Raw genomic sequence first — 57,671 nt, 5'->3', positions numbered from 1 at the left:
TATAATATTATAAAATAATAAAACGAAAATATTATATATATTAAAAACATATTCTAATAAAGTTAAGTTTTACTTAATTATAGTCTGATTTTATTATAATAAATTTATTTCATCAAAAAGGAATATTATAAATTAATATAAAAAGTAATTATTTTTTCAAGATATAAAAAATAATGTAAATATTTATTTTTAAATAAACATTATTTCAAGTAAATTTAATATAAATTTTTAAATAAATATATTATATATAAGTAGTAAAAATTTACTATTAAAATAATATACTTAAATAATTATATATTTATAATAAATTCATTACATGTTATAAAAACGAGGTGTTTACATGGACGATGAAAAAATTGTAAAAGGTACCACTACTGTAGGTATTACTTGTAAAGATGGAATTGTTTTTGCATCAGAAAGAAGAGCTAGTATGGGAAGTTTAGTAGCTCATAAAGTTGCAAAAAAAATATTTAAAATTGATGATCATATAGCAGCAACTATTGCTGGTAGTGTTGCAGATGCACAAAATTTAATGAAAGTAATGCGTGCAGAAGTTTCATTATATAATTTAAGAAATGGAGAAAAAATTAGTATTGATTCTGCAGCTACATTAACTGGAAATATATTACACTCACAACCAAGAGGAGTTCAAATTCTTCTTGGAGGTGTAGATGATGAAGGTTCATCTATTTACTCACTTGATGCTGCAGGTGGAGTAATTAAAGATACATTTATATCTACTGGATCTGGATCTGTATTTGCATACGGTGTATTAGAAGATAGATTCCATGAAGATTTAAGTATTGATGAAGGTATAGAAATTGCATTAAGAGCAATTAAATCTGCTACAGAACGTGATACCTTCTCTGGAAATGGATTCTTAGTAGCTACTGTTACAAAAGATGAAGGATTCAAAATGTTAGATAAAGAAATAGTTGAAGCAAAAGTAGAAGAAATTAATAACTAATTTTATTAATTTTTTATTTTAACTTATTTTTTTCATAAATAAATTTATAGATGAATAAATAATTATTCATATGATTTTAGAGTTTATTAAACTCTAAACTTATTATTTTTAAATTAGATTATTTAGTTAATAATTCAATATCTTTTTAAATTATAACTAAATACCCTTTTATTAATCAATTATTATTTTATTAATTAGATAATTGAGATTTAAAATTTTTAAAAAAGAACTTAATTAATATAATTTTATTATTTAATAGACTATTTTTCAAAAGAAGTGATTATATGGCTTCAGAAATCTTAGAAGAAACTAAAAAAACAATTATAAACAGATTACCTGAAATGGTAAAAGTTGCTAAAGTTGAATTTGAAGGGCCCGAAATTGTAATTTATACAAAAAACCCTGAAATTATAACTGATAATGGAGATCTTATTCGTAATTTAGCAAAAGATTTAAGAAAAAGAATCATTATTAGATCAGATAAAAGTGTTTTATTAGATCCTGAAGAAACAATACAAAAAGTAAAAGAAATTGTACCCGAAGATGCTGAAATAAGTGATATCTCATTTGATGATGTTACTTGTGAAGTAATAATTGAAGCTACAAAACCAGGATTAGTTATTGGTAAATATGGAGTAACCTCAAGAGAAATTGTTAAACAAACAGGATGGGCTCCAAAAATATTAAGAACACCTCCAATTTCATCAGAAATCATTGGTAGAATAAGAACCATATTAAAAAATAGTAGTAAAGAAAGAAAAAAATTCTTAGAAGATTTAGGTAAAAGAATTCACCAAGAAACTAAATATGATAATGATTGGGCAAGATTAACTTCAATGGGTGGATTTAAAGAAGTAGGAAGATCTTGTATGCTTCTTCAAACACCAAATAGTAGAGTTCTCCTTGATTGTGGAGTAAACGTTGCTGCTACTGAAGATAAAGATGCATTTCCATATTTAAACGTACCTGAATTTAATATTCAAGAATTAGATGCAGTTATAATATCACATGCACACCTTGACCATGTTGGTTTCTTACCTTATTTATTCCACTATGGATATGAAGGACCAGTATACTGTACAACACCAACTTCTGATTTAATGACTCTTTTACAATTAGATCATATTGATATTGCTCACAGAGAAGGACATCCATTACCATTTAATGTAAAAGATGTTCAAAAATGTATTAAACACACAATATGCTTAGATTATGGAGAAGTAACAGATATTTCACCAGATATAAGATTAACTTTACATAATGCAGGACATATTTTAGGTTCTGCTATAGCACATATGCATATTGGAGATGGTCAACACAACCTTGTTTATACTGGAGATTTTAAATATGAAAGAAGTAGATTATTAGAACCAGCAACCACCAGATTCCCAAGAGCAGAAACTGTTATTATGGAAAGTACTTATGGTGGACATGAAGATATTCAACCATCAAGAAACAATGCAGAAAAAGAAATGATGAAAACAATTTATAAAACTTTAAAACGTGGTGGAAAAGTTTTAGTACCAGTATTTGCTGTAGGTAGAGCACAAGAATTAATGATTGTACTTGAAGAATATATGCGTCATGGAATGATTGATGAAGTACCAATATACATTGATGGTATGATATGGGAAGCAACTGCAATACATACTGCAAGACCAGAATATTTAAGTAAAGATTTAAGAGATCAAATTTTCCATATGGGTAGAAATCCATTTATCTCAGATTACTTTAAAAATGTTTCAAACAATATAAATAGAAGAGATATTGTTGAAGGAGAACCATGTATTATTCTTTCAACCTCAGGTATGTTAACTGGAGGAAATTCTGTTGAATACTTCAAAGCATTATGTGATGATGAGAAAAACACATTAATATTTGTAGGTTATCAAGCAGAAGGATCTTTAGGTAAAAGAATACAAAGAGGAGTAAAAGAAATACCATTAGAAGTAGATAATAAAACTGAAGTATTCCATGTTAACATGGAAATCAATACAATTAATGGTTTTAGTGGTCACTCTAATAGACGTCAACTTATGGACTATGTAAAAAGATTAAGTCCAAGACCTGAAAAAATCCTTGTATGTCATGGAGATCCTTATAAAACTGTTGACCTTGCAAGTAGTATACATAGAAGCTTTAAAATGGAAACAAAAACTCCATTAAATCTTGAAGCTACTAGAATACAATAAATCTTAATAATTTAAAAATTATTATAATATAATTTTTCATAATTTAATTATTAAGATTCTTATTTTTTAATAAATTTTTTTAATAAAACTTAAACTATCAATATTAATTTTTTAATATAAATTTAAAACATGTTCTATTTAAAAATTAAATTTTTCTAAAAAATATTAATTTTTAAATTTTAAGACTTGTTAAATACTATTTTTTATAATAATATAAATGATATTTATACTTAAAAATTAAATTTAAGAAACTTTTTTTTAAAATAATAAAATTCGAATAATTTACTATATTTCAATTTTAAAAAAAATAAAGATTAAAAATAAAATTAAAAAATTTAATAAATATAAATAAAATAATGAAAAATATTTAAATTTATAAAAATTAAATCAAAATTAATTAAATAATTATACAATTAATAAAAGTTATACAAATCTTAAATAAAATATTAAGAATAATGATTTAATAAAAATAATAAATTTTAATACACATTAATAATATAAATATACTATAATATATTATAAATTTATAAAGATAGGTGAATATATGGTTACATATTCAGAATCTGGTGTAGATATTGATCTTGAAGCACTTACTGTTTCAAAATTAGCTTCAAAATTAAAACCAACATTAAATAATAGAGAAGTACTAACTGAAAGTGGACATTTTGCTGCTTTAGTACCATTAGGAGACAAAGCAATAGCAATGAGTACTGATGGTGTAGGTAGTAAAATTTTAATTGCTGAAATGATGAATAAATATGATACTGTAGGAATAGATTGTATTGCTATGGTTGTAAATGATATTCTTTGTGTAGGTGCTGAACCAATAGCACTTGTTGATTATTTAGCAGTAGAAAAACCAGACCCAGATAGAGCTGAAAAAATAGCAGAAGGTTTAGTTAAAGGTGCTAATGAATCAAATATTGCAATTATTGGTGGAGAAACTGCTTCTTTACCTGGTATTATTAAAGACTTTGATTTAGCAGGAACTGGAATTGGTTATGTTGATAAAGATAGAATAATTACTGGTTCAGAAATTGAAGAAGGAGATATATTAATTGGTCTTAGAAGTAGTGGTATTCATAGTAATGGTTATAGTTTAGCAAGAAAAGCTATTTTTGAAAAAGCTGGACTTAAAATTGATGATGCATTACCAACTAATCCAAATATAACTGTTGGTGAAGAATTATTAAAACCAACTAAATTATATGTTAAACCAATAGTTAATATATTAAAAAAAGATTTCAATATTAAAGGATTAGCACATATAACTGGTGGAGGCTTCACAAATCTTAACAGACTCAAAGATGGAATCGGTTTCAAAATAGATAATCTACCAGAACCACAAGATATTTTTAAATTTATTTATCAACAAGATGTACCACTTAAAGAAATGTATAAAGTATTTAATATGGGAATTGGTTTTGTTGTAATTGTTCCTCCTAAAGAAGCAGAAAATGTTTTAAAAGAATTAAATAAAACTACAGAAGCTTCAATTATTGGTAAAGTAATTTCTGAAGAAAAAATTATCATTAAAACATTTGAAGGAACTGAAATAGAATATTAAAAATACATTAAGATACAATAATTTCAGAATAAAAATAAATTACAAATTTTTAATTTTTTAAAATAATTCAAATTAACTAATAATAAAAGGTGTACTTTATGAAAATAACAACAGAAAATGAAAAGCTTTTAGTAGATCAAATATTAATAAACTTAGGAGTTAAAAAAGAAGATGCAGAATTAGTAACAGAAGTAGTACTTAATGCTGACTTAAAAGGATTTTCTTCACATGGAATTGGAAGATTCCCACAATACATTAAAACTATTGATGCTAACAATATAAAACTTAAAGGCGAAATTGAAATTGAAAGAGAAACTGAATCAATTGCAGTAATAAATGGTCACAGTTTATTTGGTCAAATTGTAGCAACAAAAGCTATGAAACTTGCAATAGAAAAAGCTAAAAAAACAGGAGTTGGAATTGTAGGTACCCATAATTCAAATCACTTTGGAGTTACTGGATTTTATTCTGACTTAGCAGCAAAAGAAGATTGTATTGGAATTACTTTTGCAAATACAGAACCTGCAATTGCACCATTAAATGGTAAAAAACCAATTATAGGTACAAATCCAATTGCAATAAGTATTCCTAATGATGACACATATATTGCTACAGATATGGCAACTTCTGCTTCAGCTAGAGGAAAATTATTAGAAGCTCAAAGAAAAGGTCAAAGTATTCCACCAAACACTGCATTAGATAAAGAGGGTAACCCAACAACTGATCCAACAGAAGCTTTAGATGGTTCTATATTAGCATTTGGTGCACACAAAGGTTATGCATTAGCATTTATGATTGAAATCCTTTGTGGTCCATTAGTTGGTGCAGATGTAGGAACAAATGTAACTGGTACTGCAGATTGGAGAGAAAATTGTACAAAAGGAGATTTATTCATTGCAATCAACCCAGATAAATTTGTAGGTATTGATGCATTTAAAGCTGGAACTAATGAATTCATTAAACAAATAAGAGATGCAGATAATGGATTTGTTCCAGGAGACATTGAAGTTAAAAGAGTAGCTGAAAAAAGAGAAAATGGAATTGAAATCGATTCAAAATTATATGAACAATTAAAAGAAATATGTGATGGATTAGATATCAACATTGAAAAATATATGGAAAAATAAATTATTAATAACTTAAGTTCAAACATTTTAAAAAATAAATTATTAAATTAATTTATTTTCTAATATTTTAATATTATAATTAAATAAATTTTTATATTAAATTTATAATTCACTTTTTTTAAAACATAATATCCAAGAATTTAAATAATAAACTTTTTTTAAATAAAAATCTTAATTTTTATAAAATTTAAACATTATTTATTACTTAAAAATTAAATTTAAAAAAATATTCTAAAAATTAATGAATTTCAATTAAATATATGTATTTTTTATTTAAATTTTTTAATATAATAATATTTTATAATAAAATCATATATATTAATCTATTAATAAAAACATTAATGAAAATAAAAAGATATTATAATTAAAATATAATTAATATTATCAATAATAAAATAATATTATATGTTTTAATTAAGTCTAATTCTAATATAAAACTATGAAAATTATTAGTTAATTATTAAAATTTAATATTTTATGAAATAATATAAAATCAATAAATTAATATTCAAGATAATTAAGTAATTAAATAAATAAATTAAATTTCTAAATTAAGTAAATATAAAAAAATAAAATAAATAAAATTATCACATTAATAATTATTTAATTAAAAAAGACTAAACTCAAAATAAGGATAGAAAATTAAAATAAATACCCAAATAAAACAAGAAAAATAAGCATAGAAAATATGATAATTAGAAAATATCTAATTTAACACATATAGTTAAAAACTATTTTATAAAGCTCAAAAAAGTTTAAATCAGTAAAATACTGATTTAAACTTAAAAATTTATGCAGCTACTTCAACTTCAGAAGGTTTTGCACTAATTTTTATTTCAGAATCCTCGGAATCTTCATCAATAGAAATAACCATTGATTTTTCTTCGAAAGCTCCAGGATCTTTTTCAATACATTCTTTAACTTTTGAGGTAATTGCTCCACCATCTTCAGTATCAATTAAATCAACAATTTCTAATTGATTTTGGAATCTTTCTACTGCCTCCATAGGAAGATTTTCTACAAATGGTATTGCACCTTTTGCCTCATTAATTTTCTTTTTCTCAGGATCGCAACCATGTGCATGTAATGCTTTGAAAGCATCACCAGTAATATGGCCTTGTACTTCTGCACCACATAAGATTAAAAATCTTATGTTTGGATTAGAAATAGTGTTAGCCACTACTTTTTCAATACCAAGATTTTCAGTTTTACATGGTCCTGCAATAGCTGCTCCAGCAGCAGCAGGAATATCTTCAATGTGAGAAGCTAAAGTTGCAACAGCAACAGGGCTTTCTGGGTCTCCTGCAATGTAATCACCAGTAATTATAGGCCATCCATCAGCAGGTGCTTTTTTATCAGCCATATTAATACCTCCAGTTTTTTTAATCATTATTTATTATCCCTAAACAGAAAAAATCTTAAAAAAGATTTTTCAAGAAATATTGATTTTAGAGTTAAATATTTCTTTTAAGTTTAGGGCGACAATGAAAATTATTAAAATTATAACTTCAAAATTTTAATCTGATTTAATCATTGTTAAAATCATTTTAAATGGACTATTTGATGCTTGTAAAGCATGAGGGACATTTCCAGGCATAATTATCATTTGTCCTTTACTTACAGTATGAGGTTCACCTGCAAGTGTAATTTCTGCTTCACCATCAATAATCTGTACTAATGCATCAAATGGTGCACTATGTTCAGATAATCCTTGACCTTTGTCAAATGCAAATATTGTAACAGTTCCAATATCTTTTTTTATGATTTCACGACTAACAACAGAACCTTCTTGATATTCAGCTAAACTACCAATTTCAATAGGTTTCCCTTTTAAATCTGTCATTTAAACCACTTCGTAAATTGATTTTAAATAAATTTTGAATAAAATTTTAATTATAAATTTAATTTAATTTATTTATTCACCCATTATTTTTTTAATATCTTCAATAGGATCTCCAATTGGGGTTAAATTATAATTTTCAATTAATACATTAAGTATGTCTTCATTTGCCCAAGCAGGTAAAATAGGACCAATTAACATATCTTTTTTACCTAAGTATAATAATGCCCAAAGTACAGCTGCTGCTTTTTGTTCCATCCAACTTAATACAATAGTTAATGGTAAATCATTTAATTCACATTCAAATAAGTCACATAATGCAAGAGCTACATCTACTGCTGCAACTGCATCGTTACATTGACCCATATCTATTAATCTAGGGACACCTTCAATATCACCTAAATCTAAATCATTGAATCTGTATTTACCACAAGCAAGAGTTAATACAACAGTGTCTTCAGGTAAGTTTTCTACAAATTCTCTGTAATAACTGTTTTTAGCATTTGGTGAGTCACATCCTCCAACTAAGAAGAACCTTTTAATTTTACCAGCTTCAACTAATTCTTTAATTTTAGGAGCAAGACTTAAAATAGTACTTACACCGAAACCAGTAGTTACAGTACTGAGTTCTTCAGCTTCTAATCCACCTAAGTCTTTAGCTTGTTTGATTAATCCTGAAAAATCATAATCTTCAATTTGTTTTACACCAGGTAATTTAGCAACTCCACTTGTGTAAATTCTATCTTTATAATCATCTTTAGGTAATAATACACAATTACTAGTTCCAAGAATTACTGCATTATATTTTGAGAATATTTTTTTCTGATCAAACCATGGACCACCAATTTGACCTTTAAGTGAACTGTATTTTCTAAGTTCTGGGTATCCATGTGCAGGTAACATTTCCCCATGAGTATAAACATTTACTCCAGTACCTTCACATTGTTTAAGTAATTCTTCTAAAGCTTTTAAATCGTGACCAGTTACAATAATTGCAGGTCCTTCTTGTGCTCCTACTTTTACTTCAACTGGAGTTGGTTCTCCATAAGCTTCAATATGAGCATTTTTAAGTAACCTCATAACTTTTACACTAGCTTCACCAGCATCAAGACCTAATTGAATTAAATCTTCAACATCAAAATTTACATTAGTAAGAGTTGAATACATACCTTTTGTTAAAAATTCATCTACATCTGGATCTTTAGCACCTAATTTATTTGCTTGATAATTATAAGCACTAATACCTTTCATTGTAAATATAAGGTTATCTTGTAATCTTGCTACAGTAGGTTCTTTTCCACAAACACCTTTCATAAAACATCCATTACCACCTGCAGTTTGAGAACATTGGTAACAGAACATATCTAATCTATCCTTAGGTAAATCTTTCATCATTTTTTGTAACCTCCATATAATTAAAGATATATCAATCTAATATATAAATGTGATGTAACTTAGAAAGTATTAAAAGTATGAAAAGTTTAATATATCATTTAAAGAGTATAATTATGAAATAATAACTAAAAAAGGGATTCTAATGAATGAAAATATAATTGAAACACTAAATAAAATTGGACTAACAAAATATGAATCTTTAGCATTTTATTATTTAAATTCAATGATTGAAGCTAAAGCTCCAGAAATCAGTGAAAAATCAAAAATACCGAGAACTAAAATTTATAGTGTTTTAAAAAGTTTAGAAGAAAAAGGATTTATAGAAATAAACAAAGGACACCCAAATATTTATAAATCTATTAATCCATCAATTATTTTTAAAAGAGAAACAAAAAAGATAAATGATGAATTAAAAAATGCAGAATTAGAATTAATTTATAACCATGAAAACAATACTATAAAAACACAAGCTCCAATGTGGTTAATTAGAGGAGAGAAAAAAATAGTAAACAAAGAAATTGAACTTATTAAAAAAGCAAAAAACCATGTTAATATGAGAATAGGTTTTTTATTTGAAGATGAAATTTCCCAACTTAAAACTACATTAAAAAATAAATCAGAAAGTATTGATATAAATATTCTAGCTTCACCTTACTGTATAATTAACAATAAAAAAGTAAATATTAAAAAAGAATTAGAAAACCCGAATATCAATATATACAATACAGACCTACCTTATGCTAAAATGATGATATGTGATGGAAAAGAAATGTTACATATTTATAGTAAATTCAATGAGAAAACAAGAAGTCCAATTAATGAAACAAGTATTGCAATGTGGAACCAATATCCAGAAATATGTAAAAACTATGATGATAGATATTATAAAATATTAAAAAAATTAAAAACAAAACAAAAATAAAAAAACCTACAAAATAATATAAAAAATAAAAAATTATTCTTTTTTATTTCCTCGATATTCTGCATAAAAACCATCAGTATCTGCATATATAGCATAGAACCCATATTTTTTAGCGGTTTCAATAGTATATAGAATGTATTCTCTACCCCATGCTGTAATAGCTTGAGCACATTCAAAAGAATACCATCTGAATCTAGAATATCCATATACACCATACATAGTATTAATTAAACGTTTAATAGCTAATTGTTGAATATTTAAAACTTTTTTTTCAGTTGAATTAGTTGATTTTTTCATTTGTTTTTTGATTTTAAGTCTTTCTCTTAAAATATCTCCAATAACAGAAGGAATAAAACCTTTTGGACTTTTTAAAAATTTATGTTTATGCTGTGGACAAACATAATATCTTTCTTCATCAGGAAATGCATCATCAGTAATATCTAATGGATTTCCACCATCTGTTACAAGGACATCTGGACAAATATTTTTAGATATAATAATACTAGGATATAGACTTCTAAAATCAAATTGTACTAAATTTTCATGTAGTCCTGGTTCAGGCTCCTTAACAAAACCACCTTCGTTTTTATCATGTACTCTTGATTTATCTCCGGCAGAAGGTTTATTTGGAATTATTTCATTAATAGCATATGCCCTTTTAACAAGATACCACTCTGCTTGTTGACCAGTAGTCATACGAGTAATATCAAAGAAAGGCTGACCTACAATACGAGTAAGCTCTAAATTCAATGGTAATGTTTGTTGAGAAATCATAAGAGTAGATACAACATCATCTAAAGAATAATCAAATAATTCATCAAGATATTCATTATCACTATCCCAATATTTCCAAATAATTTCTCCAGGAACATCTTTTTTTTCTTCTCCAAATAACTCATAATAAACTCTTTCTAAAGTATATCTATCTAAAGTCATATACCTTCTCATTACAAGATATAAATCAATATGTAAAAGACCTTTAAATGATGCAGCATCTGCAAATCCTCTTTTTATAAATTTAATTGAAGAACCATCCATACTTAAATCAAGATCAATTCCATATAATTTAGCCCTATCATTAAGATATGGAAAATCAAAATTATCTGAATTATATCCTACAATAATATCAATTTGATTGTCTTTAATAATTTTTACAAATTCTTCAATCATTTCCTTTTCAGAATTAAATTTTTCTACAAATGAATCATTATCATTAATCTTTGTTTTAGTAGATAATACCTTTCGAATACCAAAATTACTATTAAGACCAATCATAATAATCTCATCAATATCAGAATTAGGTAAGCCTCTTGGATTATAAACTTCTAAATCAAAAGCAAGTATTCTAAAATCAGAAATTGATTCATTTAAAGATTTAGGGACATCTGAAAGATTAATTATCTCAAGATTATCATAATTATTACTTATAGAATCATGAGATTCTATAATATCTCCTTTAACACTAATAAGACTCATGGGAACAATATCATTATCTATAAGATAACGACGATAAAATGGAATATCATGTTCACGTATATCAACAACAGAATCTAAATTTCTAATTTCATCCCTATATTTTGGAACCTCTTGAGGATGAGTAAAAGTTATTTTAATAAATTTTTTAGGAACTTGGAAGTCTTTTTTATCTACAATTTCAATATTTTGAGTATCATATTTTTCTAAATCTTTTAAACATTGATTAATATCATTTGGTTCAATATAAAAATATGGTTCAAAACTATTATCAAATGCAATGATTCTTTTAGGATTTTCACCTGGTTCTCTACCAAATAAACGTATTACTGGTTTTTCACCTTCTGTAATATAATCAATATCTAAAACAATCATTTCTCTTTCAATCATAATACCACAGTATATAATCCATAATTTAATTATTATTTTACAAAATTATTAAGAATTTAACTTATTTACAATCTAAATAGCTACTAAAAATTATTGTTATTAAGAATTTAACTTATTTACAATCTAAATAGTTTATACTAATTTACAAACATCAATATATAATATTAATATAAGATTAAGATAAATTTTTATTATCTTTTTCTTCTTTATATGTTTTAATAACAGCAAATGCAACTCCTAAAATTAATGGACCAAGTATAAAACCAACAATACCCATAATTAATGGTCCAGATACAAATCCTAAAAGTAAAATTAATGGATGAATATCTGCATATCTACCAGAAATTGCAGGACGAATATACATATCACTTAAAGATAAAACACAACCAAATAATACAACAAATACAAGTCGTATATAATTTCCTTTAAATAAGTCTATAATAGCTAAAACACAATATATTGGCCAAGGCCCAATAACTGGTATTAATTGACATATACCAGTCATAATTCCTAAAAATCCAGAATAAGGATATCCAAGTAATGTATATCCTACAAAACCCATAATACCAATTATAATACTTGTTAATATATGACCATAAAATATACTTTTTAATACATCTTTAATCTGTGCAAACATATGATTAAAAAATTCAGATTTATCATTAGGTATAAATGCAAAAACATAATCCCATACTTTATCTCCATCACGAGCAAAGTAAAATGTTGTAAACATCAAGACCAATAATTGTACAGATATATTTGGTAAATCTTTAACTAATCCAATAATATAATTAAAAATTATCTTTGTTAAACTATTAACTCCAGTATATATTTTAGTAGCAATTGTCCCACTCATAGAATGATATTGAGGAGGTAAATAATACACAATACTAGAAGCAATAGATTTAACATTAAATGATGAGAAATTACCTTGATTACTAATAAGTGAAGAACTTAAACTTATCATAATATAAATAATATAACCTAGCAATAAAATTATAGGAATTATAATTAAAAGCATTCCTAAAATATTTGAAATAGATTTATATTTAATTTTATTATTTAATTTTCTAGCAATAGGTCTTACTCCAAGAGATAAAATAATTCCAAGTATTACCATATTCAATACTGGAGTTAAAACCATAACAGAAAGTACTACTAAAATTAGAATTATAATTAAAGGAGTACTTAACTTACTAATTATATTATTTTCCATAAAATCACAATTTAACTTAAAACTTATTTTATTAAATTTAAATTATATAATTTAATATAATTTAAACTTTATTAAATAAAAATTATAAGTACTTAATAAAATTAATTTAAAAAAAAATAAACCTTTAAAATATCTAAAAACACGTCTAAAATAAATTTAAAGAGAAATTAGATACATACAAAAAGACATGAAAAATTTAAATAAAAATATTTAAATTTTCTCACCTGTAGGTGCTCTACGATAATTTCCAAATTCTGTAATTAATTTAAGATCCTCATTTGAGAATATAGGTCCTTCTTTACATATCCTCCAACCAGTATTATCAACACAACATTGTCCACATATTCCTATTGCACATTTCATATATCTCTCAAGAGAATATTCTCCAGAAATATTATTATCTTCAAGAATATCATAAGTAGGTTTCATCATAACTTCAGGTCCACAAACAACTGCAAAGTCATATGTTGATTCTTCAATTAAATCTAATGCACGATTTGTTGCAAAACCTTTATATCCAGAAGAACCATCATCTGTAGCATTATATACATTTGCACCAGATTTATTTAATCTATCCTCAAAGAGTAATTCATCTTTATTTACTGCAGCACAAACAACATCAACATCATTATCTTTAACTGCATAATCAGTAAAACAAGCAACTGGAGCCATTCCAACTCCACCACCAATAACTAATATTTTTTTACCTTTTGGAATTGTAAATGGATTGCCATAAGGACCTCTTAATCCTAAAAAATCTCCAACTTTAAGATTATGAACTTCTTCAGTGAAAGGACCAACATTTTTAATAGTGATTCCAATTTCATTATTTTTTTCATCTATTGAAGATATAGACATTGGCTTTTCATCATTAAAATTCCAAAGCATAATAAATTGTCCAGGATATGGAATCTCTTCACTCATATCCCAATCAAAGAAAAATGTTTTAATTGTAGGAGTTTCATTAACAATACGTTTAATTTTTAAAACTTTAGGAACATTCAACATATTAACACCTTATTTATGTCCAAAACCAACCATTTCATTAATTGAACTAAATCCTTGTTTAATCATGAACTTTTCTAAATCTTTGTTGATTCTAGAGAATATTTCAACACCTTCATACATTATAGAAGTACCAATTTGCACTGCACTTGCACCAGCATATAAAAATTCTACAACATCTTCATAATTTTGAATACCACCTACACCAATTATAGGTATATCAACTACATTATAAACATCATAAACACAACGAATAGCAATAGGTTTAACTGCAGGTCCACTCATACCACCAAATTTATTTTTAAGTATAGGATTTCCAGTGGTAATATCAATTTTCATACCTGGACCTAATGAATTAATTAAACTTAATCCATCAGCACCTGCATCTTCTGCTGATTTTGCAATTTCTGTAATATCAGTGACATTTGGAGTTAACTTAGCAATAATTGGAACTTCAGAAACTTCTTTAACTGCACTTATAATTTTATGAGTTAAATCAGGATTTTGACCAATAGCTGCACCATAACCTTCCATAGCATGAGGACAAGAAATATTTAACTCAATACTATCTACATTATCTTGAATTTTTTCAGTTACATAAGTGAATTCTTCAGGAGTAGCACCATAAATAGATGCAATTAAAGCTTGATTATTATCAGTCACAACAGAGTTTAATTCATCTAAAAAAACATCAACACCTGGAGAAGATAAACCTATAGCATTAATAATACCACCAGTAACTTCAACAGTTGTTGGATTATGATAACCTGGATTAGGTTCTTTTGAAAAAGATTTTGTAACAACTGCTGCAGCACCAGATCTTAAAATCCAATTCAAACTACTAGCATTACTACCCATAATTCCAGCTGCTAACATCAAAGGATTTTTAAGTTTTACACCACAAATTTCAGTTTCTAACATACGATTTCTCCACAAAATTATTAAAATTAATATTATTATAATTTATGAATTATGTAAAATTTATAATTATGTAAATATATAAAATAAAATCATGAAACTTTATATAACAAATTGTATTGCTGGTTATTTATGTTTCAATAGTGACTTTGAATTAATAGATTATATATTATTTAAAGAAGAAGAAACTGTAGATAAATTAATTGAAATAGAAAAAAATAAAATAACTAGTGAAGAAAGGGAAATAATTAGTCATATTAATGATTCATGTGATGAAATAATCATTGAAACAAGAAATAAACACTCAGACTACAAAGATATTAAAAATTATGATAAAATTAAAATAGAAATGCCAAGTAAAATTGGAGAATATTTAAGAAAAAATATAGTAGATATTTTAAAAGAAATTAATTTTATTAATAATAAAGAAGAGTACACTGAAAAATTAATTAATATTACAAATGAAATTGCAGTATACAAAATGAAAGAATCTTCACAAGAAGAAGACAAATTACTTATTCAAGCAATTAATTCAATTGATGAAATTGATGAAGGAATTTCTAAATTGATTGAAAGATTAAGAGAATGGGAAACAATTTATTTTCCAGAAATTGAAACAATGCATAATAATGAATCATATGTTAAATTAGTATCTGATTTTAAAAATAGAGAAGATGCAATTAAAAACAGCGAAACTCTAGAAGACAATTTAATAAGTAATGGTGCAGATTTAGATAAAGATGATATATTTATATTAAATGAATTTGCAAAATCAATAAAATTATTACAAGAATCAAGAAAAGATATTGAGGAATATATTAATTCAAAAATGAAAAAAATAGCACCAAACCTTCAAAACTTAATAGGTTCAACATTAGGAGCTAAGTTAATTTCTCATGCAGGAAGTCTTAAAAGATTAGCAATGTTTCCAGCAAGTACAATTCAAATTATGGGTGCAGAAAAAGCATTATTTAGACATTTAAAAACTGGAGAAAATCCACCGAAATATGGTTTAATATATCAAGATCCTATAGTTAGAAATAGTAATTATTGGAATCGTGGAAAGATAGCTAGAAAATTAGCTTTAAAAATTAGTTTAGCAGTAAAAAGAGATTATTTCACAGATAAATATGAACCAGGCCTTAAAGAAGAATTTGAAAAAGAAGTAGAAATAATAGAAAAAGAAAATCCATTTCCAAAAACAAAAAATCAAAAAAATAAGAATAAAGAAAGTAAACATAAAAAACCACATAAAAATAGAAAAAAACAAAGAAGACATAAAAGAAAAAAACGAAGACACTAATTAAAACACAATAAGTAGGAAAAAATAATAAAGTAAAAGTTGATAAAATGGAGATTTATAAAACAGATAAAGAAATAGCTACAGTAAATTTAGTTCCAGGTACTAGAGTATATGGAGAGCAATTAATTAAAGATGAAGAAGGTAAAGAATATAGAGTATGGAATCCTCATAGATCTAAATTATCTGCTGCATTATTAAATGGATTATCAAAGTTAGAATTAAATAAAGATTCAACAATATTATATCTTGGAGCATCCACTGGTACAACAGTATCCCATATTTCAGATATTGCTAAAAATGGAAGAATATATGCTGTTGAATTTTCACCAGTAAGTCTTAGAAAATTATCAAGACTCTGTAAAACTAGACCAAACATAGCACCATTATTAAATGATGCTACAAAACCTAAAGAATATATAAATAAACTTGAAAAAGTTGATATTGTATATTGTGATGTTGCTCAACCTAGCCAAACAAAATTATTTATGGACAATATGAATCTTTTTATGAAAGATAATGGTCAAGGAGTATTCATGATAAAATCAAGAAGTATAAATGTTAATATTAAACCTAAAACCGTTTTTAAGGAACAAGAAAAAATATTAAAAAGGAATGGTTTTTCAATAGAAGAAAAAATCAAATTAGAACCATATGAAAAAGACCATATTTGTTTCTTAGTAAAAAAAGCATTTTAAATTAAGAAATAATAATAAATTTCCTTAAAAAGAATAAAAAATAAATTTAAAATTGAAGTAATAAAATTAACTTATAAATTTCATATTATTATAAGAATATTAATTAATAATAATGATATATTTTAAATAAATTAATATTACAATGAAATATTAAAAAATATATTTTATTACTATACCCATATAAGATATAAAAAAAATATAATAGTCTAAATATTAAAAAGATGATTTTTTATAAAGTAAAAATTAACTTAAAAAAATCAAAAAAGTAATACTATTGAAATCTTTTTATATTATGAACATTAAAAATATATATGCTAATGCAATATAAGAAATAGTTCAAAAGACCGCCTCTAGATAGAATTCACTCCATGAATACTCCAAAATAATATTATCTAGAGGATTGAACTTATTTTTTTATTTTAACTTATTTTAACCAATTTATATATAAAAATTAAATACTTTTAGAAAATTTTAAAAAATAAAGAATATTTAAAAAGTCTGTAAAATTAATAAAAAAGTATTACTTATTTTATATTATATTTAAAAAAATAGATAATTTTTAAATAGAAATTTTATAAATTAAAAAGAATATATAAAATTTTTAGATATATTAAGTATATAATATAATTTTAATTAATAAAAATTAGATTTACTAAAAACTTATTTTTATAAAAATTTTAAACTTAAAGAATTTTATTTTAAATGAATCTAGCTAAAACTAAGATAAATAATATTAAAAAATCATGTCTTAATTAATAATAATAATTAAAAATAAAAATTAAAAAAAGATAATTGTTTTATAGAGAATTTTCAATATCATCAAATATTATTTTTGCAAGTTTATCTTTAGAAGATAAAGCTATTTTTTTATAAGTTCCATTGTCACGAACTAAAATAACTTCATTATCATCAGAACCAAAACCACAACCTTCATGAGATAAATCATTTGCAACAACTAAATTTGATCCTGCAGTTTTAATTTGTTTATTTGCACAATTTATTAAATCCTCTTCAGAAATATCATATTGTGCCTTAAAACCAACAAGAAATACATTAGGATTAATATCTTTAATTTGTCTTATAATTTTTTCAACTGGTTTAAATTCTAGTGAAAGATTTAAAGATGAATTAATTTTATGTGATTGCATTTTAATAGGTTCAAAATCACTTATTGCTGCAGTAGCAATAAAAATATCAAAATCGGGAATAAGTTTCTTAATACAGTTATTCATTTCTGAAGAAGTTTGTACATGAAGAGTATTAAAAATAGATGGTATTTCAACATCACATTTCGCTGCAATTAATGTTAAATCATAACCACGAATATATGCTTCTTTTGCAAGAGCTAAACCCATTTTACCAGAGGATTTATTAGAAATTCCTCTGATTGGATCAATTGGTTCATATGTTCCACCTAAATTAATTAGAACTTTTTTATTAGAAATAGAATTAGACATAATACCTCTTAATTAATTATTCTAGAATAGCTAAATTAAATTTATTTATTTTGGTTTAATCTTAATAATATCTAAATTAAACTTATTTATTTTGATTTATTAATCTTAATGATTCAAGAACAATATTTCCAATATCTGGGAATTTTGCTTTACCTTCAGCCATTTTAGGATCTACAAAATGAATTCCTTCAGATTTAAGTTTATCAAGATTTTCACTAATACCTATATACATTGCATCATGCATTGAAGGAACCATTAATATTGGAGTGTTATGACCATATGCAGCAAGTAAAAGAGCAGTGATTGGAGTATCAGATATTTTATAAGCAAATTTACTAATTGTACTTGCAGTAGCAGGAGCAACTAAAATTAAATCTTCTTGAGAATATTTAACATGCTCAATTTTCCCAGTTAATTTAGTTACTACCTCTTGATTAGTTGCAAATTCCATAGAAATAGGATTAATAATATCACATGCAGCTTCACTCATAAAACATTTAACATCTTGTCCATGTCTTCTTAAATCTCTTGCTAATTGAATTGATTTTGTAGCTGCAATACTACCTGTAACACATAAAACTATAGTCATAATAAAACCTCGTAAAAAAAATAATAGATTTTTTAATATAATTTAAAAAAAAATAAATAAAAAAGAATTATTCAATTTTAATATTATTTATAATATAATTAAAATATTTATTGTAATTTTCAAAACTTTTTTGTGGTGCAGTACATAAAATTACATAAGCTTGTCCATTACTTTCAACCCAAATTGCCCTATGTTCTTTTGCATCTGCATCTTTATCTGAAACATAATCTGCTTCATAACATTCTTTATCTTTAATTGCTGTTGAATTACCTAAGGATATTAATTGATTTGATGAATTAGATAATAAAGAAGTATATGTTTTATTGAAGTATGTATTTAAATTTTGACCATCTAAATCTCTTTTTTCAATATTAACATTAACCTTAGCATTTTTAGAAGAGTCTAATGTTTTAGAATCTGCAATTGCAACAACAGTGTCATTTGTTTGAGATTTAGCCACTACCCAATCAGATGGGAATTTAACAATAACTCCACCTTGAGAAACTGTTTGAACCTCTGTTTGATTACTATTTCCCTTAGCACTACTATCATGACTAGATAAGACAACTGCTGCAGCAACTATTAAAACAATAATAATAATTCCAACAACATAATATGACTTTTTCATAATATTCACCATTTTAAACTAAAAAAATTAAAAATTAATTAATAAAAATATTAATTAGTACTACCTGCACCTGAAGATCCTCCACTAGAAGAACTACCAGAACCATCAGAACTTGAAGAAGAACTAGATCCTCCACTAGAAGAACTACCAGAACCATCAGAACTTGAAGAAGAACCAGATTCTCCACTAGAAGAACCACTAGAATCACTAGTACCTGAAGAAGAACTAGAACTTGTAGAAGTACCTGAAGATACATCAGATGATGAATCAGTACTTGATGAAGTTGAACTTATTGAAGATGAATTTGTAGTACCTACTGTTGTATTGTTAGAAATTTCTGCAGGAAAAGCAGAATCTGTAACAATAGCAGATGCATTTGAAATATTTGTTGCTTTAAAATCAAAGTTCAACATACCAAATCCGATTCCAGCAGTAAATGCAATAATTAAGAAAACAACTGCAATAACACTCCATTTACCACTATTACTTCCATGAGATTTAGGTCTTTGATTATTTGATGATTTTTTAGGATTAACTATGTATTTTTGAACTAATTTTTCATCCTCTAATCTACTTAACTCTGCAGCCCTTTTATCTGGCCTAATACCTTGTGAATATTGATTAGAAGATGGATATTTCTGTTTTCTACCTTGCATGGTTCTAATCCTACTAGAAGCATCAATCTTTTTTAACTTAATCATATATTGTCGTGATAACTCCTTATACTTCTCATCAGAAATCTTACCATTTTGATGATCAGCTTTAAGTTCTTTCATGACTTTAATAAGCTTTTCTTTATCTGGATTAATAATACCATCAACCTAATTTTTAAAATTTTAATATTTAATTAAATCTTTAAATTAACCTATATATAATTTTTATTAGATTATTAACATATAAATTTATTATGTTTTTAATATATTTAGAAAAAATAAATCAATAAATAAAAATAATAAAATAATAAAATTAATTTTTAAAAATATAAATAATTATTTTAATTCAAATTATAATAAAAAATATAAACAATAACTAAAAAGATAAAATAAAACACTAATAATGTTTAAATACTGGATATGATCCTAAAATCTTAAAAAATGAAGTATCTTTAGAAACTTCCTCTAATACTCTAAATATTTTATCATTTTTTCTATGACCATACAAATCTATAAAAAATATATATTTTCCAAGTCCTTGTTTAGATGGTCTAGATTCTATTTTACTTAAATTAATATGATTATTAGCAAAAATACTTAATATTTCATATAAACCTCCTGGTTTATCATCATATAATGAAAATACTATAGAAGTTTTATCATTAGAACTAGGTCTTGAATCATGATTAGAAATCACAACAAATCGTGTTTCATTATTATCTACATCTTGAATATTTTTTTCTAAAACATTTAAACCATATAATTCTGCTGACTTTAATGTACCTATAGAAGCAGAATGTTCAATATTAGAAATTTTTTTAGATGCTGCAGCAGTACTTAATGTTTGATGAGGTTTAATATTATGTTCTATTAAATAATTATGGCATTGTGCTAAAGCTTGTGGATGAGAAAATACATCAGTAATATCTTCAAGTTTAACACCTTTAGGAGCAAGTAAATTATGATTAATCGGAAATATTATTTCTTTTTCGATTAATAAATCATAAGAATGAACTAATAAATCTAAAGTTATATTTACAGAACCTTCAATAGAATTTTCAATAGGAACAACACCTTTAGAACATTTACCACCAATTACAGCATCCATTACATGATTAATTGAATCACATGTAAGTAAATTATTACTAAGTCTAGATGCTACTTCATGTGTAAAAGTTCCTTCAGGTCCTAAAAAAGCAATGTCTCGAATAATAGAACCTCCAAAAAAAAATGTAAAAAAATAGCTAAATATTAAGAATTAGCTTAATAAATAGCTTAATAAAAACTAGTCACTTTCTAAATCTGCTACAAGAGCAAGTAAATCTGTTTGAGTGATGATACCAATAACTTTATTATTTTCATCAACAACAGGATATCCATTATATCCTGTTTCTAACATTTTATTTGCAACATCAACAATACTTTCATCTTTAGAGACAGTTTCAACATTTCCAGACATTAAATCACTGACATAAAGATTTTTAATTTGTGATTTTTGATATTTATCTGGAGTATGTTTTTTAAAGTCAATTAAACATCTAATGATATCTTTTGATGTAATAATTCCTGCAAGTTCATTATCTTCAGTTACAAGTAATCTACCAATATGATTATCAAGAATAACTCTTCTTGCATGAACTAATCTTTCATCAATAGATACAGAAATAATATCATTAGTCATAATATCTTCAACAGTATATTTTTCATATGCTTTACCAGAACATATTCCAACAAAGTCTGCTTTAGATACTATTCCTACCATAATTCCATCAGATTCAATAGGAACAGAACCAATACCTTTATCAAGCATTATATTAGCTACATCAACTAAGTTCATTGTTTCATCAACAGTAATAACATCTTTTACCATTACAGATGAAATATGTAATGCAGATGGTGAGAGTTTTTCATATTTAGAAGAACCTAATTTTTTTGCAATATCTCTTTCAGATACAATACCTACTAATTCTTTTTCATTATCTTTATTAGTATTAATAACAGGTAATCTAGAAATTTTATTTTTCCTAAATAATTTTAATCCATCTAAAAGATTTTGATCTTTATCGATAGTAATTAAATCTTCAGACATAATGTTTTTAATTTGCATAATTTAGTCCCCTTCTATTTATTAACGTGTTTAATTTTACAATAAAAAAAATAAATTTAAAAATAATAAAATAAGATTATTTAAAAATTTAATTATCATTGATTGCTTTAATAATATCCCTTTCAGTAATTATTCCAACAACTTGATCATGACTAATTACTGGGACACCACCAATATTTTTCTCTTTTAATAATTCAGCGAAATCACCAAGTCTTGTTGTTGGTTCAACAGTTCTTGCACCTTTAGACATTACTTCAGATATTTTAACTTCATCTAATAAGTCAGATGCAACATTTGTATCCATTTGTGAGAAGAATTTTTTATCAACAAAGTATCTTAAAATATCTGTTGAAGTTACAATTCCAATAATTTTATCTCCATGTTCTGGTGCAATTTCATCTTCACTTACAATAGGTAATCTTCTGAAACTATTTCTTACCATAAATTTAGTTGTATAATCTAATGAAGTTCCTGGAGTAATAGTAATTACATCAGAAGACATATAATCATTAACTGTTTCTTTAGTTAAAACTCCTGCAAGTGCTAAAGCGAAATCTCTTTCTGTTACAATACCTACTAATTTATCATCTTTATCAACAATTGGCATTGCACCTACATGGTTATCTACCATAGCTTTAACAGTTTCTTTAATAGTAGCTTTATGATTCATAGTAATTACACCACGAGTCATAATTTCTTTAATAGGCTCATTAATTGCAGCGAGATAATTATCATTACATTTGTATTTAATAATATTGTATTTATCTCCACCACCTAAAAAACTAAGAATATCCATAGTTGTTACAATACCTAATAATTTTTTTGAACCAGGATCTGTAACTGGAATTCTTCTAAATTCGTGTTCTATCATTAAATGTGCTGTATCAATAATAGAGGTAGTAGGAGGTACTGAAATAACATCTTTTGAAACTAATGTCATTACATCTCCATCATGATCAGCTTCTTTTGTTTCACGTTCGATAGATCCTCTGTTTCTTGATTTTTTAAAACTTTTAGTGCTTTTGTCATTCATAGAACACACCTCATATTTTTTTTAAGATAATAAAAAAATATTATACAATAAAAAATCTTAGATTAAATTTTTAAAATTGAATATACCTAAAAAATCGAAAATATAGACAAAATATAAAAATAATACTAAGATTGTATAATATAAAAAACAGAATACTTTTTTTTAATCACCTTTTAACAAATATTATTAAATCTTTAATATATAATAATATTTTCTATATGGTTTTTTGTTTTTATATATACAAACAAATAAAAAATTGAAAAAAACTAAAAAATTTATAAATAATATAATGAAAAATTATAAAAAAAGTAAAAAAATCTATGAAAAAATGAAAAAATGAATAAAAATACAAAGAATATAATAAAAAATATATATTCATTCAATATTCATAAACTTATGTAATTGAGGAATAATTAAAACATCCATATATTTACCTGTAATCTCTGAAAACTTAAATAATTTGTCTTTATCATTTTTCCAAAGTTCAATAGGACTTACTGGCTGAATTATAATTGATAAATTATCTTTTTTATTAATAGCTTTAGATACATTAAAAATTAAATTTTCAAATAATTTCAAATCTAAATTTGGAAATACCACAATTTTACAATAAACATTAATTCCTTTATCTATTAAAAGATTAATAGAATCTATTTCTGAAGATATTATTTTAGAATCAAAAGCATCTTCTAAATTTTCAGGTAATTTAATATCTAGAGAAGCATATTTCAAATTATCAATTTTATTAATTTCTTTAGTTAATATACCATTAGTTTCAAGAAATCCTGGAAAATTTATTTTATCAATAACTTCTTTTATAAAATCAGCATATAAACTAGGTTCACCGCCAGTAAATGAAACAGAATGTAAATCAGGAGTTTTAAGCTCATTAATTTTATTTACAACATAATCAACATTCCTAAGAGTTCCATTTTTAGAAGATTTACTTGCTTCAGTATCACAATAACTACAATTAAGATTACATCCTGCAAATCTTACAAATATTTGTCTTCTACCTACAAGTAAACCTTCACCTTGAATACTTGAAAATATTTCAACAATAGGAGCTTCCAACATAATAAAACCTAATTAATAGTTTTTGTAAACATTGCACCTTGACCAATACCTTCATTAACACATGCAGAAATTGATTTAAGATTACTAGTATTAGAAAGTTTATCATAAATTTTTTCAACAAAATATTCAGATAAAGCTTCTGCAGAAGTATATTTTATAGGAAGAAGTACACAATCTTCTTTAGGAATAGTATAACCTTTATGTTCTATTTTAAATTGAATATTTTTAAAATCATCAAAAGCTTCAATAGATAAATCTTCATCATCAATATCTTTAAAATCCATGTGATTATTGTATATAGGTACTAAAAATCTATGATCAAGACTATTACAAATATCTTTAACAATTGATTTAACCTCTTTAAAATCAACAACAAAGTTGAAATCTCCTGATTTTTCACCTTCTATCTCAATATCAACAAAATAAGAATGACCATGAATAAAACCACAAGATTTATGAGTTGGTATCATATGAGCTGCTGAAAATCTTAAATTAGCATTTATTCCATTAATAATTATTTTCATTTTAAAAACCTCTTAATTAAAATTAATATCTTAAAATATATATTTTTATAGAAATTTAAGTATGATAAATTCTTATATAAAAAATTTATAAGAATTTAAACACTAATAAAAATTACCATATAACTAATTTAAACCCTATAAAAATCTAAACACCACTAAAAAATTACCATATAACTAATTTAAACAAAAAATATCATTAAAATTTAAAATAAGATTAAATTCTAAATTTAATAAAAATTTAAATTAAAATATAATTAAAATACAATATCTAAATTAATTATATAATTAGATTAAATTGATATGTAATTTAAATGAATAAATAAGATTATAAAATTTTAGTTTTACTAATATCTAAATCTAAAGTATTTAATTCATCAATATATGCATCTAAAACTTCATTCATAAAATCACATACATTATCATCATTAAATATTTGATTACCATTAGAATCCTTTATATCAAAAAGGCCAATAGTATCTACATCAACTGGAGTTCCTTCATCACGAATATTAAGGGCAAAATGGATTTTCATAGAACTTATTGATGCAGTGGCAATACATACACTAAGTTTTCTTCCACCAATATAAATATCATCCCCATCTCTATTAGCAATAATACCTTTCTTAGTTAAATGTTCATTAAAAATTAGAATTAATAATCTTTGACGTAAATATGCAATTTTCATATTAGCTGGTTGACAATCAAAGAATTCAGTCATAGTATGAAACATCTCATTTGATTTAATTTCAGTACCAACATCTGCAAAATCCTTAATATTTTCTGGATGAATATTCATAGGTCCTCTCCAAGAAATTATTGAGGAACCTCTTACATTAAATTCCCTAAAAGCCCACATAGGTTCTATTTGACTTCCATCATATGAAAATTTTTCTTGTATATGTTTATGTATAATAGACATATAACCACTCCAATAATTTTTAAAAAGTTTGAATTTTATTATAAAACACTTAATAAAATTTAAAAAAATATAATATGTTAATATATTTATTTCTAATAAAATAAAATATTAACATTTCTAGTTTTGTTGAAATTTTTAGAATAAACATTTTTAATTTTGATTTTAATCTATTAAATATACCTAAATTTTAATAAAAAATAGAATTTTAAAGACTTAATTTTACAAGAAAATCATATCTAAAAATATAAACTAACCACAAAAAACATACTCTTATAAAAAAACCACATCTAAAATATAAATTTAATAGAAAAAATTAGATTAAATTATTTAATAAAACCTAAAAAATTAATAATAAATAAAAAATCAATTAAAAACTTTTAATTAATAATAAATAAGAAATATATTAATAATAAATAAAAATAAATTTAAACTAAATTTTTAAAACAAGTGATGTTATGATAAAAGTAAGAACAAGAGACTTTATACACAGTACTGATGATTTATATTTTGCATCAACAAATTATTTACATCCTGATAATAGGATAATCTGTTTTTTAAGATATATTCCAGATCCAAATGGAGATAGAGAAAAAAACGGAAAAAGATACTCAAAAGTAAATTCAGAAGAAGCTTATAAATATTTAAGAGAAAATTATCCAGAATACTTTTATTACTCTGAAGTCACTAATGTAGAAATGATGGGAGTACCTATTGAAAAAGTAGATGAAATTATAAGACCAGAAAATCGTCTTAAAGAAATTAGAGAAGGTAAAGATACTAAAGTATCTGATGAAACAAGAAATAAATTAATTGATTTATCTGACTTTTTCCATTATATTGCTGGTATTGATTATGAAAATTTAGGTATCTCTGGTTCTACATGTCCAGGACTTCAAAAAACAGAAAGTTCAGATTTAGATTTTGTAGTATATGGACTTGAAAATCATAGAAAAGCAGTGAATACTTTTAAAAAATACCATGATCAAGAAGTAGAAGTAGGAGAAGGAGATTCTAAAAGAAAAATAGTACTAAATCCAATTCAAAATCAATTTTGGGAACGTTTATACCATAAAAGAATCAAAGATGATAGTTTAAGTAAAGAAGAATTTTGTTGGTATGAATCAAGAAAATTCAATAGAGGAGTAATTAGAGGAACATTATTTGATATATTATGTACTAGAAACTTTGATGAAATTGAAGGAGAATGGGAAGATACAATCTATGAACCACAAGGTGTTGCTAAAGTTGAATGTACTATAAGTAATGCACTTGAATTTATGGATAATCCTGCAGTATATGATATAAAAGATGTTAAAGTATTAGAAGGACCTAATGTAAAAATTAGCAAACTTGCTTCATTTACCCATACTTATGCTGGAGAAGTATTTGAAAATGAACATGCAGTAGCTAGAGGTAAACTTGAAAAAGTTATTACTAAGGGAGAAAAACCTAAATATAGAATACTTGTAGGTTCTACAAGAGAATCTTTAGGAGAATACATCAAACTTAAAGAAAGTCCAGTCTAGCATATATAAGGAATATTATATAAACTAATAAATAGAATATCCTATTCTATTTAATTATATTTTTTATTAATTAAATTAATTAAAAAACTTTAAACTAATTTTAATTTATACTATTTTTAATATTATTAAGTAAAAATTATAGATAGAAACTATTTTTATAGAGAAGAAATTCAATTTTTATATAATATAAAAATCATTGTTATAGAAAAATACATTAAATAATAGAAAAACTATTTTTATACAGAAAAAATTCAATTCTTAAACAAAAAACACTATTTTTTTAATCTAAAATATTTTTTAAAGCTAAATAATAGTGTGTAATTAAATATTTTTTTAAAATAAAAGATTATAATAGTTTTATACTTAAATATTTAAATATTATCCAATTTATAATTTAATACAATAATTTCACATCATTAAATATAAGAAGTGATACAATGATTAATTTAAACACAATAAAAACATATATGTATTGTCCTTTAAATTTATATTATCAAAAAAATATTCAAAAAAATGAAGAGAATAAAAGATATAAATTTAATAAAGAGATTAAAGAGTTAAGAATTGATATAAAAGACATTATACAAAAAAATTTAAAAAGAATAAATAAATCTATGACTGTTGAAACTATTGAGGAAGAACTAAATAAAAACATCAAATACTATATAATAACTAGGTTAAATGAAATATTTAAGTACAAAGAATATGATAATGTAGATTTTGAAAAATATAAAGTAGATTTACTTGAAGAAAGTAAATTTAATATTAAATTATTATCAATAAGAGTAAAACGATTCATGATTTTAACAAATAAAAATGGATATGATATAAATAAAATAATATATCCAACATCAATGTATAACTATTTTTTAAGAGATTCACAATTAGATATCAATGGAACCATAGATAAAATAGAAATAATCAAAGGAAAATATTATCCAATAATTTATAAATTTAATACTCCTCCAATACAAGGAGTATGGGATAATGATGCAATTGAAATTGCATGTAATAGTATTTTAATAGAAGAAGAATTTGAAACAGATGTATATGTTGGATTTGTAGAATATCTTAATTTTGCAGAAAGAAGAACTGTTGTAGTAGATGCAAATCTTAGAAAAAGTTTATTTAGAATACTTGATTCTATAAAAAGAATAATAATAAATAATGAAATACCAACAGTAAGATATGAATTAAATAAATGTAAAAAATGTGAATATAAAGAAATTTGTCAAGAAGAATTTACAAATCCTATTGATATGTGATTTTAAGATTAAATTAAAATTTTCTATGATTTTTTTTAAGTATATTATAATCAAAAACTGCAGTATCTGCTATTTGCATTACTGCCATAACACCAGCTTGTATTGGATCAGTTACAACTAAATCAGCAACATCAACAACACTACCAGGCATGTTTAAACTTATAACAGTTAAATCTTTTTGTTTTTTAATTTTTTTAATTTCATCAACGATTCTCCCACCCATTAAAGAACCTGCAAGAACAAGAACACTAACCCTTGGAATTCTAGATAACTCATTAACTGCCTCTGCAATATTATCTTCACCAACAACAGGTAATGTATCAACACTAATTCGTTCACCACGAATATTATGTCTATCTGCTTCTGTAATTGCACCTAAAGCAACTTGAGATACTTGTGCTCCTCCACCATAAATAATAATACGTTTTCCAAATACATCTTCTTGAGATGCATAAATTTCCACAGTTTCAACAGCGTCTAAAGCTTTTAAGTCATTTATTAAAGCATCAATATCAGAAACATTTTCAATTTCTAAATTAATATTTCCTTTAGTATTGTTTTCAACAAAGAGATAAAGATAAACTATATTGATATTATGGTCAGCAATAATATCAGTAATTTTTTCTAAAACTCCCGGTTCTTCTTGAGATTTAATACTTATTGAATAATTAGACATTATATCACGATTTTTAAAAAAATTAATTAATATTATATTATATAAATCAAAATATAAAAAAGAGTATTATAAAATTAAAAAAAAGTTATTGAATAAAAAGAATTATAAATTAGCCTTAATTTTATCTAATTCAGCATGTGCTTTTTTAAACATCATAAGATAATTATCTTCTTCTTTTACAGGAATAACTTCTAAACCTAATTTTCTATGTTCCTCAATCCAAGATTCCTCAAATACAGGAACTTCCATTTTAATAGGTTCAGGTGTTTTATTTACAATTATTAAATTTCTATATGGAAAATTTCTTTCTACAATATATCCACCTAAACTTAAGATATGATAAGGTCTCATTACAAATTTCATTTTTATCACTCTAAACCAAAATTCCTATAACAATTGCAAGAACACCAAGAAGTGTTGAAGAAATTATAATTGGATATAATTGTCTATTAATAAATATTGGTGTAAATGCACTTAAAATTCCAACAATTAATGTGTATATTAAAGCAACAACTATAAACAATATAATATTCCATGAGAAAATATTAAGAGGGAAACCAATGAAAAATATTGTAAATAATGCAGCTAATGTAAACATTAATAAACCTTTAGTCCAATAAATAACTGAACGATAACCTGCAGAATATTCCATATATGGTCCTTGAATAACATCAGATTCTGCTTCAATTATATTAAATGGACATTCATTCATTATAACCATAGATCCAATAAAGAACACTATTGCAGCTAAAATACCTGCAGTAGTAAATAAGAAAGGCCCATGAATTTGTTGATATTTAACAATATCTGAAATATAAAGACTTCCAGAACATACAATAGGAACAAACAATGCTAAATATAATGGGAATGAACCATAAGTAATCATTCTAAGAGATCTTTTAGAACTAATATCCTCAATATGAGACCTAATTACATCTTTATGAGCTGCACCTTTAACTAAATCTGGAAACTTCATAGATAATGACATAACAGATTTAGATAAAGCACCCATAAATACATAACTAACCTCTTCTACTTTTAACAATCCAACAATAGCAATAATATTACTCAATAAGAAAATAGGATACATTTGTGGAGTTAAAAATAATAATATAAATATTATAGCTAAAAAACTAACTAAAGGTAATGATTTATAAATTCCAGGAGCTGGAGAGTTAGGTTCTAAATTCTTTTTAAAAATGAATTTAATTGGTGCTACAATACCTGGAACTGTAAATGGCGGACCAATACGTTGCTGAATTCTTGCATGAACAAATTTTCTTTCAATACCTGGTAAAAATGATCCAATTATGAAACAAACAATTAAAGTGATAATTACTCCAATAATTGAATACAAAACACTTATATCTACCATATTTTTCCCTCTATAAATTTATAATTTCAAAAGCTCTATCTGTACAAGTAAAACATGGATCACATTGTACTATACATAATTGACCATCAGTAATATGATTTCCAATACAAGCATATTGAGTAGCTCCAATATTTGTTAAAGAAGGAGTTCTAATAATAGAACTTCTAACTCGTCCATCTTCTAAAGAATATGAATCATATAATGTTCCTCTTGGAGCTTCAATATAATGTTTTATTATACCACAATCACTCATCTCCCATGACCTATTAACTATAGGGCCATTAGGAAGATTTTTAACAGCTTGTCTTATAATCTTAATTGACTCAAAACATTCTAATGCCCTTACTAAAAGATTAGATTTTACATCACAACCATCAAGACATACAACATCAAAATCAAAATCATTATACTGTTCCATCTCAGTTCTTAAATCATGTTCATAACCACATGCACGAATACAAGGTCCAGTAACTTCTAATTTTTTAGCTTGTTTAAGAGATAAAAATCCTACACCTTCAATTCTTGAATTAACCATTGGATCTGCAACAAACCTATCAACGAAGTTTTTAAAATTTTTTTCAAGTGTATCCATACCTTCTTCAAGTTTTTGGATTCTCATATCATTAAGTTCACATCTAGGTCTTACTCCTCCAATAAGAGAGACACCATATTGAACTCTATTTCCTCCAATCATATTAAGTAATTCCATTACAGTTTCCCTAATATAAAAAACTCTCATTGAAAATGTTTCATGCCCTAAAACTTCACAACCATGAGCTAAATATAGTAAGTGACTATGTAATCTCTCAAGTTCACCCATTATAACTCTTATATAATTTGCTCTATCAGGAACATCAACATTTAAACCTTTTTCTGCTACTAATACTGAATTCCATGTATGAATATTAGAACATATTCCACATATCTTTTCAGTTAAAGCATTAGCTTTTTCTACAGGAAGTCCTTCCATAATCCTTTCAACACCTCTATGGTTTACACCAATTGTGATTTCTGCTTCCTGAATAATTTCATCCTCTACAAAAAATCTAACACGATATGGTTCTAAAGCAGCAGGGTGAACAGTACCCATTGGAACTTCTGTCTCAATGAATTGACCTTTACTTGGCTTTTTATCTTCAATCATTTTTAAACTCCCTTAAATTTTTTTAACCATATGAATTAATAATAATTAATCTGCATCTAATAATTTTGGTAAAATTGAAACTACACCAGATAAAATATCTTTTGGCCTTACAGAACATCCTGGAATCTTAGCATCAACAGGAATAATTTTATCAACAGGACCTTCTATTTCTTCAGATGGAATATCTCCATGAATATTTTTATAAACTCCACCCATTAATGCACATGAACCAGCAGCAACAACAATTTTAGGATCAGGTATAGCATTGTAAATTTTAATTAACGGATTTTTATTTAAATGAGTAACAGGACCAGTTACAACTAAAACATCTGCTTCACGAGGATTCCATGTTAAAAATACTTTATACTGCTCTGCATCAAATTTTGGTGAAAGTATAGAATTAACTATTTCAATATCACAACCATTACATCCACCAGTATAAACTAGCATAACATGTATAGCTCTTGCTCTTGAATATGTTTTTAAACTCATAACAACCTTCCTATAACAATAATTTTAATAAATAATAATCAATTTTATTTTTTTTCATGATTTTTAATAATAGTTTTATCAGATAAATATTGTGATATAAATTGAATTTTATCTTCAGGTATCCTAAATGGTTTTTCAATTAAATCTTTAGGTGAAGTACTGAATTCTCCAACAGAATTAGGATGTATTGATGCAGGTAATCCAAACAATGCATAAATTGGACAAAAATCATGACACCAATAACATACAACACATTTACTTGAATCTAATTCTGGAATTTCTTTTTTAACCCAACCATCAGCTAACCATTCAGCTTGACTTAATTTTTTCATAGTAATAGCTCCAGTAGGGCAAACATTAGCACAACCTCCACAACCAATACAAGAATCAACATCAACTTTTGTTTCAGGTTTAACATTACCATTTAAGATATCTTCCCTTAACTTCATATCAGTTACTCTATCTGAAGCAAAGAAAATTCTTTTAATGTTAGAAAAAGCACCTTCTAACATTATTCTAATCAAATTTTTCATTTAAAACACCTGATTTTTATTAACAAAACTTCTATCAAATATAATTGCTTTTGATGTACAAATATTGTAACATGCTCCACAATAAATACATTTATCCTCATCAACAGATACACTATCTCCATTATCAACAATAGCCCCTTCTGGACAAATATCATAACACAATTTACAATAAATACAAGATTTAGGATCAATTTGATTAAATCCATCGAGAACTTCTTTTTTAGCAAGAGTAGTTGTTTTAATTGCATCTTTAGGACAATATATCCCACAGGTTTCACATAAAATACAATTATCTAAATCAACAAGAATTCCATCTTTAGTAAGAGTGATTAAATCATGAGGACATACTTCTGCACAAGTACCACAACGAATACAATCATCAGATACTGAACCATCCCATTCTACAGTAGTGAAATAACGTGCATCTTGATTACAAACATTAATACAATTTCCACATAATACACAATAACCTTCAAGTAAAGAATCTTTAATTATTCCATTAATATTAACACTTTCATTATTTAAATGTAAAGTAGAAACTGGACATTTTTTAATAGCTTCATCAAAATCACAAGAATCAAAATCTTTACTAGGATCAAAGACTAATTTATTATTGATTTTAACTAAGGAATCTCCTTCTACTAATTCTTCACATAATCCACAGTTTAAACAAGATACAATTGATCCATCATTTTTCTCTTGATTTAATTTAACAATGTTTATTTTAAAATCTTCAAATTTAATAGCATGACTTGGACAAGATTTAAGACATTTTAAACATTTACTACAAGTATCATGATTTATTATTCCATTTTTTATTGAATTAGTAGGACAAACATCCTCACATACACCACAATTATTACAGATACCTTCAGACTTGTCAATAGTAACATTAATTGCATTAGTTGGACAGTAATAATCACATCGACCACATAAAATACAATCATCAATATTAGTATTTATAGAAAGCCGTGAAACTGTTTTATTATTAAAAATTGTTGGAGTATTCATCTCAGGAAGTTCAACACCAAAAGATTTTAAATAATTTAATTGTTTAGTTTTAAATAAAGTAAAACCATCAATTCTAGCACCATTTGGACAAGAATCTACACAAGCACCACAACGAGCACAAATTCCTTTAACAACACCATCTTCTGTAATTTCAATATTGTTTATAGGACAATTATATTGGCAAATTCCACAACCATTACACTTTGCTCTATCAACTACAAATCCACCATATCTATTTTTATAAATAGCATCATTTGGACAAGAACGATAACAAGCACCACAAGTAATACAACTAAATGCCCTACCATTTACTAAATGTATAGCTTCAGTAGGACAACGTTTAATACACTCTCCAGTTCCATCACATTTATTTGTAGATAAAAACATAATCATACTTCCTTAATCAGTATTTTTTCCTGAATTAGAATTTTTTTTCCTTCCAAAGATTAAATTTGTAATAACTAAAGCAATAGCTGCAGAAACAAAACCTGTAGCAAATGTAAAGTCGGTATAAAATGGAAATGCTCCTTCTAAATAAGCTACAACTAAGGCTACAATAAATATTACAAGAAGAGAAGTTTTATTAAAATAATTATCTAATCTAAATCTAGATCCAATTATACAACCAAATATAAAACCAAATATTATAGGTCCCCAATTAATCATTTTCTTCCTCCTCTTTCTCATCACTTAAAGATCTAAAAGCCATAAATGCTATTACTATAGCAGTTAAACCTACAAATACTTTTAAACCTACTAAAATATTAAAATATGGAACAATACCTGCATTTGTAACATCAGGATAATGGAAAATATGTACAATATAACTTGGTACTATTGAATAAAAATCAGTACCTACATTATATAAAAATGATCCTCCGAAATATAAACCAACTAATCCTAAAATGACATATCCTAAAGCACCAATAGATTCAATAGTAGATATAAAATCACCAGAGAGTTCAATAGGAGAATTATCTAAACCAAATACTAAAATACATAATATTATACCAGCAGAAATCATTGCTCCACCTTGGAAACCTCCACCAGGAGTTATATGTCCTCCAAGTATAGTTAAAATTCCTGCACAAATAAAGATAAATGAAGCAGGTAATGCAAAGATTTTAAGAATTGGACTCATATCATCATCTTTACTACTCATTTTGGTCATCTCCTTTAAGTCTTCCTCTACCAAATACAAGTAAAACAACTAAAACTGCAGTTACTAAAATTAAAGATTCACCTAAAGTATCATAACCTCTCCAATCAAATACAATTAAAGTAACCATGTTTGGTTCAATTTGAGTTCCAAGGAAATTATAAACTTTACTTATACCCGGAGTAATAATCTTACTAATTTTAAATAATGCATCAAATAATGATACAGAGAAGAGTATAGTTATTACTGATGCTAATACTTTTCTTATAGAATCTGCCATCAGAAACCACCCCAGTAAATTAAACTAACTATAATACCTAATGCCATAATAGTATAAAACATCATTTTATCTAATGAATCATCTTGTTCATCAAATAATTTAATAGATAGAGGTAAATTACTTACAATTAATAATATAAGAACAATTATTACAATACCAGTTAATAATACACTTATATGTCTAAGTAATAAAGCCATAACTAATAATGATGAAATAACAATAAGTTCAGAAGCAATAGCTCCTGAAACATTTTCATTAGTCATATGCTTTTTAGAAAATTTTTCCTTAATAAATTTTAAGAAGTCATCATAATAACTCATATGATTAATCCTCCTAAAGCTTGTGAAATAGGTACAGTTACAATTTCAGGATATAATCCTAAAATTAAACACATAATTGTTAAAACTGCAACTGAAAAGATTAAAGATTTAGGGATAGTATCATGTACAAATTCTAAATCTTTAGGTTGTGGTTTTAAATAGATTCCATGTATTGCTTTTACAAATACAAAGAATGTTGCAATACTTATTAATATAGCAATAACTGCAATTTCTGGATATCCTGCAAGTAAAGCAGCATGAATAATCATAAATTTACTTCTGAATCCATTAAATGGAGGAACACCTGCCATTGCAAAACCACCAAGTAAAACCATAATTGCCATAGATTCACTTTTAGAAATTAATCCTCCAAGTTTTCTAGTGTTTGAAGTATTAGTTAAATATACAACAGAACCAAAACCAAGGAATAATAATGCAGTAACAATCATTTCATTAACACCTTGGAATAATCCTGCAGTCATAGAGAATTTTGTTCCTAAACCAAATCCAAGTCCAACAAATCCTAATTCCCCAACAGATAAATATGCAATCATTCTCCTAAAGTCTGTTTGCATAACTGCCATTGAAACTCCAAGAATCATTGCAATAATAGAAACAACAAGAATTGCTGCATTAAATATATTAACTGAATAGAAAATTCTAGCCATTGCAACAAGGAAAGCAACTAATGTAAGTAAACTCATTCCTTGAAGAATTGAAGATCCATAAGGTTCAGATTTACTATAAAGTGATGATTTAATTATATGGAATGGTGGGAAACCAGATGCATATAACCAACCAAATAAGATTAATGCAAATGAGAACAATACTACTGCTTTTGAACTTGGAGATTTAATTAATACATTGCTTATTACAAATGCAATATCACTTATATTCACACTACCTGTAATAGCAAGTAAAATTGTAATACCAAGTAATAAAATAGGTCCACCAATTGAACCAATAATCATATATTTTAAAGCAGTTTCATAATTATCTTCTGCTTTTGATGCAATAACAATACCTGTTTGAATTAAAGCTGCAATCTCAAAAAATACATACATATTAAATAAATCATCAGACAACATCATTGCACTAACAGCTGCAGTTCCCATAAATACAAGGAATAAAAATGGTCCAGATGCTTTTTTTTCTGATGTTAAATAGCTAAATACAGATAAAAATACAACAATACACATTATAAATATAAATACTTTAGCTAATGGAGTAAATGAATATGTAATAGCTGGATGCATTGAATATATATTAGTTCCAGTTATATATGATGGTAAACCTGTAATATTTGTATCAATAAGTGGTTTATGTCCACCAAAGAAATGTAAACCATAATTTGCAAATAAAGTAATTATTGGAAGAATAATACCTACAATAAAAGATAAGACCTTAATTGTTTTATTATGTTTTTCAAATAAGTTTATAAGTAAAGCTGCAAATATTGGGAAAATTACCATTAAAGGGATTAAATAATTCATTCTTCATCCCCCATATCATATTTATTATTTAAAATTTTATGAGCACTTAAGCTACCATATTTTTTATATAAAACCATAGTTAAAGCTAACATAACTGCTAAAGTACTTGCTCCAATAACAATACTTGTTAATACAAGTGCTTGAGGTAATGGATAAGCAGCATTCTGTGCAAACCAATTAGCATTCATTCCAGGTAAGAATATAGGAACAACTCCTCCTTCTTTATAAGTTAAACATATAATAAATAAGTTAACTCCTTCTTCAATAAATGAAAGCCCAACTACTTTTTTAATAATATTGTCTATAAAAATAGCTGAAAAAATACCAATGACAATAAGTGCGCCAGCAGTAAATAAACATAATAATTGAGTACTTATTATCATATTATTCACCTTCCATCCTCTGTGTTTTTTTAATAGCTAAAGCAATAAATACAGGAGTAATTGCTCCACCTACAATAGCTTGTGTTAAAGCTACATCTGGAGATAAAAGAATCTGGAATAAAACTGCAATACCAATACCAGAAATACCTGATAAAATTGCTACTTTTAATAAATCTTCTTGTACTAAAGCTAATATACTAGCTACTAAAGTAACAATAATAACTAAAAAAAAACTTCAATCATTATTATCCCCACATTTATTGTTGTTAAGTTCATCCTCACTATAGTAATATGCATTAGCAATAGCATGAGCTACAAAAGGAGTTACTAAAAAGTAAAGAATTGCAATAAGAATTTGATTTAATGCAAGTAATGCTAAAACACACGCCATATCCAATATTCCTAATATATGCAATTTAGCATATTCTACATTATTTAAATCATCATTTAATCTAAGAATACCAATTCCGACAAAGACAATTAAAATAGCAGAAATAATTAATAAAATAGATTGTATATAACTAAGTATTAAAGACATAGTTTAAGTCCTCCTCGCTACAACAGCATAACCTATAGTACCTACAACACCTAAAAATATAATTGCTAGTGCTATATCCTTACAGAAATTAATAGAAAATACTTCACCAATAAGGATTAATAAAACACCCATTGTCAAAGTGATTGCAGAAGTACCAATCAAAGTAGATAAAATACTCCTTTTAGAAGAAAGTCTTAAAGCAACTAACATCATAAATAAAAGTGCTATAATTAAAATATATTCTGAAATTAGTAGTATCTCCATACTATCACATATTATAAGATTTTAAAAAGAAAATTATTCCAACATTTTTTTAATATATTTCTCAAAAGGAATAATATCTTCAGTATCTCTTGGAGCTATAGTTGCAACTTTAATTATTTGATCCTCAGGAATAAGATCAACAGTTAAAGTGCCTGGAGTTAAAGTAATACTGTTTGCTAAAATTGTTTGAGAAACAGTTCTTTCTAAATCAGTATGAATATCAACAACAACAGGTTCAATCATATCTTTATGAATTATCCTAATAAATACATCATAAGTAGCTTTGACAATTTCATACAATAAATCTAAAAAATAGATTATCCCATAATAAACTCTTTTTAAAAACATTTTAAAAAGCCCCAATTAAAAAATTTAAATCATAAAATTTTCATGAATGATAAAATTTTCATGAATTATAGAATAATATATCATGATTATTTATTATAAATCTTTTGATTTAATATGAAAAATTGAAAAACAAAAATAAAATAATTATAAAAAATATTAAAAAATATTTAAAAAAATAAAAAATAAACTAAAATTTTTTAAAAATGAATATATAAATTAAACAAATCCCAAAAAATGATAAATAATTATAAATTATAAAATATTTTTATATTAAATAAAAAACCAAAAATTAAAAAAAGTTTAAAATTTAATAAAATAACTAAATCTTAATAAAAAATCAGAGAAATAAAAAAATAAATTAAAATATAATAAAAAAATCAAAAAACTAAAACAACAAAATTTTTTAACATTTTAAATAAAATAAATAAAAATATTTTATAAAAAACCTTGAGTATTTAAAAACTTAATTAGAAAATTAAAGTATATTTTAAATTTTAAGAGCTCTAGATAAATTTAAAAATATAATAATTAATAAAAAGATATAAAATTCCTCTAAATTTTAAAAAACTTAATATAAACAATATAACCATCATTAAAATACCAAAAGTTTTATAAAATTTCTTATTATATAATGGACTTAAAACTTTAACTCCAGATGAAGAGAAGGAATCAAGAATTATATGAGATAATAAACCTAAAAACAATGCAAATAATAATAAACTATTGTTTAAATTATTAAATGGAAAGACAATATATGATAAAACCAATAATAAAATAAAAATGGAACATAATTCACGATTCAATGAAAATACAGATAAAAATATTAATACAATAATTAGAGACAAAATATAATAATTATTTAAGCTTTTAAATCCAGGAATTAAAAATAATAATTTTGAAGCCATTAATATAATTAGATATAAAATTATACTTATTATAATTGAACCAAATATTGAATGAGTAAATCCTCTATGAGAAGAAAATAAAAATATTAAACCTAATAAACATATTAAAATAGCTAAATTATAAGGTAATTTTAAAATATATAATATTATAAATAAAACTAAACCTACAATTATTAATCTATAAACATTATCTTTTTTTATTTCATGATCATTATCTGGAAAATTAGCTCCAATAAAACATGCCCCAATAAGTAATGGATTTTGAAAAAATAAAAATCCTAAGACAATAGCAAAAACACTATGTAATTTATAAGATGACATTGTACTACCTTAATATTCCTAAATTATTGTTTAATAATTTTAATCATAAATAAATATTAAACTATTATTAAAATAAGAATTAGTAAGAGCATTTGAAAACTAATAAAAATTATATTAAAACAAAAATAATATATTATAAAATTTTAAAATAATCTAAAAAAGAATACATTTGAAACATTGAACGTTTAAAACTATTTTTATTTAAATATCCAAAAGGAGATAAAACTTCTGCAGTAATAGAAGGTATACCAATTAAATTACATTCATCTTCTAAGGCACCTTTAAATTTAGAACCAGCAGTATCATATTTTAATAAATCACAACCTACTCTTCTTGAAACATACTTAGCAATATTATAACTTTCAACTGTAGGACTTAATGTGCAGAATATTGCATCTCTACCAGGATTACTATTAATACTTGTAGAATGGAAATCGCCTACAGCAATAATATTTTCTTTTTTAATTACTTCAAAAATTCTATTAGTAACAGAACCTACATCTAAAGTAGATCTATTTAAATCCATTCCATCAAAAGATCTAGAATTATTCATAGTAGCATTTGGTGCTGCAAATGGAATTAAATAAATAGAACCTTTAATATTCTTATTAATTAAATATTTAATCATATAAAGGCATGCAAGTTGGGAAGGTAACTCATTACCATGAATTCCTGCAACAATCATAACTTTAAAATCACCATTTCCAATTTTAATTAAAGGAGTACCATTTACTGATTCTTTTAAAATTATTTTAAAAAGCTTAGAATTAGGTATTGCATTATAAAGGTTTTTATTATGAGAAATATAACCTCCAGAATTATAACAAGTATTTAATATACTAAGTTTACAATTAGTAGAAGATAATGAATTATCAAAATTTTTTAAATCTATATCATTAAATCCCATACTAAATAAACTCCATTAAACAATAATTAATACAAATAAAAAAATAATCACTTAAATTAGAAAAAATAATATTTTATCTTAGTTAATTATAAATTTTTAAAAGATATTATTTAAATTAATCTAAATGATTTTTTGTAATACAAATGATAATAAAAAATCATACAATTAATGAAATATAAGATTTAAAAATAAAAATGTAATACAAATGATAATAAAAAATCATACAATTAATGAAATATAAGATTTAAAAATAAAAATGTAATACAAATGATAATAAAAAATCATACAATTAATGAAATATAAGATTTAAAAATAAAAATGTAATACAAATGATAATAAAAAATCATACAATTAATGAAATATAAGATTTAAAAATAAAAAAATTACTTAAAAAACATAATAAATAAGTATAAAAAAATAAAATAGTTTAAATTAGATTTATATAATGTTAATAATATATATTAATATAATATAATGAACTTATTTTAAAAAAATATTAAAAAATGATTTCATTTAAATAATTATAAAACTTATTTATTTAATTTAGGTGATTAAATGGAAAAAGTAGTACTTGCATTCAGTGGAGGATTAGACACTACTGTATGTGTAAAATTATTAGAAGAAAAATATAATTATGAAGTTATTACAGCATGTGTAGATGTTGGACAACCTAAAGAAGAGATTGAAAAATCACAAAACTCTGCTGATAAATTAAACAACAGCAAACATTATGTAATTGATGCAAAAGAAGAATTTGCAAATGATTATATATCAAAAGCAATTAAAGCAAATGCAGAATATGAAGGATACCCATTAAGTACTGCACTTGCAAGACCATTAATTGCTATGAAAATTATTGAAGTAGCTAAAAAAGAAGGTGCAACTGCAATTGCTCATGGTTGTACTGGAAAAGGAAATGATCAATTCAGATTTGAAGCTGTAATTAATGCAATGAGTGATTTAAAAGTTATTGCACCAATTAGAGAATTAAATTTAACAAGAACTGAAGAAGTTGCATATGCAAAAGAACACAACCTTCCTCTTAAAAATGATAAAATTTACAGTGTAGATATTAACATTTGGGGAAGATCCATTGAAGGAGATGTTCTTGAAGATCCTGCAAATGAACCACCAGAAGAAATTTATGAATGGACCAAATCTGCAGAAGATGCAAATGATAAACCAGAAAAAGTATCTATTGAATTTGAAGAAGGAATTCCTATTGCAATAAATGGAAAAATGATGCCTTTAGTAGATATCATCAGAGAAGCTAATAAAATAGCTGGAGATAATGGTATTGGTAGAGTAGATACTATTGAAAACAGAATGGTTGGTTTTAAAAGTAGAGAAACTTATGAAGTTCCTGGTGCTAAATTATTAATTGCTGCTCATAAAGCATTAGAAGAATTAGTATTAACTGTAGACGAATTAAGATTTGCAGAATATATGAGTACTTTATATGCAGATTTAGTATACAGAGCTATGTGGCAAGAACCTCTTAGAGATGATCTTGACCAAGCTTTCGATCAAATGCAAAGAAGAGTTAGTGGTAAAGTAGTAATGAAATTATTCAAAGGTTCAATTCAACCACTTACTAGAGAATCACCTTTCAGCTTACATAGTATTGAACAAGTCAGTTTCGAAGATAAAGAAAACGACCAAAAAGAAGTTGAAGGTATGATTAAATACCATAACATTCAAGGTACAAACTATCAAAAACTTAATATGTAGTTAATTTATTAATTTAACTACATACTCTTTTTATTTTAGATATAATAATAAATTATTATTAATAAATAAGCTACTATTTTTTTAATGAAATTTTTATTATAAAATTAGAAAAACTACAACTATTTTTAATATTAAATTTTACTAGCATTAGAAAAACTACAGTCATTTAATAAAAATATACTATTTTTCAAGTGTAAAATCTAAAGATTTACCAATAAGCTCTACTTTATCAAGAGTATTATTAGATTTATAAACTAAAATCTCAACACCTTCATTATAAGCTGTTTTAAGAGTAGATGAGAAATCATAATCATTTTCCCAATTAGGTCTAAAATAATTACCAGCAGGATGTTGAATTAAAAAAAATACAACTGCCCTATGACCAGATTTTTTAAGTTTAATTAATTCTTTAAGATGTTTACAACCTCTTACTGTAGGTGCATCAGGAAACTGTGCAAATCCATCTTTTATAAGAGTAACACCTTTAACTTCACAATAACAATCTTCAATTATATTACCATCATTTACTTTAGCAAGATAAATATCAATTCTAGATTTATCATAAGTTTTTTCTCTTTCAATAATATTATAACCTAAAAGTTCCCTAACTTTACCTGATTTTATTCCATCAAAAACTATTCTATTTGCATCTTGAGAATATAATGAAACAAGTTCACCTTTATTTACAACAAATAAAAGAGAATATTTTGTTTTTCTATTTGGATTATCACTTGGTAATAAATAAACTACTACACCTTCAACTAAAAGTTCTTTACATCTACCAGTATTTGGAACATGAGCTTTAACTTCAATTCCATTAATATCACATATAGCAATAAAACGATTAGGTCTACTTTTAAATATAGCTTTTAGAAAATTAGACATAAAATCACTAATAAAAATAAAAACTCTGTTGAAATTTATTTTATTTAATATTTAAAAATCTATAAACCTATTTTATAGAAAAATAATTATTTCAAATTTAAATAGCTTCAACAAAGTCAATTAATATCAAACTAAAAAAATAATTTAGAAATAAAAATTTTAAAAATAAAAGATTATTTAATAATATTAGCCATTAATGCACCTAAATATTCAGTTAAATCAGTTGCTGAAAATCCATATCCTTGTTTATTCATAGCTAAATCACCAGCACGGCCATTAAGATATACAGCAAGAGAACCAGAATCAAAGGAATTTAAACCTTGAGAAAGTAAACTTACACATATACCAGATAATGCATCACCAGTACCCCCAACAGTCATTCCTGGATTTCCAGTTATATTAACCTTAAATTTATTATTCTGCATTATAAGATCATATTTACCTTTTAAAACAACAGTACCTTTAATAGATTTTACAATAGTTTGTAAAGTTTCTATTTGACTATTGATTAAATGATAATCTTCATCTTCAGATATATTCTTAAGAGAATCTGGGTCAATACCAGATTCTTTAATTATTTTATTAAAGAATGTTTTAAATTCAAATAAATGAGGAGTAATAATTAAATCATCCCTATTTTTAATTAAAGATAAATCAACTTGTTTTAAAGCATCAGCATCTAAAACCATTGGTTTTTTGATTTTATGAACTAAAACATTGAAAAGTTTTCCTGTTTCTTCATTTATTGTTGCACCAGGACCTAAAAGTACTGCATCAACATTATTAACCATTTCTAGAATATCATCTAAATTTTCAAGTGATAAATAATCACCTTTAAGTCCTTTAACAATTAAATCAGGAGATAATGATTTAATAGCTAAACTTGCAGGATCTGGACTTGCAACATATACAAGATCTGCTCCAGAAGAAATAGCAGACATTCCTGCAATAGCAGGAGCACCAGAATAATCTTTACTTCCCCCTACAATTAAAATTTTACCGTTTTTACCTTTATGAGAATCTAAGTTTCTATGGTTTAATTTAATTAAATCACCAAAACCAACAAATAATTCAGCTTCAAGAGGAATTCCAATATCACATGTTACAAGTCCTCCAACTAATTCTTTATCTGCTAATTTAAGACCCGTTTTTACCCTATGGAATGTAATAGTATAATCTGCTTTAACAGAAACATCATCAACTTCACCAGTTAATGGGTCAAGACCAGATGGAACATCTACTGAAATTTTAAGAGCTTTAGAATCATTAATTATTTCAATAGCACGTTTAACTTTAGGTCTTAAATTTCCTTTAATACCTGTTCCAATGATTCCATCAATAATTATATAATTACTTGAAAATTTAAGATTATCAAAATCAGATAATTCCTTAATATAAAATATAGATAAACGTGAAAGACGTGGCACCATATTATTAAGTACATCAAGATTTCTTTTAGCGTCAGCAGATTTAATTTTATCTGGAGTATATAAAGAGTAAACTTCTACTTCAAAACCCCTATTTAAAAGATACCTTGCAGCAACAAAACCATCTCCACCATTTCCTCCAGAACCTGTAAATATTGCAATTTTAACAGGATGGGAAAATTTATGAGTTGCAATCTTAGCAGTTTCATCAGAAAGAGATTTACCTGCAGCTTCCATTAAACAAATTCTGTTAAGACCAATATATTCACAATTTAAATCTGTAACTGTCATGTCAATTGGATCCATAATATCACCTAATTTAAAATATTATAAAAATAAATAATTTAATAATTATATAATATTTTAATATACAAATATTAAAAATTTTATTAATTAAATTCTATAAAAAATATTAGAAATTAATTTTATTAAAATAAATAAAATTAATTAAAATCCTTAAAAATAATCCATTAAATATATTGGTGTTAAATTGAAGAGAAATAATGAAAAATTAAAAATAAAATATCCTGCAAAATCAACATTAATAGGTATTACATTCATATTAATAATTTTCACATATGGTATTTTAGGGTCTATTTATATTATGCATTTAAATCTAGAAGATGCATTTTATTTTACAATGATAACAATTGCAACTGTAGGATATGGAGATATAACACCAGTAACATCTTTACAAAAATTATTTGTAACTATATTAGCATTTGATGGAATTGGAATAATAGCATATATTTTTACTGTAATAATAGATAATTTCTCTGAAAGACTTGAAAAATCAAGAAGTGGTTCAGAAATGAGAAAAAAATTAGAAAACATGAAAAATCATTATATAGTATGTGGTTATGGTAGAGTAGGTTCTGTAGTAATAAAAGAATTACTTAAAAGAGACCAAAAAATAATAATTGTTGATAATAATAAAGAAATTATAGAAGATCTTAAACAACGTGATTCTATTTTAAATAATAATAATGTTTTAGTATTATATGGTGATGCTACAAATCAAGAAACAATGGATAAATTTAATATAGAAGATGCATATGGTTTAATATTAACAACTGGAAGTGATGTTAACAATGTATTTATTGTTTTAAGTTTAAGAGATAGAGCACCTGATGCATGGATTATATCAAGAGCAAGTAAAAGAGAAAATATCCAAAGATTATATAATGCTGGTGCAGATAAAGTAATTTCTCCTGAAACAAGTGGAGGATTAGATTTATTCCTTGCTGCAATAGAACCTTACCTTATTAGGATTACTGATATTAATAAGAAAGAACTTATTGAAAAAGAAGTTAATATTATCTTGAAACATGGATGTAATATTGAAAGTGTAGAATATCATCTTCCAGGTATTAAAAAACCATTTAAAAGAGAAGTTTCTATAAAAACTGAAAAAGATTTTAAAGAACAATTAAAAGAAAGAATGAATAGTCAAGAGTCTTTTGAAGTATTAAGTAGTGGAACACACTCACAATTAATAAGTGGACCTAATAAACAAGCTGTTAATAAAGTAATTGAAGAACTAAAAGAAAATAATTTATTAATTGGAGTAGATATGACTGATGAAGAATTATTTAAATTAAATAAAGAAAACCTTAAAGAAATATTTGAAAAACAATGATTAACTAATTATTAACTTTTTTTAAATAATATTAAATTATTAAAATCTTATTTTTTATTAAAATTAACATTTAAAGATTAAATTTAAAACTATTTTAAAAATTAAAAAGCTTAAATTAATTAAAATAATATATAAACAACTTATTTAAAAATAGAAATTACAGAATATAAAATTATAATTTAAAAAAAGATAAATAGTTATAAAAAATTATAACTATCTATAAATCTTGTAAATGGAAATGGTATGGACCTAAATCTCCACCATAGTTTCCAGCACTAATTTTAATAATACCAGGAACTTGGCAAGCAGCATTAATTCCTTGTTTCATAGCTTCTTTAACAGATTCTTCATCAGCACCATCAATAACAATTTCCATCATACCTTCAACATCATCAGGTAAGTCTGAATCAACTTTATCTTTTAAAGTTACACACATTTTTTCATTAGTTGAAGCATTCATGAATTTAGAGTATTTATTGGATCCTACTTTAGAACCAGAAGCAACCATTCCTCCAGGGAAAGGAGTTACTACTCCAGGTACTGAGTGAATTGCATCTACAGCAGCTTCAGCAGCAGTAATAGCACTAAGTCTACTATCACCCATAATAAAGAAGTTACCTCCAGCAACACCATCTTTGTATCCTAATTTAGCTTCTACTAAGAAGTCACCAGACATTATAGGAATAGCATGCATTTTCCTTCCATCAACTTCAGTTTCGTATTCAAAACCATCACCAAAGAATCTAAGTTTTGTACCAGTATTAAGAGTGTCTTCTGAATCAAGTGCATTAAATACAGCAGCAGTAGGAGCAGTTAAAAGACATTGACCTACTCTTTCAAGTAATTCATGATCTAAAGCTTTTTTAGACATATGACAAATCATAATTGCATAACCAGGTCTTCCATCAGGAGTTTCAGAAGGAGGTACATAACAATCAATACCTGCTTCTGCAGGACAACCAATAACAGAAGTACCATATCCAGTAGCTTCAGTAGCTGCAATATGTGCTAAATGTTTAGTAGCAGCAGTAACAATCATTCTTGAAACTTTAATTCCAAATCCTTCAGCAAAAGTATCATCTATTTCTACACCATTTATTTCCATTATTTCACCTAATTTTAAGATTATATTGAAAATAATATAATATTATATTATACATTTTTAATATTTTATTTAAATATAAAATAAACTTTTCTATTTTAATTGAAAGTATTATAAACTAAATACAGAAATTAAATAAAAAAAATAAAATCCAATATCAAAAGAAAAAAATAAACAAAATACAGAAAAATAAATAAAAAAATAAAATCCAATATCAAAAGAGAAATAAGTTAAAAACAAGAATAGTGTTTAAAGAAAATATAAAAAATAAAATATTATTTCTTAGTATTTTCATGCATTTTTTTAATATTATCAACTGCACTGTTTACTTCACTTAAATTCATATTATTAATTGCAGGTTTAGGTTCTTCTTTAGGACCAGTAATATTATCAAGAACATTAATACCATATTTAGGAATAGTTAATAAACCAAGGAAAGTAGTCATCCAATAAGATATTAATCTTTCTACAACAGTAGCAGCTGCACTTATTCCAGATGGTATTCCTGCAGATGCAAATAATAAAATCATAGTTCCATCAATAAGACCTACACCACCAGGTAAAATTGGAATAAAACCAATTAAGACTGAAAGAATAAAAGATTCTGCAATTATTAATGGAGATACAGGATAACCAAATGCCATGAATACAACACAAACACGTGAAATTTCAAGTATCCAAATTAATAATGATAATGGTAATGCATATAATGTTAACTTTTTATTTGAAATAGTTAACTTCATAGTATCTTGAAAACCATTAACTGCTTCAATTAAACGTTTTTCTCTTTCTTCAGTATTTTTTTTAGAAAATTTATAAAGTAACCAGACTAAAGCATCTGTAACTTTTACTCCAAAACTTTCATTAATGGACATATAAATAATTGCAATAACAGCAAGAATTACTACAATAACTGCAATAATTAAACATGCAATAATCCAAGTTGCAAGAGAATAATTAAAAATAACTAAAATTAATGTAAGTATTGCAAGTAAAATAAATGGAAATGTATCAAATGCTCTATCAGCAATAACTGTTGCAAATGTAGATTCAAATGGAATATTTGATTCTTTAGTTAGAACATAAGCTCTTACAGGTTCTCCACCACCACGTCCACTTGGAGTAATGTTATTTACTGCTAAACTTAACATGACCATAGGAAATAAATCATTAAAATCAGTATTAATATTTACAATTTTATTAATAATTTCCCATCTCAATGTATATAAAGCATAAACCACGATTTCAATAAGTATTGCAAGAATAACATAAAGAATATTTGACATTCTTAATGCATTAAAAACCTCATCAATACCAATAAACCATAACATTACACCCATTATAATTAAACCAAAAATCAAAAATAACAGAGTCTTATGTTTCATAATATAACCTTATAAAAAATTTTTTAATAAATAAAGAATTTGAATTAAATAAATTATTTTAATATTTATAAATATTAGTATAAATAATTATTTTAAAAAAAGTTTAAGTTATAATTATTTACTATTTTTAATATTTAAACATGTAAAAATGAATAAAAAAATTAGTATTTAAACATAAAATATTTTAAATAAAAAATCAAATTTTAATTAATGAAATATATAAACACAATGGATATAAAAATCATTGCATATTATTTAGGAAAAACAATGCAATTAACAGGAATAGCACTACTTATACCTATTATAATTGCAATTTTTTATAAAGAAACACCAGAAATAATTGGATTTATAATATCAAGTGTTATATCATTAATAATAGGAACATTATTTACTAAAATAAATATTAATACATCAAATATTAAATTAAAAAATGCAATGATTATATCAACATTAACATGGATTTGGGCTAGCTTTTTAAGTGCACTTGTAATGAAAATAAGTTTACAAATACCAATTTTAAATGGTATTTTTGAGAATATGTCCTCATTAACAGGTACAGCACTTTGTTTATATCAAAATGTTGAAGCATTTCCAAAATCTATCTTATTTTTAAAAAGTTTTGAAGGATGGTTAGGTGGTTTAGGAATAGTAATTATTAGTGTAGGAATTATTATCAGAAAAGGAACTGCTGCAGCTAAATTATACAAATCAGAAGCAAGGGATGAGAGAATAAAACCAAGTATAGCAAATACAATGGAAAAAACAATTGAAATATATTGTATTTATACTATGATTGGAATAATCTTATACTTACTTGCAGGAATGCCTATATTTGATGCAATAAATTTATGTTTTTCCTCAATATGTACTGGTGGAATGAGTATTAAAAATGCTAATGTAGGTTATTACCATAATAATATAATTTACATAATAACAATGGTACTAATGATTATAGGTACTATAAGTTTTCCAGTTCATTATAAAGTATTTAAAACTAAAGGAAAAGCGATTATTGATGATGTTCAATTTAGAGCTATAGCTTTCTCTATAATAGTAACTACAATAATTATATACTTCTTAACAAAAGCTATGCCTATTGAAATATTATTTACAGTAATTTCAGCAATTACATCTACAGGAGCTTCAGTTGTACCAATACCAAAATTATTAAGTTGGAAAGATGCTTCATTAATCTTTTTAATGTTACTTATGATAATAGGAGGTTCATCAGGATCTACTTCTGGTGGTGTAAAAATTATTCGTATTATAACTCTTTTAAAAGGAATATTAAAAAATATTATAGAAATCTTATCTCCTGAAGGAAGAGTTATAAAAGTAACTATAGATAATAAAGAAATCTCAACAGGAGCAATAAAAGAAGCAGGATCATATGTTTTTATAACTTTCATTTTAATATTTGTAAGTTGGATTATATTGATTTTACATGGCTACGATGGATTTAAATCATTATTTGAAATTATCTCCGCAATAAGTAATAATGGATTAAGTGCAGGTATTACAAATATTAACATGTCTCCAAGTGTTAAAATTATTATGATATTAGATATGTTAATGGGAAAACTTGAAATTATTCCTGTTCTTGTAACTATAAGAGAATTCTTTGAAATATTTAAACCAACAAATAAACAAAAAAGAGCACTTAAGGAAAGATTTAATAGAAATTAAACAATTAATTTATGATTTAAAAAAAGTTCTTAAATTTAAAATCTAATCAATAAAATCTTTAAAACAATAGTTAAAATAAGTTATATAAAAATAGAAAATGAAAATTAAATTAAAAAGACTATTCAAATTTTTTTTCAGTCTTTTTAAGAGCATTTCTTTTAACAAGAATAGAAATTTTTTCTCCTTTTGTTAATATATCATCTTGTTGAGGAATGTTTAATTTTCCTTCTTTATATGTTGCGATTATAATATAATCTTCAGTAGGTGAAATCTCATAAATAGGTTTACCAATTACTTTTTTATTTGTAATAATCATATCTAAAATTTCAGCATCACCTTGACCAAAAGTAGTTAAGTCTGCAACATTTGGTCTTGTAATAATTTTTTCAAGATATCCTGCAGCTGTTTTTTCAGGACTTATTACATTATCAATTCCAACTTTAATAAATGCTTCTTCATGATCAGTATTACTTACACGAGCAATAATTTTAGGAACCCCATAATCTTTAACTAATATACAACTAAGTAAGTTAGTTTCATCATTACCAGTAGTTGCAACAAAGAAATCAGCATCTTCAATATTAGCTTCTTCTAATGTTTTTGTATCGGTTCCACTACCACAAATAACTAATGCATCTAATTCAACAGAAGCATTATTAGATAATTCTTCATTACTTTCAATAAGAGTAACATCATAACCGTCTTCAATTAATAATGAAGCTAAAGAAAGACCTACACGTCCTCCTCCCATAATAATTGCATACATTAAAAAACACCTAACATTTTTTATTAAAGAAAAAAATAATTAATTAAATATTATTATAATATTTCTGAATTTAATATTAATAAAATTATCCCTTAAAAAATAATTTAAATAATCAATTAAAATTCAAAATAAAAAGTTAAATTAGATTAAAATTATTAAAATTCATAAAAAAAATAGTTTTAAATAAAAGTGGGGTCACAGGGATTTGAACCCCGATCCTAGGATTTCTCTTGTCTCAGTACTCCAATTGATCATCATTCTGTATCAATTTATACTGTCAGACTACGCGCTAAATTTTCTTCAAAGACAACTGGAGTCCCAGATGATGCCAGGTTACACTATAACCCCAAAACGAATAAAAAAAATCATTATTATATTTAATATAATAACAACAATAGTTTTGTAAAAATTAATATTTAAATGTTTTGATTTTTGTATGATTGTATTAAAAAAAATAATTAAATAAGATTAAAAAATTTAAAATTTTTATAAAAATTATAATTATAATTATAAATCAAATTTAACTTGTTTATCAATCTGAGTAATTTCATCTAATTCCAAACCATTTTCAATTACATAATCCTTTTCAACTTTATAATTATTATTTTTAGTTCTCTCAATATTTTTAGGTTCTAAAAAATACCATTTTGTATACTTAAATTTAACACCTAAATATGGTTTTGCTCCAAATATTTTTGAAAATTTCTCTAATTCATCAATTTGGGGAAAATCAATATAAATTTTATCTTTAACTGTAGTTTTAACTTCAATAGCCAAATAAATTTCACCATTACCAGCAATAACATCAGGTAAAGGTCTTTTAGTAGCTCCACCAGAAGCAGGAGCTCGCATAGCTGCAAAATTTCTATCCCATAATTTATGAACTAAATCTCTTTCTTCTGTTGAACCTTTTTTAACCATAATATAACCTTTTTTATAAAAATAAACAATAATATTTTCTATTTATAAAATTATTATACTTATACTTAATTAGACCCCATAAGAAAACTAATATAAAAATAATAAAAAAATATTGAAATTAAATAAGTAATAATTAAAATAAGTAATAATCATGGGGCCGGGGCCGAGATTTGAACCCGAGTCGCAGGATCCACAGTCCCGTAGGATGACCGCCTACCCTACCCCGGCAAGTGAATAAATAATAAGTTAGATTAATGCGGGAGCAGGGATTCGAACCCTGGTAGACCTGCGTCAACAGGTCCTAAGCCTGTCCCCTTTGGCCGCTCGGGCACCCCCGCTTCGGATAAAGGGACAATCCCTAAAAAATCAACTATAATAATAAAAATGCTCCGTTCGGGATTCGAACCCGAGTCTCCGGCTCGAAAGGCCAGAATGATTGGCCGGACTACACCAACGGAGCATGAGAAAAAACATCAAAATTATTGTAACATGGGCCCAATGGGGTTCGAACCCATGGCCTTCCGGTTATGAGCCGGACGCTCTACCTGGCTAAGCTATGGGCCCAAAAGCGCCATCGACAGGGCTCGAACCTGTGACCAATCGGTTAACAGCCGAACGCTCTACCTACTGAGCTACGATGGCATATAAAAAACCCATCTCAACCAAGTATAAATTACCCATGTTTAAAATGCAATAATTTTAAACAGTAAATAATAGTTTAGATAACATCATATATAAATGTTTCTATTTTTACATGAATAATAATAAAAAAATTAAATTTCCTCAAAAATTAATTTTCATAGTAAAATTATCTTATTATAGTTATAAAAAATATACTATATAAATTTAATGGTTTACATTTAAATATAATATAAATAAAACTAAAAAATAAGAATAATAATATTATATTTAAGAATAAAATGGCTTTGTTGAAATCCTTAAGATTTAAAATATAATTTTAATATAATTTAAAAAATGTACTTTAGAAAGTTAATTTTTAAATAAAATAGGATTTCAACAGAATCAATATAATAAAATTATATAAATAAAAAGATTTAGTAGAGATAAAAATGAATATTATAGACAAAAATGGAGAATTACTTGATTTAATTAAAAAAGCAAATGAAATAACATTGAAAAACCATTCAAATAAAATTTATCTTGAAAGAGCAATCTTTTTATCATGGTACTGTGACAAAGGAGATTGTGCATTTTGTTATATGAGTACACAAAAAGATAAAATATTAAATCCAAGTAAAGCAAAAAGAAGAATTCCAAATATATTAGCAGAAGCTGAAATGTGTAAAAGATTAGATTGGAATATTGAGTTTTTATCTGGAGGATATAAAACTTTTACAACAAAAGAAATAAAAGATATTGCTACCGAAATTAAAAACATTACTAATAAAGGAGTTTGGTTAAATACTGGAATTACAAAAGATTTAGATATATATGGTAATGAAATTATTGGAATTACTGGTGCTGTTGAAACTGTAAATCCAAGTTTACATGAAAAAATATGTCCAAGTAAACCTTTAAATGAAATAAGTGAAATGTTAGATACTGCTAAAAATCTTGGGTTTAAAAAAGCAATAACTATTATATTAGGTTTAGGTGAAACCTTAGATGATATTGATTATTTAATACAATATATTAAAGATCATGATATTGATAGAGTTATATTCTATTCATTAAATCCACATAAAGAAACAATATATGCTAATAGCTCACAACCTGCATCATTATATTATGCTAAAGTAGTATCAACTATTAGACTAAACTTCCCAAAACTTGAAATTATATGTGGCACATGGATTGATAATTTAGCAAATATAGGAATTTTAATATTAAGTGGAGCTAATGGTATTACAAAATTCCCATTATTTAAAATGTTTGGTACAAAATATGGTAAAAGAGTTGAAGAAGAAGTAAAATGGACAGGTAGAGAACTTCAAGGAACTTTTACTGATAAAACTAAACTAGGTCCTGAAAAAAGCCAATACAATGATAAATTAGACAAATATATTAAACGATATATTAAAGAATCATTGAAAAATAAATATTAAAAATTTCTTGAAAGATATTTTTATTTAAAAATTTATTTTTACTAAACTCATTAATTTAAATATAAAAATTATATTCTAAATTTTATAATATTAATAAACCTATTAATTTTAAATATAAAAATTATATTTTAAACTTAGAAATAAACTAAAATAGTATATTTTCATTAAATTTAAAAAAAACATGTAAAAAAAAATTTATTTTAAATAATAAAATTAAAAAAACCAATAAATAAAAGATTAATTAAAAAGAAAAAAATTTAATTAAAAATTACTTTCTAATAATAAAGTAAAAAATCTTAAGAAATCTTTATTAATAAAATAAAATAAAAATTAAATTTAATATATAAAATATATAATACTATTTTAGAAGTATATTTTTTATAAAAATTATTTAATTATTAAAAATTCCAAAAAAATACTTGGAGGAATTATTATCGAAATGAAATGTGGACTCGAAATTCACGTACAACTTGAGACAAAATCAAAATTATTCTGTAATTGTCCAACAAATTATAAAGAAGCTCCTGCAAACACAAATATTTGTCCTGTTTGTTTAAATCAACCTGGAGCTAAACCATTACCTACAAATGAAAAAGCAATTGAAAATGCATTAATGATTTCATTAATGTTAAATTGTAAAATTACAAAAGATACTGCTTATTTCATGAGAAAACATTATGATTATCCGGATTTACCTTCAGGATACCAAAGAACATCAGTTCCTATTGGATATGAAGGAGAATTAAATGGTGTAAGAATTAGAGAAATACATATGGAAGAAGATCCAGGTCAATATAAACCAGATAAAGGTACTGTTGATTTTAACCGTTCAGGAATACCATTAATTGAAATTGTAACTGAACCAGATATGCATTCTCCAGAAGAAGCTCGTAATTTCTTAAAACAATTAATTAGAATACTTGAATATAGTGGAGGAGCTCGTGGTGAAGGTACTATGAGAGCAGATGTAAACGTTTCTATTGAAGGTGGAAACAGAGTAGAAATGAAAAATATTAACTCCATTAAAGGAGCATATAGAGCTCTTAAATACGAAGTTGTTAGACAAAAAAACAACATGAAAAGAGGTATTGAAATTAAACAAGAAACTAGAGCTTACCTCGAATCACAAATGATTACTGTTTCTATGAGATCAAAAGAAAATGCTGATGATTATAGATTCATACCTGATCCAGATTTACCACCAATGGAAATACAAGATGAAGAAATAGAAGAAATTGCAGAAACTATGCCAGAAGCTCCATATAATAAAGCTAAAAGATTTGTTAGTGAATATGGAATTGATCAAGAAACTGCAACAGTATTAACATCAGAACTTGATTTAGCAGATACTTATGAAGAAGTTGCTAAAGAAGTTAATCCAAAATATTCAGCAAACTGGATGAGAGATGAACTTAAAAGAGTTTTAACATATAATAAAATAACTTTTGCAGATAGTGAAATTAGTGCTAAAGATATTATAGAACTTATAAATTTACTTTTAAACAAAGAAATTACTGTTAAAGCTGGTCAAAGAATTGTAGAAAAAATGCCAAATAATGAAAAATCACCAAAAGAAATTGGTGAAGAATTAGGATTAATGGGTGTTGTTGAAGAAGATGCAATATTAAATGCTGCTAAAAAAGCAATTGAAGAAAATCCTAAAGCAGTCAATGATTATAAAGAAGGACAAAAAGCTTCAATTAATTTCCTTGTTGGTCAAGTAATGAGATTTACTAAAGGAAAAGCAGATCCTGGTGAAACTGTAAAAATATTAAAAGACTTAATCGAATAAATTTGAAAATGGTGTTATGATGTCAGACAAGGCTCTTGTAAAAGATTATATGACAAAAAATGTAATTAGTTTAGAAGAAAATACTCCTTGTGAAAAAGTAATCCAAATAATGAAGAAAACAGGGCACGATGGATTTCCAGTAGTTAACTCTGATGGAAATATAGTAGGCATAATAACCACCTATGATTTATTATTAAAAGATTGGTCTGAAACTATTAAAGAAGTTATGTCAAGAGATGTAGTAATTGCTAGAGAAGACATGGCTCTTAATGATGCTTCTAGAGTAATGTTTAGGCAAGGTATTTCAAGAATGCCTGTAGTAAATAAAGAAGGCCAACTTAGTGGCTTTTTAACAAACACAGATATTGTAAGATCACATATTGAAAGATCTACACCTACAAAAGTAAATTATTATAAAGATACTTTATCTATGTTATATGATACAAAAGCAACAGTAAAAGAAATGAAAGTACCTATTAAAGACATTAGACCTACTCAAGATAAAATATATGCTGATGAATTAGATGGAAGAATTTATGAGCTTAAACGAGGATTAGCAGAACCTGCAATTGTAGTACACACTGGAAAACGATGGATTTTAATTGATGGTCATCATAGGGCAGTTGCATCAGTAAAACTTGGATGTGACTATATTGAATCTTATGTTATAACATTAGACAAAGATATAAAACTTGGAGTTGAAAAAACTGCAGACAAATATGGAGTTTACAATCTTAATGATATTTATATAATTAATGATGATCAACATCCACTTATTGCAATAACTGAAAGTATTAAAGAAAATAAAGATAAAAAAATTGTAGGTAAAAAAATTTAATAAACAAGTGGTATAATGACTGATGAAAAAGTATTAAGAGAGGTATATGAAGTTTTAGAAGGAAGAAGAGACAATCCTATTGATTCATATACTTCTAATATTATGAAAGATAGCGATAAAAAAGCTGAAGATAAAATTTTAGAAAAAGTTGCTGAAGAATGTGGAGAATTCATTTTAGCATCTAAAAATGATGAAAATCTCGTTTGGGAAGCAACAGATTTAATATTCCATACTTTACTTCTACTTGTATATAAAGGAGTAGAATTTGATGAAATATTAGATGAATTTGCAAGACGTAGAAAATAAATATTCTACTTCTTTCTAAAATTTAATTTCCAAATAATAAAAAAAAACTAATTTTAAAAAAAAAACAAAAATAAATCTTTCTAAAATTTAATTTCCAAATAATAAAAAAAAACTAATTTTAAAAAAAAAAAACAAAAATAAATTAAATAAAATAGATTTTATTGAAACATCCTAATTTTTAAAAAAAAAA

At 25.0% G+C, this 57,671-nt stretch carries 57 protein-coding genes, 6 tRNA genes and 1 pseudogene; 16 read left to right on the top strand and 48 right to left on the bottom strand.

Annotated features, from left to right (window positions below):
• Window positions 1–340: 340 nt before the first annotated feature.
• From psmB to comC, 4 genes are all read left to right on the top strand, one after another.
• Window positions 341–967 carry an archaeal proteasome endopeptidase complex subunit beta gene (psmB, locus tag T523_RS06930; RefSeq protein WP_042708218.1) on the top strand — a complete coding sequence of 209 codons (627 nt, stop codon included), beginning with the start codon at window positions 341–343 and terminating at the stop codon, window positions 965–967.
• Between the two features lie 284 nt (window positions 968–1,251).
• Window positions 1,252–3,159 (top strand): beta-CASP ribonuclease aCPSF1, encoded by a 1,908-nt coding sequence (locus tag T523_RS06925; RefSeq protein WP_042708216.1) that lies wholly within the window; start codon window positions 1,252–1,254, stop codon window positions 3,157–3,159.
• 544 nt (window positions 3,160–3,703) lie between these two features.
• A complete protein-coding gene (gene purM, locus T523_RS06920) occupies window positions 3,704–4,726 on the top strand; it encodes a phosphoribosylformylglycinamidine cyclo-ligase (RefSeq protein ID WP_042708215.1) in 1,023 nt (340 codons plus the stop codon).
• 98 nt (window positions 4,727–4,824) lie between these two features.
• A complete protein-coding gene (gene comC / locus T523_RS06915; protein ID WP_042708214.1) occupies window positions 4,825–5,853 on the top strand; it encodes an L-sulfolactate dehydrogenase in 1,029 nt (342 codons plus the stop codon).
• Between the two features lie 790 nt (window positions 5,854–6,643).
• Here the strand turns inward: comC and mtrA are convergent.
• The 3 genes from mtrA to hcp all read right to left on the bottom strand — a co-directional run bounded on the left by mtrA (window position 6,644) and on the right by hcp (window position 9,088).
• Window positions 6,644–7,216 (bottom strand): tetrahydromethanopterin S-methyltransferase subunit A, encoded by a 573-nt coding sequence (gene mtrA / locus T523_RS06910; RefSeq protein WP_042708328.1) that lies wholly within the window; start codon window positions 7,214–7,216, stop codon window positions 6,644–6,646.
• Between the two features lie 153 nt (window positions 7,217–7,369).
• A complete protein-coding gene (locus T523_RS06905; RefSeq protein ID WP_042708213.1) occupies window positions 7,370–7,696 on the bottom strand; it encodes a cupin domain-containing protein in 327 nt (108 codons plus the stop codon).
• Window positions 7,697–7,768: 72 nt separating this feature from the next.
• Window positions 7,769–9,088 (bottom strand): hydroxylamine reductase, encoded by a 1,320-nt coding sequence (gene hcp / locus T523_RS06900; RefSeq protein ID WP_042708212.1) that lies wholly within the window; start codon window positions 9,086–9,088, stop codon window positions 7,769–7,771.
• Between the two features lie 142 nt (window positions 9,089–9,230).
• Between hcp and T523_RS06895 the strand changes: the two genes are divergently transcribed.
• Window positions 9,231–10,010 (top strand): TrmB family transcriptional regulator, encoded by a 780-nt coding sequence (locus T523_RS06895; RefSeq protein WP_042708211.1) that lies wholly within the window; start codon window positions 9,231–9,233, stop codon window positions 10,008–10,010.
• A 33-nt stretch (window positions 10,011–10,043) separates the two neighbouring features.
• Here the strand turns inward: T523_RS06895 and T523_RS06890 are convergent, their stop codons facing one another.
• The 4 genes from T523_RS06890 to T523_RS06875 all read right to left on the bottom strand — a co-directional run bounded on the left by T523_RS06890 (window position 10,044) and on the right by T523_RS06875 (window position 15,015).
• The gene (locus T523_RS06890) at window positions 10,044–11,870 is read right to left on the bottom strand and encodes a DNA-directed DNA polymerase (protein ID WP_042708327.1); all 1,827 of its coding nucleotides are present in this window, start codon (window positions 11,868–11,870) and stop codon (window positions 10,044–10,046) included.
• A 178-nt stretch (window positions 11,871–12,048) separates the two neighbouring features.
• Window positions 12,049–13,089, bottom strand: coding sequence for an AI-2E family transporter (locus tag T523_RS06885; RefSeq protein ID WP_042708210.1), 1,041 nt, complete (start codon window positions 13,087–13,089; stop codon window positions 12,049–12,051).
• 210 nt (window positions 13,090–13,299) lie between these two features.
• On the bottom strand, window positions 13,300–14,097 hold the full coding sequence (locus tag T523_RS06880) for a dihydroorotate dehydrogenase electron transfer subunit (RefSeq protein ID WP_042708209.1): 798 nt from the start codon (window positions 14,095–14,097) through the stop codon (window positions 13,300–13,302).
• A 9-nt stretch (window positions 14,098–14,106) separates the two neighbouring features.
• Complete coding sequence (locus tag T523_RS06875) at window positions 14,107–15,015, bottom strand: dihydroorotate dehydrogenase (protein WP_042708208.1); 909 nt, start codon at window positions 15,013–15,015, stop codon at window positions 14,107–14,109.
• Window positions 15,016–15,106: 91 nt separating this feature from the next.
• Here T523_RS06875 and T523_RS06870 point away from each other — a divergent pair, with 91 nt between their 5' ends.
• Window positions 15,107–16,315: an NOP5/NOP56 family protein gene (locus T523_RS06870; RefSeq protein WP_042708206.1), complete on the top strand. Its 1,209-nt coding sequence runs from the start codon at window positions 15,107–15,109 to the stop codon at window positions 16,313–16,315.
• Window positions 16,316–16,356: 41 nt separating this feature from the next.
• Window positions 16,357–17,010: pseudogene (locus tag T523_RS06865) on the top strand (fibrillarin-like rRNA/tRNA 2'-O-methyltransferase); the annotation flags it as partial.
• Window positions 17,011–17,807: 797 nt separating this feature from the next.
• On the opposite strand, the gene T523_RS06860 reads toward T523_RS06865, so the two are convergent.
• The 10 genes from T523_RS06860 to T523_RS06815 form a co-directional block, all read right to left on the bottom strand.
• Window positions 17,808–18,467 carry a phosphopantothenoylcysteine decarboxylase domain-containing protein gene (locus T523_RS06860; protein ID WP_052334675.1) on the bottom strand — a complete coding sequence of 220 codons (660 nt, stop codon included), beginning with the start codon at window positions 18,465–18,467 and terminating at the stop codon, window positions 17,808–17,810.
• 82 nt (window positions 18,468–18,549) lie between these two features.
• A complete protein-coding gene (locus T523_RS06855) occupies window positions 18,550–19,056 on the bottom strand; it encodes a flavoprotein (RefSeq protein ID WP_042708204.1) in 507 nt (168 codons plus the stop codon).
• A gap of 67 nt (window positions 19,057–19,123) precedes the next feature.
• Window positions 19,124–19,684, bottom strand: coding sequence for a hypothetical protein (locus T523_RS06850; RefSeq protein WP_052334674.1), 561 nt, complete (start codon window positions 19,682–19,684; stop codon window positions 19,124–19,126).
• Between the two features lie 50 nt (window positions 19,685–19,734).
• On the bottom strand, window positions 19,735–20,460 hold the full coding sequence (locus tag T523_RS06845; RefSeq protein ID WP_156929610.1) for a hypothetical protein: 726 nt from the start codon (window positions 20,458–20,460) through the stop codon (window positions 19,735–19,737).
• A 274-nt stretch (window positions 20,461–20,734) separates the two neighbouring features.
• The gene (pheA, locus tag T523_RS06840; RefSeq protein WP_042708203.1) at window positions 20,735–21,550 is read right to left on the bottom strand and encodes a prephenate dehydratase; all 816 of its coding nucleotides are present in this window, start codon (window positions 21,548–21,550) and stop codon (window positions 20,735–20,737) included.
• 72 nt (window positions 21,551–21,622) lie between these two features.
• Window positions 21,623–22,444 (bottom strand): CBS domain-containing protein, encoded by an 822-nt coding sequence (locus T523_RS06835; RefSeq protein WP_042708202.1) that lies wholly within the window; start codon window positions 22,442–22,444, stop codon window positions 21,623–21,625.
• An 88-nt stretch (window positions 22,445–22,532) separates the two neighbouring features.
• The gene (locus tag T523_RS06830; RefSeq protein ID WP_042708201.1) at window positions 22,533–23,477 is read right to left on the bottom strand and encodes a CBS domain-containing protein; all 945 of its coding nucleotides are present in this window, start codon (window positions 23,475–23,477) and stop codon (window positions 22,533–22,535) included.
• A gap of 375 nt (window positions 23,478–23,852) precedes the next feature.
• Window positions 23,853–24,554 (bottom strand): 7-carboxy-7-deazaguanine synthase QueE, encoded by a 702-nt coding sequence (locus tag T523_RS06825; RefSeq protein ID WP_052334672.1) that lies wholly within the window; start codon window positions 24,552–24,554, stop codon window positions 23,853–23,855.
• Window positions 24,555–24,562: 8 nt separating this feature from the next.
• Complete coding sequence (locus tag T523_RS06820) at window positions 24,563–25,078, bottom strand: 6-carboxytetrahydropterin synthase (RefSeq protein WP_042708200.1); 516 nt, start codon at window positions 25,076–25,078, stop codon at window positions 24,563–24,565.
• 325 nt (window positions 25,079–25,403) lie between these two features.
• Window positions 25,404–25,997 (bottom strand): DUF366 family protein, encoded by a 594-nt coding sequence (locus T523_RS06815; protein WP_042708199.1) that lies wholly within the window; start codon window positions 25,995–25,997, stop codon window positions 25,404–25,406.
• A 455-nt stretch (window positions 25,998–26,452) separates the two neighbouring features.
• Between T523_RS06815 and T523_RS06810 the strand changes: the two genes are divergently transcribed.
• Window positions 26,453–27,523: a DNA polymerase subunit beta gene (locus T523_RS06810; protein ID WP_042708198.1), complete on the top strand. Its 1,071-nt coding sequence runs from the start codon at window positions 26,453–26,455 to the stop codon at window positions 27,521–27,523.
• Between the two features lie 437 nt (window positions 27,524–27,960).
• Complete coding sequence (locus tag T523_RS09055; protein ID WP_042708197.1) at window positions 27,961–28,788, top strand: CRISPR-associated protein Cas4; 828 nt, start codon at window positions 27,961–27,963, stop codon at window positions 28,786–28,788.
• 13 nt (window positions 28,789–28,801) lie between these two features.
• Here the strand turns inward: T523_RS09055 and T523_RS06800 are convergent, their stop codons facing one another.
• The 19 genes from T523_RS06800 to T523_RS06715 form a co-directional block, all read right to left on the bottom strand.
• A complete protein-coding gene (locus T523_RS06800; RefSeq protein WP_042708196.1) occupies window positions 28,802–29,464 on the bottom strand; it encodes a DUF5612 domain-containing protein in 663 nt (220 codons plus the stop codon).
• Between the two features lie 102 nt (window positions 29,465–29,566).
• Entirely contained in the window at window positions 29,567–29,827 is a 261-nt protein-coding gene (locus tag T523_RS06795; RefSeq protein WP_042708195.1) for an energy-converting hydrogenase B subunit P, read from the bottom strand.
• A gap of 10 nt (window positions 29,828–29,837) precedes the next feature.
• Window positions 29,838–30,839 (bottom strand): respiratory chain complex I subunit 1 family protein, encoded by a 1,002-nt coding sequence (locus T523_RS06790; RefSeq protein WP_042708194.1) that lies wholly within the window; start codon window positions 30,837–30,839, stop codon window positions 29,838–29,840.
• A gap of 10 nt (window positions 30,840–30,849) precedes the next feature.
• Window positions 30,850–31,983 (bottom strand): hydrogenase large subunit, encoded by a 1,134-nt coding sequence (locus T523_RS06785; protein ID WP_042708193.1) that lies wholly within the window; start codon window positions 31,981–31,983, stop codon window positions 30,850–30,852.
• Between the two features lie 45 nt (window positions 31,984–32,028).
• Window positions 32,029–32,475: an NADH-quinone oxidoreductase subunit B family protein gene (locus tag T523_RS06780; protein ID WP_042708192.1), complete on the bottom strand. Its 447-nt coding sequence runs from the start codon at window positions 32,473–32,475 to the stop codon at window positions 32,029–32,031.
• 44 nt (window positions 32,476–32,519) lie between these two features.
• Complete coding sequence (locus T523_RS06775; RefSeq protein ID WP_042708191.1) at window positions 32,520–33,008, bottom strand: 4Fe-4S binding protein; 489 nt, start codon at window positions 33,006–33,008, stop codon at window positions 32,520–32,522.
• Entirely contained in the window at window positions 33,009–34,406 is a 1,398-nt protein-coding gene (locus tag T523_RS06770) for a 4Fe-4S binding protein (RefSeq protein WP_042708190.1), read from the bottom strand.
• 12 nt (window positions 34,407–34,418) lie between these two features.
• Window positions 34,419–34,685, bottom strand: coding sequence for a hypothetical protein (locus T523_RS06765; protein ID WP_042708189.1), 267 nt, complete (start codon window positions 34,683–34,685; stop codon window positions 34,419–34,421).
• Window positions 34,678–35,160, bottom strand: coding sequence for an MnhB domain-containing protein (locus T523_RS06760; RefSeq protein WP_042708322.1), 483 nt, complete (start codon window positions 35,158–35,160; stop codon window positions 34,678–34,680). Before T523_RS06760 ends, T523_RS06765 begins: the two co-directional genes overlap by 8 nt.
• A gap of 13 nt (window positions 35,161–35,173) precedes the next feature.
• Window positions 35,174–35,458, bottom strand: a complete 285-nt coding sequence (locus T523_RS06755; RefSeq protein ID WP_042708188.1) for a hypothetical protein — start codon at window positions 35,456–35,458, stop codon at window positions 35,174–35,176.
• On the bottom strand, window positions 35,458–35,778 hold the full coding sequence (locus T523_RS06750) for a hypothetical protein (protein WP_042708187.1): 321 nt from the start codon (window positions 35,776–35,778) through the stop codon (window positions 35,458–35,460). The genes T523_RS06755 and T523_RS06750 overlap by 1 nt, the downstream gene beginning before the upstream one ends.
• Complete coding sequence (ehbF, locus tag T523_RS06745; protein WP_042708185.1) at window positions 35,775–37,271, bottom strand: energy conserving hydrogenase EhbF; 1,497 nt, start codon at window positions 37,269–37,271, stop codon at window positions 35,775–35,777. The genes T523_RS06750 and ehbF overlap by 4 nt, the downstream gene beginning before the upstream one ends.
• Window positions 37,268–37,651, bottom strand: a complete 384-nt coding sequence (locus T523_RS06740) for a cation:proton antiporter subunit C (protein ID WP_394296276.1) — start codon at window positions 37,649–37,651, stop codon at window positions 37,268–37,270. Before T523_RS06740 ends, ehbF begins: the two co-directional genes overlap by 4 nt.
• Before the next feature lie 4 nt (window positions 37,652–37,655).
• A complete protein-coding gene (locus tag T523_RS08895) occupies window positions 37,656–37,874 on the bottom strand; it encodes a DUF4040 domain-containing protein (protein WP_084486464.1) in 219 nt (72 codons plus the stop codon).
• Between the two features lie 15 nt (window positions 37,875–37,889).
• On the bottom strand, window positions 37,890–38,192 hold the full coding sequence (locus tag T523_RS06735; protein WP_042708182.1) for a monovalent cation/H(+) antiporter subunit G: 303 nt from the start codon (window positions 38,190–38,192) through the stop codon (window positions 37,890–37,892).
• A gap of 3 nt (window positions 38,193–38,195) precedes the next feature.
• Complete coding sequence (locus T523_RS06730) at window positions 38,196–38,456, bottom strand: hypothetical protein (protein ID WP_042708181.1); 261 nt, start codon at window positions 38,454–38,456, stop codon at window positions 38,196–38,198.
• Between the two features lie 33 nt (window positions 38,457–38,489).
• Window positions 38,490–38,804, bottom strand: coding sequence for a Na+/H+ antiporter subunit E (locus tag T523_RS06725; RefSeq protein ID WP_042708180.1), 315 nt, complete (start codon window positions 38,802–38,804; stop codon window positions 38,490–38,492).
• 503 nt (window positions 38,805–39,307) lie between these two features.
• Complete coding sequence (locus T523_RS06720) at window positions 39,308–40,030, bottom strand: metal-dependent hydrolase (RefSeq protein ID WP_042708179.1); 723 nt, start codon at window positions 40,028–40,030, stop codon at window positions 39,308–39,310.
• 133 nt (window positions 40,031–40,163) lie between these two features.
• Window positions 40,164–40,937: a succinylglutamate desuccinylase/aspartoacylase family protein gene (locus T523_RS06715; RefSeq protein WP_052334671.1), complete on the bottom strand. Its 774-nt coding sequence runs from the start codon at window positions 40,935–40,937 to the stop codon at window positions 40,164–40,166.
• Between the two features lie 555 nt (window positions 40,938–41,492).
• Between T523_RS06715 and T523_RS06710 the strand changes: the two genes are divergently transcribed.
• Window positions 41,493–42,668 carry an argininosuccinate synthase gene (locus tag T523_RS06710; protein WP_042708178.1) on the top strand — a complete coding sequence of 392 codons (1,176 nt, stop codon included), beginning with the start codon at window positions 41,493–41,495 and terminating at the stop codon, window positions 42,666–42,668.
• Between the two features lie 180 nt (window positions 42,669–42,848).
• On the opposite strand, the gene sfsA is transcribed toward T523_RS06710, so the two are convergent.
• Window positions 42,849–43,553 (bottom strand): DNA/RNA nuclease SfsA, encoded by a 705-nt coding sequence (sfsA, locus tag T523_RS06705; RefSeq protein ID WP_042708177.1) that lies wholly within the window; start codon window positions 43,551–43,553, stop codon window positions 42,849–42,851.
• A 173-nt stretch (window positions 43,554–43,726) separates the two neighbouring features.
• Window positions 43,727–45,286 (bottom strand): bifunctional ADP-dependent NAD(P)H-hydrate dehydratase/NAD(P)H-hydrate epimerase, encoded by a 1,560-nt coding sequence (locus tag T523_RS06700; RefSeq protein WP_042708176.1) that lies wholly within the window; start codon window positions 45,284–45,286, stop codon window positions 43,727–43,729.
• Between the two features lie 184 nt (window positions 45,287–45,470).
• Between T523_RS06700 and T523_RS06695 the strand changes: the two genes are divergently transcribed.
• Window positions 45,471–46,619 carry an NAD-binding protein gene (locus tag T523_RS06695; RefSeq protein ID WP_052334670.1) on the top strand — a complete coding sequence of 383 codons (1,149 nt, stop codon included), beginning with the start codon at window positions 45,471–45,473 and terminating at the stop codon, window positions 46,617–46,619.
• A 217-nt stretch (window positions 46,620–46,836) separates the two neighbouring features.
• On the opposite strand, the gene fhcD is transcribed toward T523_RS06695, so the two are convergent.
• Window positions 46,837–47,724, bottom strand: a complete 888-nt coding sequence (fhcD, locus tag T523_RS06690) for a formylmethanofuran--tetrahydromethanopterin N-formyltransferase (RefSeq protein WP_042708175.1) — start codon at window positions 47,722–47,724, stop codon at window positions 46,837–46,839.
• 272 nt (window positions 47,725–47,996) lie between these two features.
• Entirely contained in the window at window positions 47,997–49,106 is a 1,110-nt protein-coding gene (locus tag T523_RS06685) for a UPF0104 family protein (RefSeq protein ID WP_084486455.1), read from the bottom strand.
• Between the two features lie 210 nt (window positions 49,107–49,316).
• Here T523_RS06685 and T523_RS06680 point away from each other — a divergent pair, with 210 nt between their 5' ends.
• Window positions 49,317–50,792, top strand: a complete 1,476-nt coding sequence (locus T523_RS06680) for a TrkH family potassium uptake protein (protein ID WP_042708174.1) — start codon at window positions 49,317–49,319, stop codon at window positions 50,790–50,792.
• 118 nt (window positions 50,793–50,910) lie between these two features.
• On the opposite strand, the gene T523_RS06675 is transcribed toward T523_RS06680, so the two are convergent.
• From T523_RS06675 to T523_RS06640, 8 genes are all read right to left on the bottom strand, one after another.
• Window positions 50,911–51,558: a potassium channel family protein gene (locus T523_RS06675; protein WP_042708173.1), complete on the bottom strand. Its 648-nt coding sequence runs from the start codon at window positions 51,556–51,558 to the stop codon at window positions 50,911–50,913.
• A gap of 190 nt (window positions 51,559–51,748) precedes the next feature.
• Window positions 51,749–51,906, bottom strand: a tRNA-Trp gene (locus T523_RS06670).
• A gap of 159 nt (window positions 51,907–52,065) precedes the next feature.
• Window positions 52,066–52,479 carry a Holliday junction resolvase Hjc gene (hjc, locus tag T523_RS06665; protein ID WP_042708171.1) on the bottom strand — a complete coding sequence of 138 codons (414 nt, stop codon included), beginning with the start codon at window positions 52,477–52,479 and terminating at the stop codon, window positions 52,066–52,068.
• A 152-nt stretch (window positions 52,480–52,631) separates the two neighbouring features.
• Window positions 52,632–52,707 (bottom strand) — tRNA-His (locus tag T523_RS06660).
• Between the two features lie 27 nt (window positions 52,708–52,734).
• A tRNA-Leu gene (locus T523_RS06655) sits at window positions 52,735–52,817 on the bottom strand.
• Window positions 52,818–52,864: 47 nt separating this feature from the next.
• Window positions 52,865–52,939 (bottom strand) — tRNA-Glu (locus tag T523_RS06650).
• Between the two features lie 30 nt (window positions 52,940–52,969).
• Window positions 52,970–53,043: transfer RNA gene (locus tag T523_RS06645), tRNA-Ile, on the bottom strand.
• 5 nt (window positions 53,044–53,048) lie between these two features.
• Window positions 53,049–53,121 (bottom strand) — tRNA-Asn (locus tag T523_RS06640).
• A 428-nt stretch (window positions 53,122–53,549) separates the two neighbouring features.
• Here T523_RS06640 and T523_RS06635 point away from each other — a divergent pair.
• The 4 genes from T523_RS06635 to hisE all read left to right on the top strand — a co-directional run bounded on the left by T523_RS06635 (window position 53,550) and on the right by hisE (window position 57,481).
• The gene (locus T523_RS06635; protein ID WP_042708170.1) at window positions 53,550–54,545 is read left to right on the top strand and encodes a radical SAM protein; all 996 of its coding nucleotides are present in this window, start codon (window positions 53,550–53,552) and stop codon (window positions 54,543–54,545) included.
• Window positions 54,546–54,984: 439 nt separating this feature from the next.
• Entirely contained in the window at window positions 54,985–56,337 is a 1,353-nt protein-coding gene (gene gatB / locus T523_RS06630; protein WP_042708169.1) for an Asp-tRNA(Asn)/Glu-tRNA(Gln) amidotransferase subunit GatB, read from the top strand.
• A gap of 16 nt (window positions 56,338–56,353) precedes the next feature.
• Entirely contained in the window at window positions 56,354–57,175 is an 822-nt protein-coding gene (locus T523_RS06625; RefSeq protein WP_042708168.1) for a CBS domain-containing ParB/RepB/Spo0J family partition protein, read from the top strand.
• 15 nt (window positions 57,176–57,190) lie between these two features.
• Window positions 57,191–57,481 (top strand): phosphoribosyl-ATP diphosphatase, encoded by a 291-nt coding sequence (gene hisE / locus T523_RS06620; RefSeq protein ID WP_042708167.1) that lies wholly within the window; start codon window positions 57,191–57,193, stop codon window positions 57,479–57,481.
• The last annotated feature ends 190 nt before the right edge of the window (window positions 57,482–57,671 follow it).

The organism is Methanobrevibacter wolinii SH, assembly GCF_000621965.1.
GTDB classification, from domain to species: Archaea; Methanobacteriota; Methanobacteria; order Methanobacteriales; family Methanobacteriaceae; genus Methanarmilla; species Methanarmilla wolinii.
Note: the sequence above shows the minus strand (reverse complement) of the source record. Positions and strands in the feature narration are given on the sequence as shown.

Bases quoted from the DNA above. Each gene is read 5' to 3' on its own strand.
- psmB (WP_042708218.1), top strand. From the start codon at position 341: ATGGACGATGAAAAAATTGTAAAAGGTACCACTACTGTAGGTATTACT.
- T523_RS06925 (WP_042708216.1), top strand. From the start codon at position 1,252: ATGGCTTCAGAAATCTTAGAAGAAACTAAAAAAACAATTATAAACAGA.
- purM (WP_042708215.1), top strand. From the start codon at position 3,704: ATGGTTACATATTCAGAATCTGGTGTAGATATTGATCTTGAAGCACTT.
- comC (WP_042708214.1), top strand. From the start codon at position 4,825: ATGAAAATAACAACAGAAAATGAAAAGCTTTTAGTAGATCAAATATTA.
- mtrA (WP_042708328.1), bottom strand. From the start codon at position 7,216: ATGGCTGATAAAAAAGCACCTGCTGATGGATGGCCTATAATTACTGGT.
- T523_RS06905 (WP_042708213.1), bottom strand. From the start codon at position 7,696: ATGACAGATTTAAAAGGGAAACCTATTGAAATTGGTAGTTTAGCTGAA.
- hcp (WP_042708212.1), bottom strand. From the start codon at position 9,088: ATGATGAAAGATTTACCTAAGGATAGATTAGATATGTTCTGTTACCAA.
- T523_RS06895 (WP_042708211.1), top strand. From the start codon at position 9,231: ATGAATGAAAATATAATTGAAACACTAAATAAAATTGGACTAACAAAA.
- T523_RS06885 (WP_042708210.1), bottom strand. From the start codon at position 13,089: ATGGAAAATAATATAATTAGTAAGTTAAGTACTCCTTTAATTATAATT.
- T523_RS06880 (WP_042708209.1), bottom strand. From the start codon at position 14,097: ATGTTGAATGTTCCTAAAGTTTTAAAAATTAAACGTATTGTTAATGAA.
- T523_RS06875 (WP_042708208.1), bottom strand. From the start codon at position 15,015: ATGTTAGAAACTGAAATTTGTGGTGTAAAACTTAAAAATCCTTTGATG.
- T523_RS06870 (WP_042708206.1), top strand. From the start codon at position 15,107: ATGAAACTTTATATAACAAATTGTATTGCTGGTTATTTATGTTTCAAT.
- T523_RS06860 (WP_052334675.1), bottom strand. From the start codon at position 18,467: ATGTCTAATTCTATTTCTAATAAAAAAGTTCTAATTAATTTAGGTGGA.
- T523_RS06855 (WP_042708204.1), bottom strand. From the start codon at position 19,056: ATGACTATAGTTTTATGTGTTACAGGTAGTATTGCAGCTACAAAATCA.
- T523_RS06850 (WP_052334674.1), bottom strand. From the start codon at position 19,684: ATGAAAAAGTCATATTATGTTGTTGGAATTATTATTATTGTTTTAATA.
- T523_RS06845 (WP_156929610.1), bottom strand. From the start codon at position 20,460: ATGAAAGAACTTAAAGCTGATCATCAAAATGGTAAGATTTCTGATGAG.
- T523_RS06835 (WP_042708202.1), bottom strand. From the start codon at position 22,444: ATGCAAATTAAAAACATTATGTCTGAAGATTTAATTACTATCGATAAA.
- T523_RS06830 (WP_042708201.1), bottom strand. From the start codon at position 23,477: ATGAATGACAAAAGCACTAAAAGTTTTAAAAAATCAAGAAACAGAGGA.
- T523_RS06825 (WP_052334672.1), bottom strand. From the start codon at position 24,554: ATGTTGGAAGCTCCTATTGTTGAAATATTTTCAAGTATTCAAGGTGAA.
- T523_RS06820 (WP_042708200.1), bottom strand. From the start codon at position 25,078: ATGAAAATAATTATTAATGGAATAAATGCTAATTTAAGATTTTCAGCA.
- T523_RS06815 (WP_042708199.1), bottom strand. From the start codon at position 25,997: ATGTCTATTATACATAAACATATACAAGAAAAATTTTCATATGATGGA.
- T523_RS06810 (WP_042708198.1), top strand. From the start codon at position 26,453: ATGATAAAAGTAAGAACAAGAGACTTTATACACAGTACTGATGATTTA.
- T523_RS09055 (WP_042708197.1), top strand. From the start codon at position 27,961: ATGATTAATTTAAACACAATAAAAACATATATGTATTGTCCTTTAAAT.
- T523_RS06800 (WP_042708196.1), bottom strand. From the start codon at position 29,464: ATGTCTAATTATTCAATAAGTATTAAATCTCAAGAAGAACCGGGAGTT.
- T523_RS06795 (WP_042708195.1), bottom strand. From the start codon at position 29,827: ATGAAATTTGTAATGAGACCTTATCATATCTTAAGTTTAGGTGGATAT.
- T523_RS06790 (WP_042708194.1), bottom strand. From the start codon at position 30,839: ATGGTAGATATAAGTGTTTTGTATTCAATTATTGGAGTAATTATCACT.
- T523_RS06785 (WP_042708193.1), bottom strand. From the start codon at position 31,983: ATGATTGAAGATAAAAAGCCAAGTAAAGGTCAATTCATTGAGACAGAA.
- T523_RS06780 (WP_042708192.1), bottom strand. From the start codon at position 32,475: ATGAGTTTAAAAACATATTCAAGAGCAAGAGCTATACATGTTATGCTA.
- T523_RS06775 (WP_042708191.1), bottom strand. From the start codon at position 33,008: ATGAAAAATTTGATTAGAATAATGTTAGAAGGTGCTTTTTCTAACATT.
- T523_RS06770 (WP_042708190.1), bottom strand. From the start codon at position 34,406: ATGTTTTTATCTACAAATAAATGTGATGGAACTGGAGAGTGTATTAAA.
- T523_RS06765 (WP_042708189.1), bottom strand. From the start codon at position 34,685: ATGATTAATTGGGGACCTATAATATTTGGTTTTATATTTGGTTGTATA.
- T523_RS06760 (WP_042708322.1), bottom strand. From the start codon at position 35,160: ATGAGTCCAATTCTTAAAATCTTTGCATTACCTGCTTCATTTATCTTT.
- T523_RS06755 (WP_042708188.1), bottom strand. From the start codon at position 35,458: ATGGCAGATTCTATAAGAAAAGTATTAGCATCAGTAATAACTATACTC.
- T523_RS06750 (WP_042708187.1), bottom strand. From the start codon at position 35,778: ATGAGTTATTATGATGACTTCTTAAAATTTATTAAGGAAAAATTTTCT.
- ehbF (WP_042708185.1), bottom strand. From the start codon at position 37,271: ATGAATTATTTAATCCCTTTAATGGTAATTTTCCCAATATTTGCAGCT.
- T523_RS06735 (WP_042708182.1), bottom strand. From the start codon at position 38,192: ATGTCTTTAATACTTAGTTATATACAATCTATTTTATTAATTATTTCT.
- T523_RS06730 (WP_042708181.1), bottom strand. From the start codon at position 38,456: ATGGAGATACTACTAATTTCAGAATATATTTTAATTATAGCACTTTTA.
- T523_RS06725 (WP_042708180.1), bottom strand. From the start codon at position 38,804: ATGTTTTTAAAAAGAGTTTATTATGGGATAATCTATTTTTTAGATTTA.
- T523_RS06720 (WP_042708179.1), bottom strand. From the start codon at position 40,030: ATGTCATCTTATAAATTACATAGTGTTTTTGCTATTGTCTTAGGATTT.
- T523_RS06715 (WP_052334671.1), bottom strand. From the start codon at position 40,937: ATGGGATTTAATGATATAGATTTAAAAAATTTTGATAATTCATTATCT.
- T523_RS06710 (WP_042708178.1), top strand. From the start codon at position 41,493: ATGGAAAAAGTAGTACTTGCATTCAGTGGAGGATTAGACACTACTGTA.
- sfsA (WP_042708177.1), bottom strand. From the start codon at position 43,553: ATGTCTAATTTTCTAAAAGCTATATTTAAAAGTAGACCTAATCGTTTT.
- T523_RS06700 (WP_042708176.1), bottom strand. From the start codon at position 45,286: ATGGATCCAATTGACATGACAGTTACAGATTTAAATTGTGAATATATT.
- fhcD (WP_042708175.1), bottom strand. From the start codon at position 47,724: ATGGAAATAAATGGTGTAGAAATAGATGATACTTTTGCTGAAGGATTT.
- T523_RS06685 (WP_084486455.1), bottom strand. From the start codon at position 49,106: ATGAAACATAAGACTCTGTTATTTTTGATTTTTGGTTTAATTATAATG.
- T523_RS06680 (WP_042708174.1), top strand. From the start codon at position 49,317: ATGAAATATATAAACACAATGGATATAAAAATCATTGCATATTATTTA.
- T523_RS06675 (WP_042708173.1), bottom strand. From the start codon at position 51,558: ATGTATGCAATTATTATGGGAGGAGGACGTGTAGGTCTTTCTTTAGCT.
- hjc (WP_042708171.1), bottom strand. From the start codon at position 52,479: ATGGTTAAAAAAGGTTCAACAGAAGAAAGAGATTTAGTTCATAAATTA.
- T523_RS06635 (WP_042708170.1), top strand. From the start codon at position 53,550: ATGAATATTATAGACAAAAATGGAGAATTACTTGATTTAATTAAAAAA.
- gatB (WP_042708169.1), top strand. From the start codon at position 54,985: ATGAAATGTGGACTCGAAATTCACGTACAACTTGAGACAAAATCAAAA.
- T523_RS06625 (WP_042708168.1), top strand. From the start codon at position 56,354: ATGATGTCAGACAAGGCTCTTGTAAAAGATTATATGACAAAAAATGTA.
- hisE (WP_042708167.1), top strand. From the start codon at position 57,191: ATGACTGATGAAAAAGTATTAAGAGAGGTATATGAAGTTTTAGAAGGA.